This window comes from Pseudomonas pudica (genome assembly GCF_015680405.1).
Taxonomy (GTDB): domain Bacteria; phylum Pseudomonadota; class Gammaproteobacteria; order Pseudomonadales; family Pseudomonadaceae; genus Aquipseudomonas; species Aquipseudomonas pudica.
Genome location: NZ_JADLJS010000006.1, coordinates 1 through 55,550, shown reverse-complemented (window position 1 = coordinate 55,550; position 55,550 = coordinate 1). Strand labels below are relative to the sequence as shown.

54 protein-coding genes (1 of these 54 running past the window's edge) are annotated in these 55,550 nt (G+C 64.0%); 35 read left to right on the top strand and 19 right to left on the bottom strand.

Features of this window, described 5'->3' with window-relative positions:
• Positions 1 to 476 carry the beginning of a glutamate-5-semialdehyde dehydrogenase gene (locus IRZ77_RS06650; RefSeq protein ID WP_085599653.1) on the bottom strand. Its footprint begins 796 nt before the window's first position, so only the first 476 of its 1,272 coding nucleotides appear in the window; its start codon is at positions 474 to 476; its stop codon lies off the left edge, out of view.
• A 330-nt stretch (positions 477 to 806) separates the two neighbouring features.
• Between IRZ77_RS06650 and IRZ77_RS06645 the strand changes: the two genes are divergently transcribed.
• Positions 807 to 1,475 carry a DNA-3-methyladenine glycosylase gene (locus tag IRZ77_RS06645; protein ID WP_046613229.1) on the top strand — a complete coding sequence of 223 codons (669 nt, stop codon included), beginning with the start codon at positions 807 to 809 and terminating at the stop codon, positions 1,473 to 1,475.
• A gap of 3 nt (positions 1,476 to 1,478) precedes the next feature.
• Positions 1,479 to 2,795, top strand: a complete 1,317-nt coding sequence (locus IRZ77_RS06640) for a bifunctional DedA family/phosphatase PAP2 family protein (protein WP_085599657.1) — start codon at positions 1,479 to 1,481, stop codon at positions 2,793 to 2,795.
• A 111-nt stretch (positions 2,796 to 2,906) separates the two neighbouring features.
• Here the strand turns inward: IRZ77_RS06640 and IRZ77_RS06635 are convergent, their stop codons facing one another.
• Genes IRZ77_RS06635 through IRZ77_RS06625 form a run of 3 tightly spaced genes read right to left on the bottom strand, consistent with a single transcriptional unit; the run spans position 2,907 to position 4,582 of the window.
• Positions 2,907 to 3,497, bottom strand: coding sequence for an LON peptidase substrate-binding domain-containing protein (locus IRZ77_RS06635; protein ID WP_039613550.1), 591 nt, complete (start codon positions 3,495 to 3,497; stop codon positions 2,907 to 2,909).
• Positions 3,498 to 3,506: 9 nt separating this feature from the next.
• On the bottom strand, positions 3,507 to 4,223 hold the full coding sequence (locus IRZ77_RS06630; protein WP_046613231.1) for an LrgB family protein: 717 nt from the start codon (positions 4,221 to 4,223) through the stop codon (positions 3,507 to 3,509).
• Positions 4,220 to 4,582, bottom strand: coding sequence for a CidA/LrgA family protein (locus tag IRZ77_RS06625; protein ID WP_196173154.1), 363 nt, complete (start codon positions 4,580 to 4,582; stop codon positions 4,220 to 4,222). The genes IRZ77_RS06630 and IRZ77_RS06625 overlap by 4 nt, the downstream gene beginning before the upstream one ends.
• A 144-nt stretch (positions 4,583 to 4,726) precedes the next feature.
• Here IRZ77_RS06625 and IRZ77_RS06620 point away from each other — a divergent pair, with 144 nt between their 5' ends.
• The 9 genes from IRZ77_RS06620 to IRZ77_RS06580 all read left to right on the top strand — a co-directional run bounded on the left by IRZ77_RS06620 (position 4,727) and on the right by IRZ77_RS06580 (position 15,975).
• A complete protein-coding gene (locus tag IRZ77_RS06620) occupies positions 4,727 to 5,182 on the top strand; it encodes a MaoC family dehydratase (RefSeq protein ID WP_196173152.1) in 456 nt (151 codons plus the stop codon).
• 220 nt (positions 5,183 to 5,402) lie between these two features.
• Positions 5,403 to 6,281, top strand: a complete 879-nt coding sequence (gene prmA, locus IRZ77_RS06615; RefSeq protein WP_085599661.1) for a 50S ribosomal protein L11 methyltransferase — start codon at positions 5,403 to 5,405, stop codon at positions 6,279 to 6,281.
• Between the two features lie 42 nt (positions 6,282 to 6,323).
• Entirely contained in the window at positions 6,324 to 7,685 is a 1,362-nt protein-coding gene (locus tag IRZ77_RS06610; protein ID WP_196173150.1) for a DUF3426 domain-containing protein, read from the top strand.
• 253 nt (positions 7,686 to 7,938) lie between these two features.
• Positions 7,939 to 8,952, top strand: a complete 1,014-nt coding sequence (dusB, locus tag IRZ77_RS06605) for a tRNA dihydrouridine synthase DusB (RefSeq protein WP_046613238.1) — start codon at positions 7,939 to 7,941, stop codon at positions 8,950 to 8,952.
• Complete coding sequence (gene fis, locus IRZ77_RS06600) at positions 8,949 to 9,269, top strand: DNA-binding transcriptional regulator Fis (RefSeq protein WP_012274390.1); 321 nt, start codon at positions 8,949 to 8,951, stop codon at positions 9,267 to 9,269. Before dusB ends, fis begins: the two co-directional genes overlap by 4 nt.
• 81 nt (positions 9,270 to 9,350) lie before the next feature.
• Positions 9,351 to 10,958: a bifunctional phosphoribosylaminoimidazolecarboxamide formyltransferase/IMP cyclohydrolase gene (gene purH / locus IRZ77_RS06595; RefSeq protein WP_046613240.1), complete on the top strand. Its 1,608-nt coding sequence runs from the start codon at positions 9,351 to 9,353 to the stop codon at positions 10,956 to 10,958.
• Positions 10,959 to 11,093: 135 nt separating this feature from the next.
• A complete protein-coding gene (purD, locus tag IRZ77_RS06590; protein ID WP_046613241.1) occupies positions 11,094 to 12,389 on the top strand; it encodes a phosphoribosylamine--glycine ligase in 1,296 nt (431 codons plus the stop codon).
• A gap of 144 nt (positions 12,390 to 12,533) precedes the next feature.
• The gene (locus tag IRZ77_RS06585; protein WP_085599667.1) at positions 12,534 to 15,305 is read left to right on the top strand and encodes a hybrid sensor histidine kinase/response regulator; all 2,772 of its coding nucleotides are present in this window, start codon (positions 12,534 to 12,536) and stop codon (positions 15,303 to 15,305) included.
• Between the two features lie 73 nt (positions 15,306 to 15,378).
• Positions 15,379 to 15,975: a MarC family protein gene (locus IRZ77_RS06580; protein ID WP_085599669.1), complete on the top strand. Its 597-nt coding sequence runs from the start codon at positions 15,379 to 15,381 to the stop codon at positions 15,973 to 15,975.
• On the opposite strand, the gene IRZ77_RS06575 is transcribed toward IRZ77_RS06580, so the two are convergent.
• The 7 genes from IRZ77_RS06575 to cobG all read right to left on the bottom strand — a co-directional run bounded on the left by IRZ77_RS06575 (position 15,972) and on the right by cobG (position 22,471).
• A complete protein-coding gene (locus tag IRZ77_RS06575) occupies positions 15,972 to 16,595 on the bottom strand; it encodes a hypothetical protein (RefSeq protein ID WP_196173148.1) in 624 nt (207 codons plus the stop codon). The two genes, IRZ77_RS06580 and IRZ77_RS06575, sit on opposite strands and share 4 nt — an antisense overlap.
• The gene (locus tag IRZ77_RS06570) at positions 16,588 to 17,268 is read right to left on the bottom strand and encodes a hypothetical protein (protein ID WP_230385037.1); all 681 of its coding nucleotides are present in this window, start codon (positions 17,266 to 17,268) and stop codon (positions 16,588 to 16,590) included. The genes IRZ77_RS06575 and IRZ77_RS06570 overlap by 8 nt, the downstream gene beginning before the upstream one ends.
• Positions 17,269 to 17,327: 59 nt before the next feature.
• The gene (locus IRZ77_RS06565; protein WP_135002014.1) at positions 17,328 to 18,011 is read right to left on the bottom strand and encodes a hypothetical protein; all 684 of its coding nucleotides are present in this window, start codon (positions 18,009 to 18,011) and stop codon (positions 17,328 to 17,330) included.
• 93 nt (positions 18,012 to 18,104) lie between these two features.
• Positions 18,105 to 19,802, bottom strand: coding sequence for a precorrin-3B C(17)-methyltransferase (gene cobJ / locus IRZ77_RS06560; RefSeq protein ID WP_153671479.1), 1,698 nt, complete (start codon positions 19,800 to 19,802; stop codon positions 18,105 to 18,107).
• A complete protein-coding gene (locus IRZ77_RS06555; protein WP_085599677.1) occupies positions 19,790 to 20,521 on the bottom strand; it encodes a precorrin-2 C(20)-methyltransferase in 732 nt (243 codons plus the stop codon). The genes cobJ and IRZ77_RS06555 overlap by 13 nt, the downstream gene beginning before the upstream one ends.
• Complete coding sequence (locus tag IRZ77_RS06550) at positions 20,521 to 21,147, bottom strand: precorrin-8X methylmutase (protein ID WP_046613252.1); 627 nt, start codon at positions 21,145 to 21,147, stop codon at positions 20,521 to 20,523. The genes IRZ77_RS06555 and IRZ77_RS06550 overlap by 1 nt, the downstream gene beginning before the upstream one ends.
• Complete coding sequence (gene cobG / locus IRZ77_RS06545; protein WP_196173146.1) at positions 21,140 to 22,471, bottom strand: precorrin-3B synthase; 1,332 nt, start codon at positions 22,469 to 22,471, stop codon at positions 21,140 to 21,142. The genes IRZ77_RS06550 and cobG overlap by 8 nt, the downstream gene beginning before the upstream one ends.
• A 243-nt stretch (positions 22,472 to 22,714) precedes the next feature.
• Here cobG and cbiE point away from each other — a divergent pair, with 243 nt between their 5' ends.
• The 17 genes from cbiE to IRZ77_RS06460 all read left to right on the top strand — a co-directional run bounded on the left by cbiE (position 22,715) and on the right by IRZ77_RS06460 (position 40,673).
• Positions 22,715 to 23,926, top strand: coding sequence for a precorrin-6y C5,15-methyltransferase (decarboxylating) subunit CbiE (gene cbiE / locus IRZ77_RS06540; RefSeq protein ID WP_196173144.1), 1,212 nt, complete (start codon positions 22,715 to 22,717; stop codon positions 23,924 to 23,926).
• Entirely contained in the window at positions 23,919 to 25,013 is a 1,095-nt protein-coding gene (locus IRZ77_RS06535; RefSeq protein ID WP_135002752.1) for a cobalt-precorrin-5B (C(1))-methyltransferase, read from the top strand. The genes cbiE and IRZ77_RS06535 overlap by 8 nt, the downstream gene beginning before the upstream one ends.
• Positions 25,010 to 25,735 (top strand): cobalt-precorrin-6A reductase, encoded by a 726-nt coding sequence (locus IRZ77_RS06530; RefSeq protein ID WP_196173142.1) that lies wholly within the window; start codon positions 25,010 to 25,012, stop codon positions 25,733 to 25,735. Before IRZ77_RS06535 ends, IRZ77_RS06530 begins: the two co-directional genes overlap by 4 nt.
• A gap of 253 nt (positions 25,736 to 25,988) precedes the next feature.
• Positions 25,989 to 26,426, top strand: coding sequence for an NfeD family protein (locus tag IRZ77_RS06525; RefSeq protein ID WP_135002751.1), 438 nt, complete (start codon positions 25,989 to 25,991; stop codon positions 26,424 to 26,426).
• A 26-nt stretch (positions 26,427 to 26,452) separates the two neighbouring features.
• Positions 26,453 to 27,307 (top strand): SPFH domain-containing protein, encoded by an 855-nt coding sequence (locus IRZ77_RS06520; protein ID WP_013974384.1) that lies wholly within the window; start codon positions 26,453 to 26,455, stop codon positions 27,305 to 27,307.
• A gap of 213 nt (positions 27,308 to 27,520) precedes the next feature.
• Complete coding sequence (locus IRZ77_RS06515) at positions 27,521 to 27,910, top strand: DUF2946 domain-containing protein (protein ID WP_196173140.1); 390 nt, start codon at positions 27,521 to 27,523, stop codon at positions 27,908 to 27,910.
• 47 nt (positions 27,911 to 27,957) lie between these two features.
• Positions 27,958 to 28,443, top strand: a complete 486-nt coding sequence (locus tag IRZ77_RS06510) for a copper chaperone PCu(A)C (protein ID WP_196173138.1) — start codon at positions 27,958 to 27,960, stop codon at positions 28,441 to 28,443.
• A gap of 23 nt (positions 28,444 to 28,466) precedes the next feature.
• The gene (locus IRZ77_RS06505) at positions 28,467 to 28,898 is read left to right on the top strand and encodes a DUF2946 domain-containing protein (protein ID WP_108481508.1); all 432 of its coding nucleotides are present in this window, start codon (positions 28,467 to 28,469) and stop codon (positions 28,896 to 28,898) included.
• 69 nt (positions 28,899 to 28,967) lie between these two features.
• Positions 28,968 to 31,019, top strand: coding sequence for a TonB-dependent copper receptor (locus IRZ77_RS06500; protein ID WP_196173137.1), 2,052 nt, complete (start codon positions 28,968 to 28,970; stop codon positions 31,017 to 31,019).
• Positions 31,020 to 31,077: 58 nt separating this feature from the next.
• Complete coding sequence (locus IRZ77_RS06495) at positions 31,078 to 32,445, top strand: PepSY-associated TM helix domain-containing protein (protein ID WP_196173135.1); 1,368 nt, start codon at positions 31,078 to 31,080, stop codon at positions 32,443 to 32,445.
• 232 nt (positions 32,446 to 32,677) lie between these two features.
• The gene (cycA, locus tag IRZ77_RS06490) at positions 32,678 to 34,084 is read left to right on the top strand and encodes a D-serine/D-alanine/glycine transporter (protein ID WP_025340798.1); all 1,407 of its coding nucleotides are present in this window, start codon (positions 32,678 to 32,680) and stop codon (positions 34,082 to 34,084) included.
• A gap of 371 nt (positions 34,085 to 34,455) precedes the next feature.
• The gene (gene urtA, locus IRZ77_RS06485; protein ID WP_046613270.1) at positions 34,456 to 35,721 is read left to right on the top strand and encodes an urea ABC transporter substrate-binding protein; all 1,266 of its coding nucleotides are present in this window, start codon (positions 34,456 to 34,458) and stop codon (positions 35,719 to 35,721) included.
• Positions 35,722 to 35,828: 107 nt separating this feature from the next.
• The gene (gene urtB / locus IRZ77_RS06480; protein WP_408003926.1) at positions 35,829 to 37,349 is read left to right on the top strand and encodes an urea ABC transporter permease subunit UrtB; all 1,521 of its coding nucleotides are present in this window, start codon (positions 35,829 to 35,831) and stop codon (positions 37,347 to 37,349) included.
• Entirely contained in the window at positions 37,349 to 38,428 is a 1,080-nt protein-coding gene (gene urtC, locus IRZ77_RS06475) for an urea ABC transporter permease subunit UrtC (protein ID WP_196173131.1), read from the top strand. Before urtB ends, urtC begins: the two co-directional genes overlap by 1 nt.
• The gene (gene urtD, locus IRZ77_RS06470) at positions 38,425 to 39,282 is read left to right on the top strand and encodes an urea ABC transporter ATP-binding protein UrtD (RefSeq protein ID WP_196173129.1); all 858 of its coding nucleotides are present in this window, start codon (positions 38,425 to 38,427) and stop codon (positions 39,280 to 39,282) included. Before urtC ends, urtD begins: the two co-directional genes overlap by 4 nt.
• A 145-nt stretch (positions 39,283 to 39,427) precedes the next feature.
• A complete protein-coding gene (gene urtE, locus IRZ77_RS06465) occupies positions 39,428 to 40,126 on the top strand; it encodes an urea ABC transporter ATP-binding subunit UrtE (protein ID WP_013974394.1) in 699 nt (232 codons plus the stop codon).
• A 31-nt stretch (positions 40,127 to 40,157) separates the two neighbouring features.
• Positions 40,158 to 40,673 (top strand): GNAT family N-acetyltransferase, encoded by a 516-nt coding sequence (locus IRZ77_RS06460; protein ID WP_135002747.1) that lies wholly within the window; start codon positions 40,158 to 40,160, stop codon positions 40,671 to 40,673.
• A 126-nt stretch (positions 40,674 to 40,799) separates the two neighbouring features.
• Here the strand turns inward: IRZ77_RS06460 and IRZ77_RS06455 are convergent, their stop codons facing one another.
• The gene (locus tag IRZ77_RS06455) at positions 40,800 to 41,105 is read right to left on the bottom strand and encodes a chaperone modulator CbpM (protein WP_046613277.1); all 306 of its coding nucleotides are present in this window, start codon (positions 41,103 to 41,105) and stop codon (positions 40,800 to 40,802) included.
• A gap of 2 nt (positions 41,106 to 41,107) precedes the next feature.
• Positions 41,108 to 42,061 (bottom strand): curved DNA-binding protein, encoded by a 954-nt coding sequence (cbpA, locus tag IRZ77_RS06450; RefSeq protein ID WP_135002746.1) that lies wholly within the window; start codon positions 42,059 to 42,061, stop codon positions 41,108 to 41,110.
• Positions 42,062 to 42,225: 164 nt separating this feature from the next.
• Between cbpA and IRZ77_RS06445 the strand changes: the two genes are divergently transcribed.
• A complete protein-coding gene (locus tag IRZ77_RS06445; protein WP_046613279.1) occupies positions 42,226 to 43,497 on the top strand; it encodes an Hsp70 family protein in 1,272 nt (423 codons plus the stop codon).
• A gap of 134 nt (positions 43,498 to 43,631) precedes the next feature.
• On the opposite strand, the gene IRZ77_RS06440 is transcribed toward IRZ77_RS06445, so the two are convergent.
• The 3 genes from IRZ77_RS06440 to IRZ77_RS06430 form a co-directional block, all read right to left on the bottom strand.
• Positions 43,632 to 44,639, bottom strand: a complete 1,008-nt coding sequence (locus tag IRZ77_RS06440) for an AI-2E family transporter (protein ID WP_046613280.1) — start codon at positions 44,637 to 44,639, stop codon at positions 43,632 to 43,634.
• Between the two features lie 71 nt (positions 44,640 to 44,710).
• Positions 44,711 to 44,998, bottom strand: a complete 288-nt coding sequence (locus IRZ77_RS06435; RefSeq protein WP_003258250.1) for a PsiF family protein — start codon at positions 44,996 to 44,998, stop codon at positions 44,711 to 44,713.
• A gap of 63 nt (positions 44,999 to 45,061) precedes the next feature.
• Entirely contained in the window at positions 45,062 to 45,850 is a 789-nt protein-coding gene (locus IRZ77_RS06430) for an AraC family transcriptional regulator (RefSeq protein ID WP_196173127.1), read from the bottom strand.
• A 226-nt stretch (positions 45,851 to 46,076) separates the two neighbouring features.
• Between IRZ77_RS06430 and IRZ77_RS06425 the strand changes: the two genes are divergently transcribed.
• Positions 46,077 to 46,949: a DMT family transporter gene (locus tag IRZ77_RS06425; protein ID WP_046613283.1), complete on the top strand. Its 873-nt coding sequence runs from the start codon at positions 46,077 to 46,079 to the stop codon at positions 46,947 to 46,949.
• Here the strand turns inward: IRZ77_RS06425 and IRZ77_RS06420 are convergent.
• Entirely contained in the window at positions 46,946 to 47,836 is an 891-nt protein-coding gene (locus IRZ77_RS06420) for an esterase/lipase family protein (RefSeq protein ID WP_196173125.1), read from the bottom strand. The two genes, IRZ77_RS06425 and IRZ77_RS06420, sit on opposite strands and share 4 nt — an antisense overlap.
• Positions 47,837 to 47,959: 123 nt before the next feature.
• Between IRZ77_RS06420 and osmE the strand changes: the two genes are divergently transcribed.
• Positions 47,960 to 48,301 (top strand): osmotically-inducible lipoprotein OsmE, encoded by a 342-nt coding sequence (gene osmE, locus IRZ77_RS06415; protein WP_015271980.1) that lies wholly within the window; start codon positions 47,960 to 47,962, stop codon positions 48,299 to 48,301.
• Between the two features lie 48 nt (positions 48,302 to 48,349).
• Positions 48,350 to 48,880: a ferritin-like domain-containing protein gene (locus IRZ77_RS06410; protein WP_046613724.1), complete on the top strand. Its 531-nt coding sequence runs from the start codon at positions 48,350 to 48,352 to the stop codon at positions 48,878 to 48,880.
• Positions 48,881 to 49,009: 129 nt separating this feature from the next.
• Here the strand turns inward: IRZ77_RS06410 and IRZ77_RS06405 are convergent, their stop codons facing one another.
• Positions 49,010 to 51,076, bottom strand: coding sequence for an AsmA family protein (locus IRZ77_RS06405; RefSeq protein ID WP_196173123.1), 2,067 nt, complete (start codon positions 51,074 to 51,076; stop codon positions 49,010 to 49,012).
• Positions 51,077 to 51,416: 340 nt separating this feature from the next.
• On the opposite strand from IRZ77_RS06405, the gene IRZ77_RS06400 reads away from it, so the two are divergent.
• From IRZ77_RS06400 to IRZ77_RS06390, 3 genes are all read left to right on the top strand, one after another.
• The gene (locus IRZ77_RS06400; RefSeq protein WP_196173121.1) at positions 51,417 to 51,959 is read left to right on the top strand and encodes a phage infection protein; all 543 of its coding nucleotides are present in this window, start codon (positions 51,417 to 51,419) and stop codon (positions 51,957 to 51,959) included.
• 122 nt (positions 51,960 to 52,081) lie between these two features.
• Positions 52,082 to 52,714 carry an HTH-type transcriptional repressor FabR gene (fabR, locus tag IRZ77_RS06395; protein WP_046613290.1) on the top strand — a complete coding sequence of 211 codons (633 nt, stop codon included), beginning with the start codon at positions 52,082 to 52,084 and terminating at the stop codon, positions 52,712 to 52,714.
• Positions 52,715 to 52,868: 154 nt separating this feature from the next.
• Positions 52,869 to 53,966, top strand: a complete 1,098-nt coding sequence (locus IRZ77_RS06390) for an AGE family epimerase/isomerase (protein ID WP_196173119.1) — start codon at positions 52,869 to 52,871, stop codon at positions 53,964 to 53,966.
• A gap of 132 nt (positions 53,967 to 54,098) precedes the next feature.
• Here the strand turns inward: IRZ77_RS06390 and IRZ77_RS06385 are convergent, their stop codons facing one another.
• A complete protein-coding gene (locus IRZ77_RS06385) occupies positions 54,099 to 54,866 on the bottom strand; it encodes an SDR family oxidoreductase (protein ID WP_135001323.1) in 768 nt (255 codons plus the stop codon).
• Positions 54,867 to 55,550: the final 684 nt, after the last annotated feature.

Sequence of the window (55,550 nt, the reverse complement as noted above, 5' to 3'; positions counted from 1 at the left end):
TTGGAGTGGATGGCTTCGGAGCCGCCACGCAGGATGGTCGCGTTACCCGACTTCAGGCACAGGCTGGCGGCATCGATGGTCACGTTCGGGCGCGATTCGTAGATGATCCCGATCACCCCCAGCGGCGTGCGCATCTTGCCGACCTGGATACCGGATGGGCGGTAGCTCATGTCGCGGATGGCACCGACTGGGTCCGGCAGGCTGGCCACCTGGCGCAGGCCGGTGATCATGCCGTCGATACGCGCCGGGGTCAGCGCCAGACGGTCGAGCAGCGCCGGTTCCAGGCCGTTGGCGCGGCCGGCGGCCAGGTCCAGCTCGTTGGCAGCGGTCAGCTCGGCACGAGCGGCATCCAGCGCATCGGCGGCAGCTTGCAGGGCGCGATTCTTCTGCGCGGTGCTGGCACGGCCGATCACCCGTGAAGCCTCACGGGCAGCGCGACCCAGGCGGGTCATATAGTCAAGAACGGACTCAGTCATGGGTTCGGTGTCTTGGCGAAGGGGAAATCGGCTGATTATAACTGGCGCGCAGGTGTACGCCCAGCGGCGGGTGGCGGATGGTAGAAAATGGCTGGGGGCATTGTGTAGGAAAGATGTAACCGGGCTTATCGAAATTTCTATCTCCTGTTGTGGCCCTTTCGCGGACAAACCCGCTCACACAGTGATTGCACAAGGGTTGGGACCTCCGAGGTATCTGTGGAAGCGGGTTTAACCGCGAAGAGGCCGGAACTGCCAACATCCCACTCGATTCAGCCTCGATTAAGCCATTCATTGCTATCATCCCAGCCTTCTCAACCACGAACCGCCCGCATGCCAGCCTTGCCCGACAGCTTTTTCGACCGTGATGCCCAGACCCTGGCCAAGGCCTTGCTGGGCAAAGTCATCCGCCATCGCCAAGGCGACCTGTGGCTGGCCGCGCGCATCATCGAAACCGAGGCCTACTACCTCACCGACAAAGGCAGCCACGCCTCGCTCGGCTACACCGAAAAGCGCAAGGCGCTGTTCCTCGATGGCGGCCACATCTATATGTATTACGCGCGCGGTGGCGACTCGCTGAACTTCAGCGCCCATGGGCCGGGCAACGCGGTGCTGATCAAGTCGGCCTATCCTTGGCAGGACGCCCGCTCGGGCCCTAACAGCCTGGCGCAGATGCAACTGAACAACCCCGATGCCAGCGGCAACCTCCGCCCGGCCGAGCGCCTGTGCGCCGGCCAGACCTTGCTGTGCCGGGCCCTGGGCCTGAAGGTGCCGCACTGGGACGCCCAGCGTTTCGACCCCGAGCGCCTGTACGTGGAGGATTGCGGCATCACCGTGCCGCGGGTGATCCAGGCCGCCCGCCTGGGCATCCCCCATGGCCGCGACGAGCACCTGCCCTACCGCTTCGTCGATGCCGAATACGCCCGTTTCTGCACGCGGAACCCGTTACGTCGCGGCCAAGTCGAAGGCCGGGACTTCTTCATTCTCGAACAAGGAAGCTGAACCATGGGCCAATGGCTCGACAGCCTGACCGGCTGGCTCAGCGCCAACCCGCAGTGGCTTGGCCTGGCGATTTTCCTGGTGGCCTGCATCGAGTGCCTGGCCATTGCCGGCATCATCGTGCCTGGCACCGTTCTGCTGTTTGCGGTCGCGGTACTGGCTGGCAGCGGCGCCTTCAGCCTGGGCGAAACGCTGCTGCTGGGCTTTCTCGGAGGCCTGGTAGGTGATGCCTTGTCGTACACGGTGGGCAAGTACTTCCACCAGAACATTCGCCGCCTGCCCCTGCTGCGCCACCATCCGGAATGGATCGGCAGCGCCGAGGCCTACTTTCAGCGCTACGGTATCGCCAGCCTGTTGGTAGGGCGTTTCATCGGGCCGTTGCGGCCAATGCTGCCGATGGTCGCCGGCATGTTCGACATGCCACTGCCGCGCTTCATCGCCGTCAGCCTGGTGGCCGGTGCCGGCTGGTCGGTGGCCTACCTGCTGCCCGGCTGGGCTACCGGCGCTGCCATGCGCCTGCCCTTGCCGGAGGGCTTCTGGCTGGATGCAGGGATCATCGCCGGCACCCTGGCAGTCATCATCGGGCTGAGCCTGAACACCAGCATTCGCGATCAACGCCACGGCACCCGGCTGATCGCCGGCATGAGTTTCCTGGCGTTGGCCGGAGTTTTCCTCGGCTGGCCCTACCTGCACGAATTCGACCAGGGTGTGATGACGCTGGTACAGGAGCACCGCAGCCAGGCCATCGATGGCACCGTGGTGCTGGTGACCCGGCTGGGCGATTTCCGCACCCAGTTGTTCCTCGGCGGCTTGCTGACGGGCCTTCTGCTGCTAGCGCGGCAGTGGCGGCATGCCATGTTCGCTGCGGGCGCGCTGATGGGTACGGCGTTTGCCAATGGCACGCTGAAGTGGCTGTTCGCCCGGGCTCGCCCGGAAGTGCTGAGTGACCCGCTGACCAGCTACAGCATGCCCAGCGGGCACAGTTCGGCGTCATTTGCGTTCTTTCTGGTGATGGCGGTGCTGGCCGGTCGCGGTCAACCGCCGCGGATGCGCCTGACCTGGGTGATGCTGGGCTGCATTCCGGCGCTGGCGATTGCCCTGTCACGAGTGTACCTGGGGGCGCACTGGCCGACCGACATCCTCGCCGGGGCCTTGCTGGCATGCTGTGTGTGTGCGCTCAGCCTCGCACTGGCGCAGCGTCACCAGACCCTCCCGGCCTTGCCGCTGCGAGTGTGGTGGCTGGTGTTGCCGGCATGTGTCGCATTGCTGGCGTTCTTTGCCATGCATGCGCTGCCGCAGGCTTTGCTGCGGTATCAATATTGATGTCGCCTGTACCGGCCTCTTCGCAGCACAAGGCTGCTCCTACGGGGATCTCGTCAGCCTGTAGGAGCAGCCTTGTGCCGCGAAGAGGTCGGCACTGCCAACACATCACTATCAGGCAAACAATTCACCCTGAATCCGCTCCAGCAGCTTCTGGATTTCCCCCAACCGCTCCTGCGGCGAGTCGAGGGTCAGCAGATCCAGCTTGTCCTCTTCCATGAACGGCAGCAGGTACGCCAACTGGTTGGCCAACGTCTGGCGCCCGTCCACAGGCCGCGGCATGTCCAAGGCTTCGACCATCGGGTGTTCACCCAGGGCCACCAGCAACGCCAGCAGGTCTTCGTCCGCCTCTAGCAACGGGCTGTCCGCCTGCTCCGGCAGCCATTGCACCTGCCCCACCAGCAACTGGTCCTTCTGCACCTCGGTGCTTTCCAGATTGAAGCGCCGCACACCTTCGACGCGGATACCCAGCAAGCCGTTATCCTGCTGCACGAAGTCACGGATCACCGCCTCGCAGCCGATCGAGGCAACCACCGGCGGCGCCTTGCCGACCTGCTCGCCTTCGAGGATGCACACCACTCCAAAACCTTCGCCCCGCTTCATGCAGCGCCCGATCATGTCCAGGTAGCGCGCCTCGAAAATCTGCAAATCGAGGAAACAACCGGGAAACAGCACGGTATTGAGGGGAAACAGCGGTAGCGTCATCACAAGTCCTCAAGCCACCAGGCTGACCGCAAGCGGCAGGAACACCGCCGTGGCCACCCCCATCAGGCTCATCGCCAGCGCGGCAAAGGCGCCGCATTCGTCACTTTCCTGCAGGGCCACCGAAGTGCCCACCGCGTGCGCGGTCACGCCCAGAGACATGCCGCGCGCCTCGGGGCTATGCACGCCAAAACGGCTCAGCAGCGCCGGGCCGAAAATTGCCCCGATCACCCCGGTAATCAGCACGAACACCGCCGCCAGGGCCGCCACGCCGCCAATCTGCTCGGCCACCAGCATGGCGATTGGCGAGGTCACAGACTTCGGTGCCATGGTCATCAGGATCATGTGCTCGGCACCGAACCACCAGCCCAGCAACAGGCAGCACAGCGTGGCGAACAGGCCTCCGATTACCAGCGTAGTAAATGTGGGCCAGAACAGCTGCCGGATACGCCGCAGGTTGAGGTAGAGCGGCACGGCCAGGGCCACGGTGGCAGGCCCCAGCAGGATATTCATGATTTCGGTGCTCTTGCGGTACTCGCTGTAGTCGATGCCACACACTAGCAACACGCCAATCACCAGCAGCATCGACACCAGTACCGGCTGCAGGAAGATCCAGCGGGTCTTCTCGTAGGCCGCCAGTACCAACTGGTAGGCCCCAAGCGTGATGCCGATGCCGAACAAGGGATGATGAACAACCGCATCCAGTGCGCCTTGCCAGTCGAACATCATGGCTGCTCCTCGCGCCGGCCTTGGCGGTGGATGAGCTTTTGCATCAACACGCCGACAAACACCAGGGTCACCAAGCAGGAGATCAGCAAGGCACCGGCAATGGCCCAGAAGTCGGCAGCGATATCCTTGGCATACACCATGACTCCCACCGCTGGTGGCACCAGCAACAGCGGCAGGTAGCGCAGCAGGCTGCTGGCGGCGTCGTTCAGCGGCTTGCCCACCTCACCACGGACCATGAGGAAGAACAACAGCAGCAACAGGCCGATGATCGGCCCCGGCAGAAACGGCACCAACAGGTGGTTGATTGCCGTTCCCAGCAGCTGGAACAGCACCAGCCAGGTCAAACCACGCAACAGCATAAGCATCTCCCTCGGGCATGACCGCCATTATAAGCACGTGGCCGCCATATACCGATATTCGTCGAAAAGCGCGCAACTTGACTGAAACGGTTCGCCGTGCTGATCTTGCACTTTCGTACCAACTGACAACCTGGAGAGTCCGCGATGCCCCATGTACCGGTTACAGAGCTTTCGCAGTACGTTGGTAGGGAACTGGGCCGCTCGGCCTGGCTGAAGATCGATCAGCAGCGCATCAACCTGTTTGCCGAAGCCACCGGCGACTTCCAGTTCATCCATGTTGACCCGGAAAAGGCGGCGAAAACCCCGTTTGGTAGCACGATCGCCCACGGTTTCCTGACGTTGTCGCTGATTCCCAAGTTGATCGAGGACATCCTGGTCTTGCCGGAAGGGCTGAAAATGGTGGTGAACTATGGACTGGACAGCGTGCGCTTCCTCCAGCCGGTCAAGGTAGACAGTCAGGTGCGACTGAAGGTGGATTTGGCCGAGGTGACGGAGAAGAGGCCGGGGCAATGGTTGCTCAAGGCGATTGCCACGCTGGAGATCGACGGTGAGGAGAAGCCTGCTTATATAGCTGAGTCGCTTTCGCTGTGTTTCGTCTGAACCATCCATGAACGGGCTGATGGCTTAATCGCCGGCAAGCCAGGTCCCACAGGATTTGCATAGGCCTCAACAATTGCGCGAACCCTGTGGGAGCTGGCTTGCCGGCGATTGGGCTGCACAGCAGCCCCCGATTCAATCCACAAAATCCCCGCACTCGCGTAAACTGCCAGCCTTCGTGCAGCCTAGGGCTGCCCCTGTCGATTTACCAAAGGTGCCCGCCATGCCCTGGCTGCAAGTACGCCTGGCCATCAGCCCGGAACAAGCCGAAACCTACGAAGATGCCCTGCTCGAAGTGGGTGCCGTCTCGGTCACGTTCATGGACGCCGAGGATCAACCGATCTTCGAGCCAGACCTCAACACCACCCCGCTGTGGTCGCATACCCACCTGCTGGCCCTGTTCGAGGCCGATGCCGACCCTGAGCAGGTATTCGCCCACCTGCGCCTGCTGACCGGCGCCGAGCTGCCCGAGCACCAGGCCGAGGTGATCGAGGACCAGGACTGGGAACGCAGCTGGATGGACAACTTCCAGCCGATGCGCTTCGGCCGTCGCCTGTGGATCGTGCCCAGCTGGCACGAGGCCCCGGAACAGGACGCGGTGAACCTGCTGCTCGACCCGGGCCTGGCGTTCGGCACCGGCACCCACCCGACCACCGCGCTATGCCTGGAATGGCTCGACGGCCAGCAGCTCGAAGGCACCCAGGTGCTGGACTTCGGCTGCGGCTCGGGCATTCTGGCCATCGCCGCGCTGCTGCTGGGCGCCCGTGAAGCAGTCGGTACCGACATCGACGTGCAGGCCATCGAGGCTTCGCGCGACAATGCCCAGCGCAACGGCATCGCCGATGAAAAGCTGGCGCTGTACCTGCCCGAGCACATGCCGGCCATGCAGGCCGATGTGCTGGTCGCCAACATTCTCGCCGGCCCGCTGGTGTCGCTGGCACCGCAACTGTCCGGCCTGGTCCGCCCAGGTGGCCTGCTGGCGCTGTCGGGCATCCTCGCCGAGCAGGGTGACGAAGTGGCTGCGGCCTATGCCGCCGACTTCGAGCTGGACCCGATCGTCGTGCGCGACGGCTGGGTGCGCATCAGTGGCCGCCGCCGTTAAGCGGGCCTAGAATACTTTTCTGCACAGCTCCCGGATTGCCGCATGACCGACAGTTTCGTCACCCAGTGCCCGCATTGCCAGACCAGCTTTCGCGTCACCCATCACCAGTTGAGCGTGGCCCGCGGCGTAGTGCGCTGCGGCCAATGCCTGCAGGTGTTCAACGCCGCCAAACAGTTGCTGGAGCAGAACCGCGCCAGCGGAACCAGCGCACCTGCGGTGCCGGCGCCGATACCTGCGGCCCCTGCGGAGCCGCCGGTCGAACCGGAGATCGCACCCGAGTCTGTCGCCAGCGAGCCCGGCTCTACCCCGGACGAGGACTGGGCGCTCACCAACCAGGCGCTGGACGCGCTCGACCTCGACATGGAACTGGAGCGCCTGGAGCGCCGCGGCCAACCGGCCACGGCTCGCCCGGCCAGCCAGGATGGCGGCCTGCAAGCCCGACGTGACGAACTGCACCCGGACGAACATGCCAACGACCTGTTCGGTACGGCTGACGAAGAACCGTTCGAACCGCAACCGGCGATCGATACCGCGCCCGTGCTACGGGACCCGGAACCCTTGGAGCTGGACCTGGAGCCAGCGCCGGGCGAGCGTACCGAGCCGACGTTAGGCGGCAACCTGGACCTGGACGTCGACGACGAGCCACCGGTACACCGTGCCGCCGAAATCGATGACCGCACCGAATTCAACGAACCACTGCGTGCCAGCGTTGATGAAGCCCCGGTACAGGGCCTGAGCGCCCGCGACGATGAGCCCCTGGAGCTGCACCTGTCGGCGCGCGATGACGAGCCTGTAGAGCCGCTGCCCGGCGAACGCCTGGAACCAGGCCTTGCCGGCAAAGCCGAGCGCCCGGCGCGCAAGGAGCCGCTGGTCGACGTGGTCGACGACCCGCTGCAACTGGGCTGGGAAAAGCCCGCGCCCAACTGGGGCAAGCGCCTGCTGTGGGGCTTCCTGACCCTGCTGGCCGCTGGCATGCTGGCGTTCCAGTACGTGTGGTTCCACTTCGAGGAAATGGCCCGCCAGGACCAGTACCGGCCACTCTTCCAGCAAATTTGCCCGTTGGTCGGTTGCCAAGTGCCGACCCGCGTCGATATCGCCCGAATCAAGAGCAGCAACCTGGTGGTACGCAGCCACCCGGACTTCAAGGGTGCACTGATCGTCGATGCGATCATCTACAACCGCGCGCCGTTCGCCCAGCCGTTCCCGTTGCTGGAACTGCGCTTCGCCGACCTCAATGGCCAGCTGATCGCCAGCCGGCGCTTCAAGCCCAGCGAGTACCTGTCCGGCGAACTGGCCGGGCGCGGCGAAATGCCCAGCCAGACTCCGATCCACATCGCCCTGGACATCCTCGACCCGGGGCCTAAGGCCGTCAATTACAGCCTGAGCTTCCGTTCGCCGGAATAGCCACCACCCTGTGGGAGCGGGCGCGCCCGCGAACACGGGCGAAGCCCGTGCCGTCCATCGCGCCGCCTGCTTCGCGGGCACGCCCGCTCCCAAAGGGGCCGCACAAGGTTCAGGGTCCTCGCCCATACCAAAAGTCATAAGCCGACAACTGTTCAGATTTTATCCAAATCCATCTTTATCCGGTCACCGAGAGCGGGTATCATGCCAACCCTTTTTCGAACTCCAAGATTCGGCCCCACAACAGGGATCACCTATGTCGGCGGTACGCATCGGCCCATACACACTACGCAACAACCTGATCCTCGCGCCCATGGCCGGGGTCACGGACCAGCCTTTCCGTACACTTTGCCAGCGCCTGGGCGCCGGCATGGTGGTGTCGGAAATGGTCTCCAGCGACATGAGCCTGTGGAACAGCCGCAAGTCGAGCCTGCGCCGCATCCATGAAGGTGATCCCGAGCCACGCTCGGTGCAGATCGCCGGTGGTGATGCGCAGATGATGGCAGCGGCGGCAAAGGCCAACGTCGAAGCAGGCGCCCAGATCATTGATATCAACATGGGCTGCCCGGCAAAAAAAGTCTGCAACAAAGCCGCAGGCTCTGCTTTATTGAGAGATGAAGCCTTGGTCAGCGAGATACTCCACGCCGTGGTCGGCGCCGTGGACGTCCCGGTGACCCTGAAGATCCGCACCGGCTGGGACCGGGCGAACAAGAACGGCCTGAACGTGGCGAGGATCGCCGAGCAGGCCGGCATCCAGGCGCTGGCGGTGCATGGCCGCACACGCGCCGACCTGTACACCGGCGAAGCCGAATACGACACCATCGCTGCCATCAAGCAGGCGGTGTCGATCCCGGTTTTTGCCAACGGCGATATCACCTCGCCAGAAAAGGCCCGGGCGGTGCTGGACGCCACCGGGGTAGATGGCCTGTTGATCGGCCGGGCCGCCCAGGGGCGGCCATGGATCTTTCGCGAGATCGAGCATTACCTGCGCACTGGCGAACACCTGCCAGCGCCGCAGCTGGACGAAGTGGAACGCATCCTGCTGGAGCACCTGGCCGCGCTGCATGCCTTCTATGGCGATGTGATGGGCGTACGTATCGCCCGCAAGCACGTTGGCTGGTACCTGGCAACACGACCCGGCGGCAAGGAGTTTCGCTCCCGGTTCAACGCTTTGGAAGACACACAAGCGCAGTGCGCCAACGTTCGCGCGTTTTTCAGCGAACGTCGACAGAGCCTTGAGACAGAGGACGGACAAGGGGTGGCCGCATGACGATGATGACCGAGACATTTGTGAGTGGAACAACGCCCGTGAGCGACAACGCCAACCTGAAACAGCACCTCAACACGCCGAGCGAAGAGGGCCAGACCCTTCGCGACAGCGTCGAGAAGGCGCTGCACAACTACTTCGCCCACCTGGAAGGCGCGACCGTGACGGACGTGTACAACCTGGTGCTCTCCGAAGTCGAGGCGCCCCTGCTCGAAAGCGTGATGAACTACGTGAAGGGCAACCAGACCAAGGCCAGCGAGATGCTCGGGCTGAACCGAGGCACCCTGCGCAAGAAGCTCAAGCAGTACGACTTGTTGTAAGCCAGAATCCCAACCAGAAAAGGCGGCTCCCTGAACAGAGGCGCCTTTTTTGCTGACTCCACCGCGTTATTGGAACCCGAAATGACCGACCAGACTACCCGCCTGCCAGTCCGCCGCGCCCTGATCAGCGTCTCCGACAAGACCGGTATCCTCGAATTTGCCCGTGAGTTGCAGCAGCTCGGTGTCGAGATCCTGTCCACCGGCGGCACCTACAAGCTGCTCAAGGACAACGGCGTCAACGCGGTGGAAGTGGCCGACTACACCGGCTTCGCCGAAATGATGGATGGCCGGGTCAAGACCCTGCACCCGAAGATCCACGGTGGCATCCTGGGCCGTCGCGGCACCGACGACGCCATCATGAACGAGCACGGCATCAAGCCGATCGACCTGGTAGCAGTCAACCTGTACCCCTTCGAAGCCACCATTTCCAAGCCTGGCTGTGATCTGCCAACCGCCATCGAGAACATCGACATCGGCGGCCCGACCATGGTCCGTTCGGCTGCCAAGAACCACAAGGACGTGGCCATCGTGGTCAACGCCAGCGACTACGCCGGCATCGTCGAAGGCCTCAAGGCCGGTGGCCTGACCTACGCCCAGCGCTTCGACCTGATGCTCAAGGCGTTCGAACACACCGCCGCATACGACGGCATGATCGCCAACTACATGGGCACCATCGACCAGGCCAAAGAAACCCTGAGCACTGAAGACCGCAGCGAATTCCCGCGCACCTTCAACAGCCAGTTCGTCAAGGCCCAGGAAATGCGCTACGGCGAGAACCCGCACCAGAGCGCGGCGTTCTACGTGGAAGCGAAGAAAGGCGAAGCCAGCGTTTCAACTGCCATCCAGCTGCAGGGCAAGGAGCTGTCGTTCAACAACGTGGCCGACACCGACGCCGCACTGGAGTGCGTGAAGAGCTTCGTCAAGCCGGCATGCGTCATCGTCAAGCACGCCAACCCGTGCGGCGTGGCTGTGGTACCTGAAGAGGAAGGCGGCATCCGCAAGGCCTACGACCTGGCCTATGCCACCGACACCGAGTCGGCGTTCGGCGGCATCATCGCCTTCAACCGCGAGCTGGACGGCGAAACCGCCAAGGCCATCGTCGACCGCCAGTTCGTCGAAGTGATCATCGCCCCGAAAATCTCCCAGGCTGCCCGCGACGTGGTTGCCGCCAAGCAGAACGTACGTCTGCTGGAATGCGGCGAGTGGCCAGCCGAGCGCGCTGCCGGCTGGGACTTCAAGCGCGTCAACGGCGGTTTGCTGGTGCAGAGCCGCGATATCGGCATGATCACCGCCGATGACCTGAAGATCGTCACCAAGCGTGCACCGACCGAGCAAGAGATCCACGACCTGGTGTTCGCCTGGAAAGTGGCCAAGTTCGTCAAGTCCAACGCCATTGTCTACGCCAAGCAGCGCCAGACCATCGGTGTCGGCGCCGGCCAGATGAGCCGCGTCAACTCCGCCCGTATCGCCGCGATCAAGGCCGAGCATGCCGGCCTGCAAGTGCAGGGCGCGGTCATGGCGTCGGACGCGTTCTTCCCGTTCCGTGACGGCATCGACAATGCGGCTAAAGTGGGTATCAGCGCCGTGATCCAGCCAGGTGGTTCGATGCGTGATGCCGAAGTCATCGCCGCTGCCGACGAGGCAGGTATCGCGATGGTCTTTACCGGTATGCGCCACTTCCGCCACTAATCAAGATGGCCGGCCGATCCTCGGCCCCTGTGGGAGCGGGTTCACCCGCGAATGCGATGTTGGATTCACCGCCGCATTTGCGGGTGAACCCGCTCCCACAAGGTACGAGGACTGCCGCCAAACAGAGGTTTTGACATGAAAGTTTTGATCATCGGCAGCGGCGGCCGTGAGCACGCCCTGGCCTGGAAAGTCGCCCAGGACCCGCGCGTCGAGAAAGTCTTCGTTGCCCCGGGCAACGCCGGCACTGCCATTGAAGCCAAGTGCGAGAACGTCGCCATCGACGTGTGCGCCCTGGAGCAACTGGCTGATTTCGCCGAGAAGAACGTCGACATGACCATCGTCGGCCCGGAAGCACCGCTGGTCATCGGCGTGGTCGACCTGTTCCGCAGCCGCGGCCTGGACTGCTTCGGTCCGACCAAGGGCGCGGCCCAGCTGGAAGGTTCCAAGGCATTCACCAAGGACTTCCTGGCGCGTCACAAGATCCCGACCGCCGACTACCAGAACTTCACCGAAATCGAGCCGGCGCTGGCCTACCTGCAGGAAAAAGGCGCGCCGATCGTGATCAAGGCCGACGGCCTGGCCGCGGGCAAGGGCGTGATCGTCGCCATGACCCTGGAAGAAGCCGAAGCCGCCGTGCGTGACATGCTGGCCGGCAACGCCTTCGGCGATGCGGGCTCCCGCGTGGTCATCGAGGAGTTCCTCGACGGCGAGGAAGCCAGCTTCATCGTCATGGTCGACGGCCAGAACGTGCTGCCCATGGCCACCAGCCAGGACCACAAGCGCGTCGGCGACCAGGACACCGGCCCGAACACCGGCGGCATGGGTGCCTACTCCCCCGCCCCGGTGGTCACTGCCGAAGTGCACCAGCGCGTGATGGACCAGGTGATCTGGCCGACCGTGCGCGGCATGGCCGAGGAAGGCAACGTCTACACCGGTTTCCTCTACGCAGGCCTGATGATCGACAAGGCGGGCAACCCCAAGGTCATCGAATTCAACTGCCGCTTCGGCGACCCTGAAACCCAGCCAGTCATGCTGCGCCTGGAGTCGAGCCTGGTGCTGCTGGTCGAGGCCGCATTCGCCAAGGCGCTGGACAAGGTCGAAGCACAATGGGACCCACGCCCGAGCCTGGGCGTGGTACTGGCTGCCGGCGGCTACCCGGGCGACTACGCCAAGGGTGACGTGATCAACGGCCTGGACGCTGCTGCGAAGATCGAAGGCAAGGTGTTCCATGCCGGTACCGCACTGAAGGATGGCAAGGTGACCACCAACGGTGGGCGCGTACTGTGTGCAACCGCCATGGGCAGCACGGTTGCCGACGCGCAGCAGCAGGCTTACCGCCTGGCCAAGGAAGTAAGTTGGAACGGCAGCTTCTACCGCACCGACATCGGCTACCGGGCCATCGCCCGCGAGCGCGGTGAGCACCAGCAATAAGTTGTACCGGCCTGCCGCAGTGCGCCTCAGCACCTTGCGCCTGCGGCATCCGGCTCGTCGACAGGGCCCCGAGAGGCCTTGCCTTCGACTTGGCGCGCCGCGCATAGTTAATACCCGGCACCTTGGCTAAGAAGGGATTTCGTAGTGCGTCGGCTTCGGATTGCCTCAGCTCTGATCGTCAGCTTGCTGACCTTGCTCTGCATGTTCCCGGCTGCGGCCGAACATGACGGAGGCTGGGCCGTTCTGCTCGACGAACAGGCCAACCTGCAACTGAGCGACGTGCGCTCCGAGCGTTACCGCAACCAGTTCAGCCCGCTTGTCCTCGCCGACCTGGATGCCGCCCCTGCGGAACAGGCCCTCTGGCTGCACTACCGCCTGGAGCCCGGCGAGCAGGAACAACTGCTGCGGGTTTTCGCCCCAGACCTTTCGGGCCTGGACCTCTACGCCCTCGAGGGCGACCAGCTTCTGCGTCAGCTGCACCATGGGCGCCAGGCCGGCAATGCCAGCCCGACCCTGCGTGGCAGCGACCATGTACTGCCCCTGCCCAACAGCAAGCAACCCCTGGATATCTACCTGCGCCTGGTTTCCGAGCATCAGCTGCGCCCGGCCATCAGTCTGGAGCCTGCGGCCGTGGCAGCCTCCGACCAACGCCAGCCGCTGCTGTTCGGTATGCTGTTCGGCGGCCTGGTGATGCTGATCATGCACAACCTGATCCGCTTCCTCTACAGCCGCTCCAACACCACCCTGATCCTGGCGCTGTACCACGGCCTGATGCTGCTCAGCGGCCTGATCCTGCTGAACCTGAGCGGCCCGTGGTGGCACGTGTGGCACAGCGCGCAGACGCCCGCCGCATATCTGACTCTCGTCCTGGCCGGCCTGGCCGGGCTGTGCTTCACCCAGCATTTCTTTTCGCCATGCAACTCGCCACGGCTCAACCGCCTGCTGCAGGGCGAGATGCTGGTGGTCGGGTTGAGCGGGTTGGTGCTGCTGTTCGTCGACACCCTGCCCCTCAACCTGATGACCTACGCCCTGATGGCCCTGGGCACCGTGAGCATGCTGCTGGTCAGCAGCTACCACTGGTACAAGGGCTATGCACCCGCACGCCTGTTCAGCCTGGCCATGGTGGTGTTCAACCTCGGTGGCCTGGTGCTGCTGCCGGCGCTGCTGGGCCTGACCCGTACTTCTACGCCCTGGTTGCTGTGCATCCTGCTGGGGCTGACGGTGGCCAGCGGCCTGCTGCTCAACCTGGCAGTCAGCGAACGCCTGCGGCGCATGAGCGAGGAGCGCTTCAGCGCCAGCCGCGCCCTGGCAGCCAGCGATGCCGAAATCAACGCCAAGGCCGAATTCCTGGCCAAGATCAGTCACGAAATCCGCACCCCGATGAACGGTGTGCTGGGCATGACAGAACTGCTGCTGGGGACGCCGCTGTCGGTCAAGCAGCGCGACTACGTACAGACCATTCACAGCGCCGGCAACGAGCTGCTCACGCTGATCAACGAGATTCTCGACATTTCCAAGCTCGAATCCCGGCAGATCGAACTCGATGATGTGCAGTTCGACCTCAACGCTCTGATCGAGGATTGCCTGAACATTTTCCGCGCCAAGGCCGAACAGCAGAACATCGAACTGATCAGCTTCACCCAGCCGCAAGTACCTCGGGTAATCAGCGGCGACCCGACGCGCCTTCGCCAGGCCTTGTCGAGCCTGCTGGAGAATGCCCTGAAAAATACCGATCAGGGCGAAATCCTGCTGGTGGTGGCGCTGGACCAGCGCGGCGAGGTACCGCGCCTGCGCATCGCCGTGCAGGACAGCGGCGAACCGTTGCCCGCCGCTGACCGCGAAGCCTTGCTGCAGGCCGAGTTGCACAGCCACCACTTCCTCTCCAGCAACAAGCTGGGCGGCCATCTGGGGCTGGTGATCGCCAAGCAGCTGATCGGCCTGATGCAGGGAGAGTTCGGCATCAAGAGCAGCACCGGCATGGGCAACACTCTCTGGCTGACGCTGCCGCTGGACCCTTCGCGCCTCGAACAGCCACCGGCCGACCTCGAAGGCCCGCTGCGTGATGCTCGGGTACTGGTGGTGGATGACAACGACACCTGCCGCAAGGTGCTGGTACAGCAGTGCAGTGCCTGGGGCATGAACGTCAGCGCGGTCCCGTCGGGCAAGGAAGCCCTGGCCCTGCTGCGCACCAAGGCCCACCTGCGCGACTACTTCGATGCCGTACTGCTGGACCAGAACATGCCAGGCATGACCGGCATGCAGCTGGCCGCCAAGATCAAGGAAGACCCGAGCCTGAACCACGACATCCTGGTAGTGATGCTCACCGGCATCAGCAACGCGCCGAGCAAGGTCATTGCGCGCAACGCCGGGGTCAAGCGGATCCTTGCCAAGCCGGTGGCGGGCTACACGCTGAAAACCACTCTGGCCGAAGAGCTGGCCCAGCGCGGCCGCGAACAAGCCGTGCCAGCCAGTTTGCCCGGCATCCCCCAGGCACTGGACCTGCCCGGCGACTTCCGCGTGCTGGTCGCCGAGGACAACAGCATCTCGACCAAGGTAATTCGCGGCATGCTCGGCAAGCTCAACCTCGAGCCAGACACCGCCAGCAATGGCGAAGAGGCCTTGCAGGCGATGAAGGCGCAGCGCTATGACCTGGTGCTGATGGACTGCGAAATGCCGATACTGGACGGTTTCTCGGCCACCCAGCAGCTGCGCGCCTGGGAAGCCGCCAACCAGCGCCAGCGCACCCCGGTAGTGGCGCTGACCGCTCACATACTTGCCGAACACAAGGAGCGTGCACGCCTGGCGGGCATGGACGGGCACATGGCCAAACCGGTGGAATTGTCGCAGTTGCGAGAGCTGATCCAGTACTGGGCCAATCACCGGGAAGCCAAGGTGGATCCGGTGCATAGTTCCTGATCTGAGGCCGGCAAGGCTATCAACAGAATCTGCTGATAAACTCTGCCCAGCCATAACTGCCTGGACTAGCCCCATGCTCCATGAGTTGTTCAGTGTCTACCTGAAAATGCTCGTGCTCTACAGCCCGTTCTTCGTGCTGTCGTGCTTCATCAGCCTGACCCGCGGCCATTCCAGCAAAGAGCGCAAGCAGCTGGCATGGAAGGTCGCCATCGCCGCGCTCATCGCCAGTGTCCTGTTGTACCTGTTCGGGCGAGCGATCTTCGGCATTTTCGGTATCACTGCCGACGCCTTCCGCATCGGCGCCGGCAGCGTGCTGTTCATCTCGGCACTGGGCATGGCCCAAGGCAAGTCCGCGGTACAAGCCGACAACGTGCAGCAGGATGTGACCATCGTGCCGCTGACCATCCCGCTGACCGTCGGCCCGGGCACCATCGGTGCTCTATTGGTAATGGGTGTCGGCCAACCGCACTGGGACGACAAACTGCTGGCCATCATCAGCATCGCCCTGGCCAGTTTCACCGTAGGCCTGGTGCTATACCTGTCACACCGTATCGAGCGCATCCTCGGCGACCAAGGCCTGCAGATCGTCAGCCGCCTGATGGGGTTGTTCGTCTGCGCCCTGGCTGCACAGATCATCTTCACAGGCATCAAAGGCTACCTCGCGCCCTAGATGTCGAAATCCAGTATGCGCTGCAAGGAAACCTGCACGACGCGGTCCTGCACCTTGGGCAAATAACTGTGCTCGAACGCCAGGAGGTTGAAGCGTACCAACTCCGCACGCACGTTCCGGTGGCTGCGCTTGTGGCTGATAAAGCCCGCACTGTACGCCGAGCGTGTGTCCGTTTCATGGTAGAGCACCATATCCACCCGGTTGGCTCCGGCGGGCGCACAGGGCAACAACTGGAAATGCTGCCGTTCGTAGGCACGCCGCTCCAGCTCCCGCAAAGGCGTCGGGTTGGCCAACAGTTTGTGCATGGAAATACCGATTACCGAAGCAAAGTGCTCACCAGCGGTTGCGGCAATGGTTTCCAGCACCTGATCAGCTTGCCTGGCACGCTGCTCGTCTGGCCAATGCACCTGCTCGGCAGAAACGGCGTCCCAGCCCATGTACTTGAGCTGGTTGCGGTAGTAGGCAAACCAGTCCTCGATCAGCCCTTCCCTATACGCTGCCTCGGTGGAACGCTCGGCCATCGCCAGGGCCAGTTTCACCTTGTCTCTGTGCCTCGCAGAAATTCCCGGCAGGAAGGAAACGATCCCTGCGCCGATCACGGCAGATGTGGACTCATTCATGATCGGCTCCTGTTGACGGCGCGTAGGGGTCGAACCGGTATTCCCCTTGGGCATCCTTGGTTTTCATCAATGCCTGCAATTCATCCCGCTGGTGTTGGAAGCGCCCATTGTCGAGCACCAAAGAAATCCCGTTGAACTCGGCCTCGCCTTTGAGCAAGTGCTCGCCCAGCAACATCTCCTGCGAGATGCTGGCGATCGGCTTGTCGAAATGCAGGGTAATACTGCAAAGGTCCAGCGCCGGCCCCGGCTTGAGGAGGCCGAGCTCGATCACCAATTGTGCTCCCTGCGTGCTGAACTTCAGCTGGTGGCGAAAACCTTCGATCGATCGCCCCAGGCCACTCTTTACTGCCGCCAGCACAGCCTCATGGCGGATCGAGCGCATCTTCAGCCACGCTTCGAGTGGCTGGATCTGCGCGCTGCGCACGGGCTGACCCAACTGTTTCAGGTCATGCGTGCTGGCCAGCTTGATCCAGCCTAGCTGCCGGTATGCCTCGCGATAGGCGTCATACCAGGCTTCGTAGTGCTCAAAGCGTGACCCCGCATTCCTGTTGGCCACCAGCTGGGCGTAAAGGATGGAGTCGAAGGCGGCCTGAAGTTGAATCTGACCAGTGTCCACGCGATACAGTAATGCCGTTCCGCCAATCAACATCAGTTGTTCAGCTGTTCTGTCCATTGCGTTGCCTCGTCACAAAGAGTCGAACAAGGCGGCGTCGCAACAACGCCGCCCTATCGTCAGATGTCGTACTGGAGAACGTTCTCGACGCTGCGCACACCGAGCTTGTTTTCGACGGTTTCACGGACTTTGTCGTAGACGAAGTTGTTGAGCGTGAGCACTGCCGTACCTGCGTAGTAATGTGTCTTCTCCAGTTTCCACTGCATGCCCAGCGCGTCGTCGTCCAGTGTCGGGGCAGACGCCTGGATGCAGCTCACTACCATGACCACATCGTTGTTTTCGGTTTCGATGCAGGCTGCCATGCCGACCAATCCCCGGGCTTTGTTCTTGCGCTTGTGGTCGAGCACCTTGGCGCTGTCTTCGACGGTAGTCATCTTGTCGAAGGCCCTCCTCGCCACCTCACCCAGCTGCGTCCCGCCCAACATCGCATTACCGATCACACCGATCGCCCGGGTAGCGACAGCGCCTACGGTGACGGACAGCTCAGCCGAAGTTTCCAGTTCGAAACTGCGCCGTGGGACAGTGAAGCCGAGATCACGCATGACATCGACGAATTTGTCGTACCACTGCCTGCTCTGCTTTTCGGTGTCCAAGTCCTTGTCGGCCACCAGCGTGGCAAAGTGGAAGGCATTCTTCACATCGCGGCGGTTTTGCGCAGACATGCCCGCGCCGCAGGCCAGCAGGTTGCCTTCGACCAGAATGGCAGAATCGTTGATGGTGGTGCCTTGTGTTGCTTCGGACATTTGGAAACTCCTTGATGGTTGCCCCATGAGTCAGGGGCAGCCACCTTAGCCAGCACGGGCGATACGCAACGCGCTGAAGAGTTTCCGCGGCATTCAGGAAGCCGAGGGGTACCAACGCGGTGTGTAGGCCCACTCCCCACCCGAAAGGCGAGGAAACACGCAGGTTGTAGAAGAGCCAACCAACACCATGGTGCGCATGTCGACCATTTCTGGCAGCAGCTCGGCCAATGTGACGACCTTCAGCGTCTGCCCCGGCCTACCGATGTCACGGCCAAGGACTACAGGCGTGCTCCCCTTGCGGTGCCGACGCACAACCTCCAGCGCCATCCCAAGCTGGTGCGGCCTGGCCTTGGAAATCGGGTTGTAGAACGCCAGCACCAAGTCAGCCTGGGCCGCCAGGTCCAGACGCTTTTCAATGATCGACCAAGGCTTGAGGTTGTCCGACAGCGACATCACGCAGAAGTCATGCCCCAGCGGCGCGCCCGCCTGAGCGGCTGTCGCCAGCGAGGCCGACACCCCCGGCAAAATCTCGAGATCCACCCGGTGCCAGGCCGGGTCAGTGGACTCGTGCAGCGCTTCAAGTACCGCTGCCGCCATGGCGAACACACCCGGATCGCCCGACGATACCACCACCACCGAACGGCCTTGGGCCGCCAGTTCGAAGGCATGCCGGGCACGCTGCATCTCTTCACGGTTGTCGGTGCAATGCAGCACCTGATCGTCACGGAACGGGCCGGCCATGCGCACATAGGTTTCGTAACCGAGCACATCCTCGGCCCGTGCCAGTTCGGCCTTGACCGCCGGTACCATCAGCTCGGCAGCGCCCGGCCCCAGGCCGATAACCGCCAGGCGACCCCGACGACGGCCAACCTGCTTCACCTCGACCGGGGCAGGTGCCACCGCGATGACCACGTCTGCCACCTCGATCAGTTGCGCAGCGGGCAATGCTGCGGCAACCATCCCGGCCAGGTCATGCGTCCGGGCAGTAAAGCGCAGGGCAACTCCCAGGCCCTGTGCTGCCTCGTGCAGGGCGCTGTCGGCCATGGCTCGCTCGTCGGCCAGCAGGCACGCCACCGCAGGCTCGGCTATGCCGGCTTGCTGCAGTGCCGCCCGGATACTGGCCAGGCTGCCGCCGGCAACACCCACTACCACCGAGCGCGGGTGGATCAGCAGCTCATCGCGGCTGGCCGGGCGGGCCTGGTATCCCACATGGATGGTACGCCGGGCCGCCTCGCTGGCAGGCAACTGCGCCTGCTGCAGCCACGGCGCGTCACCTTCGATGCGCACCGCCTCGCCAGCCAACAGGTCGGAGACAAAGCGCTTGCCTTGCTCGATATCCGCCAATGCATAGCCTTGCGGCGGGTTCAGCAGACAGGTACCGAAACGCAGCTCGCCGCTGGTGGTGATCGCCGCAGCAACACCCAATGCTTCAGCGATTTCCCGTGCCATCACGTTCACACCGCCAAGGCCTCCGAGCAACGGCACTACGGCACTGCCGTCTTCGGCCACGGCCAGTACCGGTGGTTCGACACCTTTCTCGCTGAGCAGGCTGGCCAGGCTGCGGATGACGATACCCGCCGCGCACAGGGCGATGATCGGTGTGTTCTGCTGGTACAGCCCCCGCAGGGTATCGCCGAACGCGGTGTAGCAAAGGTCGGCACCCTCGACCCGGCCTTCCAGCCCATGGATCGATGCTTGCGGATAACACTGCTGGATACGCTGCGCCGTGGCCAGGCTGCCCTGGCCAAGAATGACGATCGCCGGTGCCTGGTGCATGTTCAGCCCTGCCATTTTTCACCCGGCACGATGATCAGCGAGAAGTACGGCGACGACTGTGGGTCGACCTGGTCCAGCGGCACGATCTTCTGGTTGGCCATGGTGGCCCGCTCCACATACAGCGCGCGCCCGTCCATGCCCAGTTCGGCCAGCACTTCGCGCACCTTGGGGAAGTTGCGGCCAAGTTTCATGATCACCGCCGCGTCGGCGTCGGCCAGGCGACGCTTGAGCTCATCGGCCGGCAACACGCCAGACAGCACCGACAGGCTCTGGTTGCGGTACACCAGCGGCGCGCCCAGTACCGAGGCGCCACCGAGCATCGAGCAGACGCCGGGGATCACTTCGGCCTCGTAGCGCTGCGCCAGGCGGTCATGCAAGTACATGTAGGAACCATAGAAGAACGGGTCGCCCTCACAGATCACCGCCACGTCGCGGCCGGCATCCAGGTGCTCGGCTACCTGCACGCTGGCCTCGTCGTAGAAGTCGCTGATCACCTGTTCATAGGACAACGGCGCTGGCAGCGCTTCAGTGGTTACCGGGTAGACCAGCGGCAGCAAGGTCTGCTCCGGCTGCAGGTGCGCCTCGATGATGCCGAAGGCATTGCCGCGCTTGCCCTTGGCCACGAAGTAGCCGACCACGGGCGCTTCACGCAGCAGGCGCAGGGCCTTGAGGGTAATCAGTTCAGGGTCGCCAGGGCCTACGCCCAGGCCCAGCAGACGTCCACGTGGCACCATCACTCCACCTCCGTGGCCAGGGCATTGACCGCCGCGGCGGCCATCGCACTGCCGCCCAGGCGGCCCTGCATGATCACGAACGGCACGCCACGGCTGTCGGCGGCGAGCATCGCCTTGGACTCGGCAGCACCGACGAAGCCGACCGGGAAGCCGAGGATCAGTGCCGGTTTCGGGGCACCGGCGTCGAGCATTTCCAGCAGGTAGAACAGTGCGGTAGGCGCGTTGCCAATTACCACCACACTGCCTTCCAGGTGCGGTCGCCACAGCTCCAGGGCCACGGCGGAACGGGTGTTGCCGGCGTCTTTCGCCATGCCCGGTACGCTCGGGTCGCGCAGGGTGCAGATGACCTTGTTGTCGGCGGGCAGACGGGCGCGGGTAATGCCCTCGGCGACCATGTGCGCATCGCAGAGGATCGGCGCGCCGTTCAGCAACGCCTCGCGCCCGGCCCGGCCGGCACCTTCGGAGAACTGCAGGCCATCGATGGCATCGACCATGCCACAGGCGTGGATCACGCGCACGGCGAGCTTCTCGAGGTCTGCGGGGATCCGCTCGAGTCGGGCTTCCTCGCGGATGATCCGGAAGGAGTTGCGATAGATCTCCTGACCATCGCGGATGTAGTCAATCATCAAGGTGCTCCGTCGGCAGGTCGAGCATGGCGCCTGCTTCATTCAAGGTAAGGTTGGTGGCGCGCAGGGCGCCGAAGCCCGGCAGGCGCGCATCACGCAGGTACAGGTCGTAACGGCCCGGCGCGCGGGCCAGCAGGGTGGCCGGGGCAACATGGGCCACGGCGCAGGATCGGGGGCAACCGGACAAGTGCACGCTGCCGGGCACGCCAGGGCCGAGCAGTGCCGCCAGGGTGACGGCGTCGGCCTTGGTCTCGGCCAGGGCCTTGGCACAGCCACTGGCGCCGGTGCAGGCGCTTATACGGGCCAGTGGCTCATGGTCATGGCATAGCAGGCCCAGGGCGGACAGCCTGGCCTGGGCGTAGTCGATGTGTTGCGCTTGCAGGCTGGTCAGCACCAGGCTTTGCCAGGGGCTCAGGCGCAGGCTGCCATCGCCATGCTCACGGGCCATGCGCGCTGCGCCACGCAGCATGGACGGGGTCAGGCGCCCCTGCGGCGGGGCAACGCCCAAGGCGACGCCCTGCGCCTGGGGCAGAACGCCCAGCCACGAGACACTGCGCGGTTCACGCCGCCATGCCAGCACGGCGGCATCGCGGCGGATGGCCAGGCCGAGTCCGTCGATGAAATCGGTTGTCGAAAACGTCTCGAGCAACTGGCGCATACGCGACTGTGCCGGGGTGGCCAGGTCGAGGAAGCGCTCCAGCACCGCACGCACCAGTGCCTGGCCTTGTTCCGCCGGCACCGCGCCGAGCACCTGGCCATCTGCCGGGCAACCCGCCAGGCCAAACGCCAACCAGGTCTGCTGCTCCAGGCGCAGGGCCGACAGCCACAAGTCATGGGGGTGTTCGAGCATGGCCAGGTTTTCGCCGGCATCGAGCTGCACGGCGAACTTGGCCGATAACTGATGAAAACGCGGGGTGCCTTCCAGCAGGTCGAGGATCTGCCCGGCCAACGGCCGAGCATCCAGCAGCATCGCCGGGTCATGCCCGGCCAGCGGGCTGAGCATCAGGTTGCGCACATCGTCACCGGCGGCATCACGTGGGCCCAGGCCGGCAGCAAGCAGTGTCTCGACCAGGCCGCGATGCTCGCTGCCGATGCCACGAATCTGCAGGTTGCCGCGGTTGGTGGCCTCGATCACGCCACCGGCGAAACGCTCGGCAGCCGCCGCCACTGCGTCGGCCTGGTCGGCCAGCAGCAGGCCGCCTGGCAGCTTGATGCGGCAGATGCCGCCATCACGGGCACTGACGATACGCCACAACCCCGGGCAGGCCGAGGGACGGGGCGATACATGGGAGGCATGGGCCTGGGTCAAAGGGGCATCCGGCAATCTGTGAAAATGCGCTTGAGTGTAGAAGGCGCGGTATTATGCCTGCTTTGTCCGGCGGCATGAAAAGCCGGTGGTCGAGCATCATCGACGATCGAGTAGAAATTACGGACCGCGTCGCCTTCTTCGCGGGCATGCCCGCTCCCACAGAATCACCGCTGCCAGCAACGGCTGCGCTGTACCTGTAGGAGCGGGCGAGCCCGCGAAGGGGCGCGCAGCGGCCCCAAAAATGGCGGAATGAAATACATGGCACCCTGGCTGACAGTTGTAGGTATCGGCGAAGACGGCTTCAGCGGCCTGGGCAAGCAGGCCCGGCGCGCGCTGCTGGGCGCTGCGCGGATCTTCGGCAGCCCGCGCCAGCTGGCCTTGCTGCCACGCTGCGTGGCCGGCGAGCGGCTGGGCTGGCCAAGCCCGTTCTCGCTGGCCCCAGTTCTGGCCCTGCGCGGCGAGCCGGTGTGCGTGCTGGCCAGCGGCGACCCGATGTTCTACGGCGTCGGCGCCAGCCTGGCGCGCCAACTGCCCGCCGCTGAAATGCGCGTGCTGTCGATGCCCTCCTCCTGCGCCCTGGCCGCCGCCCGCCTGGGCTGGCCACTGCAGGACGTACAGGTGGTATCGCTGGTTGCTCGGCCCCTGGCAGCGCTCAATGCCCACCTGCACAGCGGCGTGCGCCTGCTGGTGCTGAGCAACGACGGCGACAGCCCGGCCGTAATTGCCACGCAGTTGCGCGAGCGGGGCTTCGGGCCAAGCCGCCTGCGAGTCTTCGAACACTTGGGTGGCGTGGACGAACGGGAGTTGGCCGGCACTGCCCAGGACTGGCCGCACAGCGACGTCGCCGCGCTCAACCTGGTAGCCATCGAGTGCCTGGCATCGCCCGAGGCGCCGCGCCTGCACCGGCTGGCCGGGCTGCCGGACAGCGCCTTCCGGCATGACGGCCAACTGACCAAGCGCGATGTCCGCGCCATCACCCTCGCCCGCCTGGCACCACAGCCCGGCGAGCTGCTGTGGGACGTGGGCGCCGGCTGCGGTTCGATCGGCATCGAATGGATGCGCGCCCACCCGGCCTGCCGCGCCCTGGCCATCGAGGCCGACGCAGGCCGCCAGGGCTTCATCGAATACAACCGCGATGCGCTGGGTGTACCCGGCCTGCAATTGGTCTGCGGCCAGGCACCGGCGGCGCTGGAGGGCCTGGAGCGGCCGGATGCTGTCTTCATCGGCGGCGGCGTCACCCGCGAAGGTGTCCTCGACCTGTGCTGGGCAACCCTGCGCCCCGGTGGCCGTCTGGTAGCCAATGCGGTGACCCTGCAAAGCGAACTGGCCCTGGCGCATTTCCGAGAACGCCATGGCGGCGAGCTGACCCGCATCCATGTCGCCCATGCCCAGCCATTGGGCGCGTTCGATACTTGGCGCCAGGCGCTGCCGATCACATTGCTGGACGTGGTGAAACCCGCCGATGCGTGAAGAGACCCGCGAACAGCCCGCTCCCCTGCGCAGCGGCCTGACCACCGGTAGCTGCGCCACTGCCACCAGCCTGGCGGCAGCACGCTTGCTGCTGGGCGGCGAGAGCAGCGACGCAGTCAGCATTACCCTGCCCAAGGGCAAGGTGGTGCAGATGCGCCTGGAGTTCTGCCGCCTCACCAGCCAAGGTGCCGAAGCGGGCACACTCAAGGACGCCGGCGACGACCCGGACGTGACCCATGGCGCACTGCTCTATAGCCAGGTGCGCCTGCTGGCCGAACCGGGTATCCGTTTTGTCGCCGGCACCGGCGTCGGCACCGTGACCCGCCCGGGGCTGGTGCTGGCGGTGGGTGAGCCGGCCATCAACCCGGTGCCACGGCGCATGATCAGTGAACACCTGCAACGCCTGGCGGACGAATGCAGCTACGCCGGCGGCTTCGAGGTCACGGTCAATGTGCAGGGCGGCGAGCAACTGGCCCTGAAAACCATGAACCCGCGTCTGGGCATCCTCGGAGGGTTGTCGATCCTCGGCACCAGCGGCATCGTGCGGCCGTTTTCCTGCGCGGCCTACATCGCCTCGATCCACCAGGGCATCGACGTCGCCCATACCAACGGCTACACGCATATCGCCGCATGCACCGGCAACGCCAGCGAAGACACCATGCGCCGCGTCTATGGCCTGCCGGAAATAGCCCTGATCGAAATGGGCGACTTCGTCGGTGCCGTGCTCAAGCACCTGCGCAAGGTGCCAGTACCACGCCTGACCCTGTGCGGCGGTTTCGGCAAGATCAGCAAATTGGCTGCCGGGCACATGGACCTGCACAGCCGCCACTCCAGCATCGACCTGCCGCAACTGGCCGGCTGGGCAGCGGACATCGGCGCCGACGAGGCGCTGCAGGCATCGATCATTACTGCCAACACCAGCCAGCAGGCCCTGGCACTGGCCCATGCAGCCGGCATCCCCTTGGGTGACGCGGTGTGCGGCCACGCCCTGGCGTTTGCCCGCAGCGTGGTGCCGGCGCAGGTGCAGGTGGAGGTGTTCGCCATCGATCGCCAGGGTGGCATCGTCGGCCGGGCAGGCGTGCAATGAACGCGCGCATCCTGCTGCTGGGCGGTGTCACTGAAGCCCTGGCCATAGCTCGCCGCCTGGGCCCACAGCACGTCTACAGCCTGGCGGGCATTGGCCGGGTGCCGCAGGACCTGCAATGCCAGGTTCGGGTCGGCGGATTTGGCGGTGCCGAAGGGTTGGCCAACTACCTGCACGAGGCAGGCATCACGTTGCTGATCGATGCCACCCATCCCTACGCCGCGCAGATCAGCCGCAATGCCGCCAACGCCTCACGCCTGGCCGGTATCCCGTGCTGGGCCTTGCGCCGCCCGGCCTGGCAATCACAAGCCGGGGACGACTGGCGCGAGGTCGAGGACTGGGCAGGGTTGATCGAGGCACTCAAGCCGTTTCGCAGGCCATTGTTCACGCTGGGGCGTGAGCCGCTGCAACATCTGGGCGAGATACCGTCGGAGCAGTTCTGGACCTTGCGTGCGCTGGAGGCATGCCCTGGCAATGATCGCTGCGAAGTGATTGGCGCGCGCGGGCCGTTCCATATCGAGGATGAGCGGGCGTTGTTCCAGCGCCGCAAGATCGATGTGCTGATCAGCAAGAACAGCGGCAGCGTGGCGACCGAACCGAAGCTGGAAGTGGCGCGGGAGCTGGGGATACCCGTGCTGATCCTGAAGCGACCGGCGTTGCCGGATGTGGACCGGGCATTCGACTCGCCAGCCGACCTGACTGCGGCACTCGACCTGCGCGGATAACAGATTCCGTAAACGCACCGCAGATCCCTGTGGGAGCGGGTTTACCCGCGAAGAAATCATCGCGGTGCATGGCACCGGCTTCGCCGGTGTTCGCGGGTGAACCCGCTCCTACAGGGGTCGCGGCAACTTTCATGTATTTGCACAAGGCAGTTACTCCTACAGCTATTTCGGACTTTTCCTTCAAACCATGAAGTGGCCTTGTGCCGCACTGCTGCCGTAAACTCGGCACTCTCCCCCGGAAGGCACTACCCATATGGAAATGCAATGGTGGATCTGGCTGGTCTTCGGCATCGCGCTGATCCTGCTCGAACTGGTCCTGCCGACGTTCTTCATCCTCTGGTTCGGCATCGGCGCCGTGCTGGTGTCGCTCATTTCACTGGCCGCCCCCAGCCTGCAACTGGACATGCAGGTGCTGCTGTGGGTGCTGATGTCGTCAGTCACCACGGCACTGTGGTTCAAGCTGTTCCGGCGCAAGCAACCAGACGTACGCTGGACCGCCGAAAGCGTGATCGGTGAAGTAGGGCTGCTGACTGCTGGCGTGTCGGAGTTCCAGAAAGGCCGTGTGCGCTTCCAGAAGCCCATCCTCGGCAACGAGGAGTGGACCTGCGTCGCCAACAGCGAGATCGCGGCCGGCGAGCGGGTACGCCTGACCGCCATCGAAGGCAACACCGCCCGGGTCACCCGAGCCTGAATCCGCACTAAAAGGAATTTCGCATCATGACCAGCCTCATCGTCGTCGTCGCCATCGCCCTGTTCGTCCTGATAACCGTGTTCAAGGGGGTGCGCATCGTGCCCCAGGGCGAGGAATGGGTCGTCGAGCGCCTGGGCCGCTACCAAAGCACGCTCAAGCCCGGCCTGAACATCGTCATCCCGTACATGGACGTGGTCGCGTACCGCCTGCCGACCAAGGACATCATCCTCGATGTGCAGCAGCAGGAAATCATCACCCGGGATAACGCGGTGATCGTCGCCAACGCCCTGTGCTTTGCCAAGGTGGTCGACCCGCAGAAGGCCTCCTATGGCGTGCAGGACTTCTCGTTCGCCGTCACCAGCCTGACCATGACCTCGCTGCGCGCCATCGTCGGCGCCATGGACCTGGACGAAGCGCTGTCCAGCCGCGAGCAGATCAAGGCGCGTCTGCGCGAGGCGATGTCCGAGCAGACCGAAGACTGGGGCGTGACCGTACGCTCGGTGGAAATCCAGGACATCAAGCCCTCGGAGAACATGCAATTGGCCATGGAGCGCCAGGCGGCAGCAGAGCGTGAGCGCAAGGCCGACGTGACCCGTGCCGAAGGGGCCAAGCAGGCTGCGATCCTGGAAGCAGAAGCACGCTTGCAGGCAGCCAGGCTGGATGCCGAAGCGCAGATCAGCCTGGCCGAGGCCTCGGCGCGGGCGATTTCGCTGGTCAAGGACGCGGTCGGCAACGAGACCGTACCGGCGATGTACCTGCTGGGCGAGCGCTATGTGGGGGCGATGGAAAACCTGGCGGGCAGCAGCAATGCCAAGGTGGTGGTGCTGCCGGCGGACCTGCAGGAGACCGTGCGTGGGCTGATGGGCCGCAACAAGGCTTGAGGGTACCTTTGCCTTCAGCGCCGACAAGCCAGCCCCCACAGGTTTACCACAGGCTTTGAAATCTGTGCGTTCCCTGTGGGAGCTGGCTTGCCGGCGATTGGGCTGCAGAGCAGCCCCTCGAAGGGCCCGGCCTGCGTCACTTCACCGCACCCCGCCATTTTTACCTATACTCCGCCTTACAATACCCACCACGATTCCTGACCGGATCTCTCCATGCCCCCACGTCGGCACATCGCCTGGATAGCCTGCCTTGCAGTGCTGTTCAACCTGCTGGCCATGCCGCTGTCTTCCGCCGCGCCCAAGGGCCCGGCCGAGCAGCTGCTGTGGGGGGCCTTCTGTTCCAGCATGGCCAACAAGGCCAAGGTCGACGTCCAGGCCCTGGCCGAGATCGACCTCGGCTCGCAAAGCGACGAAAGCGCCAGCATGATGAATTGCTGGTGCTGCTTCGGTGCGGCGCCACTGCTGGCCCTGCCCGGCTATCCGCCGCAGCTGCACAACCCGCCGACACTGCTGGCCGGGCCGCTGCCGCCACCTGCCGACTACCACGCCACGCCGCGCCAACTCTGGCCGGCGCTCAACCCCCGTGCCTCTCCGCTGGCCTGAGTTCATCACGCTGTCTGCCTGAACCTGAACAGAAACGGAGATTCACCATGCTCAAGCACGCCCTCGTCATGGCCGCCCTGCTGCTGCCCGGCGCCGTTGCCAATGCCCACGAATACAGCGTGGGTGACCTGCACATCGCCCACCCCTGGTCACTGCAGTTGCCCCCCAACGCCCCCAACGTCGCGGCGTATTTCGTGGTGCACAACAACGGCCAGGCCGACGACCGCCTGCTCGGTGTCGACAGCCCCATCAGCGATGACGCACAACTGCACGAGCATGCCATGAGCGCCAGCGGTGCCATGAAGATGCAGCAGGTGCCCAGCGTATTGGTGCCCGCAGGCAAGGACCTGACCTTCGCCCCCAGCGCCTACCATGTGATGCTGATGCAGCCCAAGGACCGCAGCCTGCTCAGCGACGGCAAGCGCTTCCCGTTGACCCTGCACTTCGAAAAGGCCGGCGATATCACCGTCGATGTGGCCGTGCAGAAGCAGGCGCCGACGGACCAGCCGCAAGCCCACGAACACACGCACTGATCATCCACTGAAAGGCACTCGTCATGAGCCTGCCGCGCGACAGCATCAGCCGTACCACCCGCCCTGACCGCAGGCGCGCCGGTGGCGGATGGCTGAGCCTGTTCGCCATGTGGATGATCTTCATCGGCCCGCTGATTTCCCAGTCGATGCCGATGGACCACCACGCCGGCATGAGCATGCCGATGGACATGCCGATGGCCACCGCCCATCAGCATGGCGGCGACACCCATCACGGCCAGGCTGGCGATGGCCAGCTGCATGTGATGTGGGAGAAGTGCGGTTATTGCAGCCTGTTGTTCAACTGCCCGGCCCTGCCCCAGGCCCTCAGCCCGCTCAGTGCCGGCAGCGTCGTACCCACCACTCACCTGTTCGCCCCCACGCGCCAGGGCCATGCCCGGCAGGCTGTATTCCCCGGCGCGCGCAGCCGCGCCCCACCTTCCTCGATCAACGTCTGAACCCACATTTTTTTGCGCACGGAGCCAGGAGGCTTCGCGCTGACTCATGACTGATCGACTGGAATCATTATGTCCGGCTGCACCCCTGTTTTTGCCTTGTCCCTGCGTGGGACCATCGCCGCCGTGTGCGGCTCACTGCTCGCGCCCGTGGCCCTGGCCGCCGACCCAGGCCATGAAGGCCATGCACACGACGCCTCCGAGCTGAGCCCGACGGTGATCACCGCCGTGGCCCCGAGCTCGCCGCTGACCGTGGTCACCAACCCGAAAGACCCGCGCCAGCCGGTGCCGGCCAGCGATGGCGCCGACTACCTGAAGACCATCCCCGGTTTCTCGGCCATCCGCGCCGGCGGCACCAACGGCGACCCGGTACTGCGCGGCATGTTCGGCTCGCGCCTGAACATCCTCACCAATGGCGGCCTGATGCTGGGCGCCTGCCCCAACCGCATGGACGCCCCCACGTCGTACATTTCGCCGGAAACCTACGACCGCCTGACCGTGATCAAAGGCCCGCAAAGCGTGATCTGGGGCCCGGGCGGCTCGGCAGGTACCATCCTGTTCGAGCGTGAGCCCGAGAAATTCGGCACACTCGGCAGCCGGGTCAATGCCAGCCTGCTGGCCGGCTCCAACGGCCGCTTCGACAAGGTGCTGGACACTGCCGCCGGCAATGACCAGGCCTACGCCCGCTTCGTCGGCAACAAGTCGCGCTCGGACGACTACCATGATGGCGATGACAACACCGTGCCGTCACGCTGGGACAAGTGGAACGGCGATGTCGCCCTCGGCTGGACTCCCGACCAGGACACCTTGCTGGAACTCACCGCCGGCAAGGGCGACGGTGAGGCTCGCTATGCCGGGCGTGGCATGGACGGCTCGCAGTTCAAGCGCGAAAGCCTGGGTCTGCGTTTCGAAAAATCCAACCTCGGCGAGGTGCTCGACAAGGTCGAGGCGCAGGTCTACTACAACTACGCCGACCACGTGATGGACAACTACAGCCTGCGCACGCCTTCGGGCAGCGGCATGATGGGCATGCCGATGGTCAGCAACGTCGACCGCCGCACCATGGGCGCACGCATCAAGGCCACCTGGCGCTGGGCCGATGTGCAACTGATCGGCGGCATCGACGCGCAGACCAACGAACATCGCAAGCGCGGCGGCATGGGTGTGGACGCGCACAAGGGCCAGGCCTGGACCAAGGACGCCGACTTCCACAACTACGGTGCCTTCGGCGAGCTGACCTGGTACGTCAGTGGTGAGGACCGCATGATTACCGGTGCCCGCCTGGACCGCGCCTCGGCCCGCGACTTCCGTGCGACCAGCGCCACCAACGGCGACACCCGCGCCGACACCCTGCCCAGCGGCTTCGTCCGCTACGAGCACGACCTGGCAGCCATCCCGGCCACCATGTACATCGGCCTTGGTCATGCCCAGCGTTTCCCCGACTACTGGGAGCTGTTCTCGCCCAAGCTGGCCCCACCCGGTGCGGCCAATGCTTTCGACGGTATCAAGCCAGAGAAGACCACCCAGCTCGACTTCGGTATCCAGTACCGCGACGAGCGCATTGAAGCGTGGGTGTCTGGCTACATCGGGCAGATCCGCGACTACATCCTGTTCGACTACCAGGGGATGAGCTCCCAGGCTCGCAACATCGACGCCCGCATCATGGGCGGCGAACTGGGCGCGGCCTACCAGCTGACGGAAAACTGGAAGGCCGACGCAACGCTGGCCTACGCCTGGGGCAAGAACAGCAGTGACGGCACAGCACTACCGCAAATGCCGCCTCTGGAAAGCCGCCTGGGCCTGACTTACAGCCGCGATGCATGGAGCGTCGGTGCACTGTGGCGGTTGGTGGCGGCGCAGAACCGCATAGCCGAGAACCAGGGCAACGTGGTCGGCAAGGACTACGACAACAGCGCCGGCTTCGGCGTGTTCTCGCTCAATGGCGCCTACAAGGTAAGCAACCACCTCAAGCTCAGCGCAGGGGTCGACAACCTGTTCGACAAGACCTACGCCGAGCACTTGAACCTGGCCGGGAACGCCGGGTTCGGCTACCCGGCTACCGATCCACAGCCGGTCAACGAGCCAGGCAGGACCTTCTGGACCAAGGTCGACTTCAGCTTCTGACAACAACAACGGGCGCGGCGCAGGTCGCGCCCCTCTGCTGGTCAAACAGGAGGTTCCCATGAGAGGAACACGCATCAATTTCTACAACCTGGCCTGGCGTTGGCACTTCTATGCGGGGCTGTTCGTGGCCCCGTTCATGATTCTGCTGGCAATCACCGGGATCATCTACCTGTTCAAGCCGCAGCTCGACCCGCTGCTGTATCGCGAGCTGATGGTGGTCGAAGCCGGCCACCACCGACAGGGCGCGGACACGATGCTGACCGAGGTGCGCAAGGCCTACCCCCAGGGCCACGTCAGCCAGTACCTGCCGCCGCTGGACTCCGAACGCAGCGCGCAATTCGTGGTGCATGATGCCGGGCGCGAACTGAACGTATTCGTCGACCCCTACAGCGGCAAAGTCCTCGGCGAACAGGATGGCAAGCAGAACCTCCAGGCCATCGCCCGCGCTCTGCATGGCGAACTGATGGTCGGCACGGTTGGTGACCGCCTGGTGGAGCTGGCCGCGGGCTGGGGCATCGTGCTGGTGGTATCGGGCCTGTACTTGTGGTGGCCACGCGGGCGCAATGGCGCTGGCGTGCTGTGGCCACGGCTATCGGCACGCGGCCGACTGTTCTGGCGCGACCTGCATGCGGTGACCGGTTTCTGGGGCTCGGCCTTGTTGCTGCTGATGCTGGTCAGCGGCATGACCTGGACCGGCCTGTGGGGCAAGCAGTACGCCGACTTGTGGAACCGCTTTCCGGCGGCCATGTGGAACGACGTGCCCAAGTCGGACCAGCAGGCGGGTGAACTCAACAGCGCACACCGCCAGACCGTGCCCTGGGCGATGGAAAACACGCCGATGCCGCAGTCTGGTGCACACGCCGAACATGCGGGGCATCACATGATGTCAAGCGCGCCGGCAGCGCCACAGATAAGCCTGCAGCAGGTCGAAGACATCGCTACCGCGCGCCAGGTCGAACCGGGTTACAGCATTACCGCGCCGACCACGGCCGATGGCGTGTTCACCATCGCCGTATTCGCCGACGACCCGCGCAACGACGCCACCCTGCATGTCGACCAGTACACCGGCAAGGTGTTGGCCGATGTGCGCTGGCACGACTACAGCCCGGTCGCCCGTGCCACCGAGCTGGGTGTGATGCTGCATGAAGGCAAGATGTTCGGCGCGCTCAACCAGATCATCATCCTGCTGGTGTGTCTGATGATCTTGCTGGGTTCGGTGAGCGGGCTGGTGATGTGGTGGAAGCGCAGGCCGGCCGGCGGGCTGGGTGTGCCGCCGCTGCGCCATGACCTGCCGCGCTGGAAGGTAGCGGTGGGGGTGATGCTGGTGTTGGGGTTGATGTTCCCGCTGGTGGGGGTGTCGATGGTGGTGATGTGGCTGGTGGATAGCCTGGTGGTCAGGCGCGGCCGGGTGCTGGCCAGCGCTTGAGTCTTAGCCTGTACCGGCCTCTTCGCGGGCTTGCCCGCTCCCACAGGGTCACCACAGATTTCGAGGCCTGTGGTGTACCTGTGGGAGCGGGCAAGCCCGCGAAGAGGCCGGCACAGGCACAACACTGCTACCCAAAAGTCGAGTCGATCTGTCGCGCCCCGAACTGGAACGCGCGTGTTAGCCTAACCGGCTACCTCTGACAAGACGACCGACCGTCCAAGGGAATGAGCCTATGACGCAAACCTCACCCACAGCGCCAGATGAACAGCATCTGCAGCGCAACCTGACCAACCGCCACATCCAGCTGATCGCCATCGGCGGCGCGATCGGTACCGGCCTGTTCATGGGCTCGGGCAAGACCATCAGCCTGGCCGGGCCGTCGATCATCTTCGTCTACATGATCATCGGCTTCATGCTGTTCTTCGTCATGCGCGCCATGGGCGAACTGCTGCTGTCGAACCTCAACTACAAGTCGTTCATCGATTTCTCCGCCGACCTGCTCGGCCCCTGGGCAGGCTACTTCACCGGCTGGACCTACTGGTTCTGCTGGGTAGTCACTGGTATCGCCGACGTGGTCGCGATCGCGGCCTATACGCAGTTCTGGTTCCCTGAACTGCCGCAGTGGATACCGGCGCTGACCTGCGTAGGGCTGCTGCTGTCGCTGAACCTGGTGACGGTGAAGATGTTCGGTGAAATGGAGTTCTGGTTTGCCCTGATCAAGATCGTCGCCATCATCGGCCTGGTCGTCACCGGTCTGTACATGGTCATCACCGGCTTCACATCGCCCAGCGGGCGCACCGCGCAACTGGCCAACCTGTGGAATGACGGCGGCATGTTCCCCAATGGCCTGATGGGCTTCTTCGCCGGTTTCCAGATCGCCGTGTTCGCCTTCGTCGGCATCGAGCTGGTGGGCACAACCGCCGCCGAAGCGAAGAACCCGGAGCGCACCCTGCCACGGGCGATCAACTCGATCCCGGTACGGATCATCGTGTTCTACGTGCTGGCGCTGATCGCGATCATGGCCGTGACGCCATGGCGCGACGTGGTGCCAGGCAAGAGCCCGTTCGTGGAACTGTTCGTGCTGGCCGGCCTGCCGGCAGCGGCGAGCATCATCAACTTCGTGGTGCTGACTTCGGCGGCTTCGTCGGCCAACAGCGGCGTGTTCTCCACCAGCCGCATGCTCTACGGCCTGAGCCAGGAGGGTGACGCACCCAAGGCCTTCGAGAAACTGTCGAGCCGCTCGGTACCAGCCAACGGCCTGTACTTCTCCTGCACCTGCCTGCTGCTGGGCGCAGTGCTGATCTACCTGGTGCCGAACGTGGTCGAGGCATTCACTCTGGTAACCACCGTTTCGGCGGTGCTGTTCATGTTCGTCTGGACGCTGATCCTGCTGTCGTACCTGAAGTACCGCAAGCACCGCGCGGCACTGCATCAGGCCTCGAAGTACAAGATGCCGGGCGGGCGCTTCATGTGCTACGTGTGCCTGGTGTTCTTTGCCTTCATTCTGGTTTTGCTGAGCCTGGAGGACGATACCCGTGCGGCATTGCTGGTGACGCCGATCTGGTTCGTGCTGCTGGCGGTGACCTATCAGGGGGTGCGCAGCAAGCGCCATCCACGCACGGCAGTGCGTAACGGCTGATGACCCTGCGGGCTGCTCTGCAGCCCTTTCGCCGGCAAGCCAGGCTCCCACCTCGACCGCATCGACTTCAAGTCATGCGCTATCAACTGTCTTGTGTTGCCTGTACTGGCCTCATCGCCGGCAGGGCAGCTCCCACAGGGACAGCGCATGGCTCGAGGCCGATGCGCTCGGTGTGGGAGCTGGCTTGCCGGCGATGGGCCGCACAGCGGCACCAATCCTGTGCACACAAATCCATCAGGCACCAACCTGGATCCAACCAACGCCCCAACACCTCGCACAACCCCTCTATTGCGCACCTTCCGCCGTTAGGCACACCCCTTGCAACCCCCTCCCCGCTTGCCCAACACATAAAAACTCAGCGGAGAGAGCACATGAAGCGACGCAGTCTGATCAAGGCCTTCACCCTTAGCGCATCGATTGCCGCAATGGGCCTGAGCTGGAGCATCCAGGCCGCCGAAACCATCAAGGTCGGCATCCTGCATTCGCTGTCGGGGACCATGGCCATTTCCGAGACTTCGCTCAAGGACATGGCGCTGATGACCATCGAGCAGATCAACGCCAAGGGCGGCGTGAACGGCAAGCTGCTCGAGCCGGTGGTGGTCGACCCGGCCTCCAACTGGCCGCTGTTCGCAGAAAAGAGTCGCCAGTTGCTGACCCAGGACAAGGTGGCAGTGGTGTTCGGTTGCTGGACCTCGGTATCGCGCAAGTCGGTACTGCCGGTGTTCGAGGAACTGAACGGCCTTCTGTTCTACCCGGTGCAGTACGAGGGTGAAGAGATGTCGCCGAACGTGTTCTACACCGGCGCCGCGCCCAACCAGCAAGCCATCCCGGCCGTGGAGTACCTGATGAGCGAGGACGGCGGCAGCGCCAAGCGCTTCTTCCTGCTGGGCACCGACTACGTCTACCCGCGCACCACCAACAAGATCCTGCGTGCCTTCCTGCACAGCAAGGGCGTGGCCGACAAGGACATCGAAGAGGTGTACACGCCGTTCGGCCACAGCGATTACCAGACCATCGTCGCCAACATCAAGAAGTTCTCCGCCGGTGGCAAGACCGCGGTCATCTCCACGGTCAACGGCGACTCCAACGTGCCGTTCTACAAGGAGCTGGCCAACCAGGGCCTGAAGGCCACCGACGTGCCGGTGGTGGCGTTCTCGGTGGGCGAAGAAGAACTGCGCGGCATCGACACCAAGCCGCTGGTGGGCCATCTGGCGGCGTGGAACTACTTCGAGTCGGTGGATAACCCGGTCAACCAGAAATTCGTCGCCGACTGGAAGGCCTACGCCAAGGCCAAGGGCCTGCCAGGCGCCGACAAGGCGGTGACCAACGACCCGATGGAGGCGACCTATGTGGGCATACACATGTGGGCGCAGGCAGTGGAGAAAGCCAAGTCCACCGATGTCGACAAGGTGCGCGAAGCACTGGCCGGGCAAAGCTTCAAGGCGCCATCCGGCTTCACCCTGACCATGGACAAGACCAACCACCACCTGCACAAGCCGGTGATGATCGGCGAGATCCAGGATGACGGGCAGTTCAGTGTGGTGTGGGAAACCGAGCAACCGCTGCGGGCGCAGCCATGGAGCCCGTTCATTCCCGGCAACGACAAGCGCCCTGATTACGCCGTGAAAGGTAACTGAGTGCACTGGGGCTGCTTTGCAGCCCAATCGCCGGCAAGCCAGCTCCCACAAGAAAAAGCACCCTCCTCAAGGCCTGTGGATGACCTGCGGGAGCTGGCTTGCCGGCGATGAATCCAACGCCGATTTCCAGGATTACCCGCATGCTCAGACTGCTGCTCACCCTGCTCCTGCTGATGCCCTTGGCAACCCAGGCCAGCGAGGGCGAATTCTTCCTCACCGCCAAGCCCGCCGAGCAGGCCCAACTGCTCGAAAGCTGGGCGGCGCAACCCGATTCCGCACGCCTGCCGCTGCTGGAGAACCTGCGCCAAGGCCGCATCGCCGCTGAAGACACGCGCAAGGTGCGCCTGAACAACCGCCTGCGCGGCCTGATCGACAATGCCCTGGCCAGCCACCAGTTGCTCAGCCACAACAGCGCCATCCGCCTGGCCGCCGCCCAGCAACTGCAAAAGAGCGCGCAACCTGCGCAAATGGCCTTCCTCGACCGGCGCTTTGCCCTCGAAGTGGACCCCGCCGTGCACGCCGCCCTCGGCCTGGCCCTGGCCAACCTGCAACTGGGCGCCAGCGAACCGGCAGTACGCCTGGCCGCCGTTCGCCTGCTCGGCGAAACCGGTGACCCGCTGGCCCGCACCCGCCTCGAAGCCTTGCTGCAACCCAACGCGGAAACCGACCCGGGCGTGCGCACCGCCGCCGAAACCAGCCTGGCCCAGGTGCAGCGCAAGCTGCTGGCGGGCGAACTGCTCGGCCAGGCATTCAGCGGCCTGTCGCTGGGCTCGATCCTGCTGCTGGCAGCACTTGGCCTGGCCATCACCTTCGGCCTGCTCGGGGTGATCAACATGGCCCACGGCGAAATGCTGATGCTCGGCGCCTACAGCACCTACATGGTTCAGGTACTGCTGCAGCGCTACGCCCCCGGCGCCATCGAGTTCTACCCGCTGATCGCCCTGCCAGTGGCGTTCGCCATCAGTGCCGGGGTCGGCATGGCATTGGAGCGCACGGTAATCCGCCACCTGTACGGTCGCCCACTGGAAACCCTGCTGGCGACCTGGGGCATCAGCCTGATCCTGATCCAGGCCATCCGCCTGCTGTTCGGCGCGCAGAACGTCGAAGTCAGCAACCCGGCCTGGCTGTCGGGGGGCATCCAGTTGCTGCCCAACCTGGTGCTGCCATACAACCGCCTGGTGATCATCGGCTTCGCCCTGGCCGTGGTACTGCTCACCTGGCTGCTGCTCAACCGCACACGGCTGGGCCTGAACGTGCGTGCGGTCACCCAGAACCGCAACATGGCCGCCTGCTGCGGCGTGTCCACCGGGCGCGTCGACATGCTCGCCTTCGGCCTCGGCTCGGGCATCGCCGGGCTTGGTGGCGTGGCCCTGAGCCAGGTCGGCAACGTCGGCCCGGACCTGGGCCAGAGCTACATCATCGACTCGTTCCTGGTGGTGGTGCTCGGCGGCGTCGGCCAGTTGGCCGGCAGCCTGTGGGCAGCCTTCGGCCTTGGCATCGCCAACAAGCTGCTGGAGCCGCAGATCGGCGCCGTGCTCGGCAAGATCCTCATCCTTGCGTTGATCATTCTGTTCATCCAGAAGCGCCCGCAAGGCCTGTTCGCCCTCAAGGGACGGGTAATCGACTGATGAACCAGCCACTGCTTGTCACCGCTACGCAAAAGGCCGGGCCACGCCTGACCCTGGCCATCGGCGCCGTCGTCGTCCTGCTGCTGGTGGCCCTGCCACTGCTGTCGCTGCTGCCGGCGGACCATGCCCTGCAAGTGTCGGCCTACACCCTGACCCTGATCGGCAAGATCCTCTGCTACGCCATCGTCGCCCTGGCCCTGGACCTGGTCTGGGGCTACGCCGGGCTGCTGTCGCTGGGCCACGGGCTGTTCTTCGCCCTTGGTGGCTACGCCATGGGCATGTACCTGATGCGCCAGGCCGCCGGTGACGGCCTGCCAGGGTTCATGACCTTTCTGTCGTGGAGCGAGCTGCCGTGGTACTGGGCTGGCACCCAGCATTTTGCCTGGGCCCTGTGCCTGGTGGTGCTGGCGCCCGGGCTGCTGGCGCTGGTGTTCGGCTGGTTCGCCTTCCGCTCGCGGATCAAGGGCGTGTACTTCTCGATCATGACCCAGGCGCTGACCTTCGCCGGCATGTTGCTGTTCTTCCGCAACGAAACCGGCTTTGGCGGCAACAACGGCTTTACCAGCTTCCGCACCATCCTTGGCTTCGACATTGCTGCCCAAGGCACCCGCGCGGTGCTGTTCCTGCTCACCGTCGGCCTGCTGCTGGCCAGCCTGTACCTGTGCAGGTGCCTGACCCGCAGCAAGTTCGGCCGCCTGCTCACCGCCGTGCGCGACGCCGAGAACCGCCTGATGTTCTGTGGGTATGACCCACGCGGTTTCAAGCTGCTGGTGTGGGTGCTGAGCGCCGTACTGTGCGGCCTGGCCGGTGCGCTGTACGTACCGCAGGTGGGCATCATCAACCCCAGCGAGATGTCGCCGACCAACTCCATCGAAGCCGCCGTGTGGGTGGCCCTGGGCGGGCGCGGCACCTTGATCGGCCCGCTGCTCGGCGCCGGCCTGGTGAATGGCATGAAAAGCTGGTTCACCGTGGCCTTCCCGGAGTTCTGGCTGTTCTTCCTCGGCGCGTTGTTCATCCTCGTCACCCTGTACCTGCCCAAGGGCGTGGTCGGCCTGTTGAAGAAAAGGAGCCAGCCATGAGAGTCGTGCCCCCGGTCCACCCGGAATTCATGCTCGAACCGGTGTTCGACAACCTCGGCGCCGGCCGCGACGCCATCGGCCTGGGCCACAGCCGCAAGGCCGGCCTGGACACCCGCCATGGCACAGTGCTGAGCCTGGAAGACATCAGCGTCAGCTTCGATGGCTTCAAGGCGCTGAACGCGCTGAACCTGTACATCGGCGTGGGCGAGCTGCGTTGCATCATCGGCCCCAACGGGGCCGGCAAGACCACGATGATGGATGTGATCACCGGCAAGACCCGGCCTGACAGCGGTACGGCCTATTTCGGTGACACCCTCGACCTGACCCGCATGAGCGAATACCGGATCGCCCAGGCCGGCATAGGCCGCAAGTTCCAGAAGCCCACGGTGTTCGAGGCGCTTACGGTGTTCGAAAACCTGGAACTGGCGCTGAAGGCCGACAAGTCGGTATGGGCCAGCCTGGCAGCGCGCTTGGGCGGTGAGCAGCGCCAGCGCATCGAGGAAGTGCTGGGCATTTTGCGCCTGCTGCCACTGGCCCAGCGCCAGGCAGGGTTGCTGTCGCATGGGCAGAAGCAGTTCCTGGAGATCGGCATGCTGCTGGTGCAGGAGCCGCAACTGCTGTTGCTGGACGAGCCGGTCGCGGGCATGACCGATGCCGAGACCGAGTTTACGGCCGAACTGTTCAAGGGGCTGGCTGGCAAGCATTCGCTGATGGTGGTGGAGCATGACATGGGGTTCGTTGGCAGCATTGCCGACCATGTGACCGTGCTGCACCAGGGCAGCGTGCTGGCGGAAGGGTCGCTGGAGCAGGTGCAGGCGGATGAGCGGGTGGTCGAGGTGTATCTGGGCCGCTAGACATGGATACCTGTGCCGGCCTCTTCGCGGGTAAACCCGCTCCCACAGGTACGGCACAGGCCTGAAGAGCTGCGCGGTCCTTGTGGGAGCGGGTTTACCCGCGAAAGGGCCGGCACAGGCAAAGCAGATTTCCCAGGAACCACACATGCTGAAAATCGACACCCTGCACCAGTACTACGGCGGCAGCCACATCCTCCGGGGCCTGTCCTTCGAAGCCAAGGTCGGCGAAGTCACCTGCCTGCTGGGCCGCAACGGCGTGGGCAAGACCACCCTGCTGCGCTGCCTGATGGGCCTGGTCCCGGCCCGCGACGGCAGCATCGAATGGGAAGGCAAGCCGATCACCAGCCTCAAACCCCAGCAACGGGTCCACGCCGGCATCGCCTACGTGCCCCAAGGCCGCGAGATCTTCCCGCGCCTCACCGTCGAGGAAAACCTGCTGATGGGCCTTTCGCGCTTCCCCGCCCGTGAAGCTCGCGAGGTACCGCCCTTCATCTACGAACTGTTCCCGGTGCTGGAGCAGATGAAACAACGCCGAGGCGGTGACCTGTCCGGCGGCCAGCAGCAACAGCTGGCCATCGGCCGCGCACTGGCCAGCCGCCCGCGCCTGCTGATCCTCGATGAGCCCACCGAGGGTATCCAGCCTTCGGTGATCAAGGAGATTGGCGCAGTCATCCGCCGCCTGGCCGAGCGCGGCGACATGGCCATCCTGCTGGTGGAACAGTTCTACGACTTCGCCGAGGAACTGGCCGACCAGTACCTGGTGATGGCGCGTGGCGAGATCATCCAGCGGGGTCGCGGCGAAAACATGCAGGCCGAAGGTGTGCGCGGGCTGGTAACCATTTAATCTGCAAGCAACTACCCTGCGAGACGCTGTCATGAGTCATGAAATCCGCGACGCCCTGCCTTCCGACGTGCCGGGCATCCTCGACATCTACAACGACGCGGTGCGCAACACCACGGCGATCTGGAATGAAACCCCGGTGGACCTGGCCAACCGCCAGGCCTGGTTCGATGCACGGGCGCAGCAGGGCTACCCGATCCTGGTAGCGGTGGATGAGAGCGGGGTGCTGGGCTATGCGTCGTTTGGCGACTGGCGGCCATTCGAGGGCTTTCGCAACACCGTGGAACATTCGGTTTATGTCCGTGGCGATCAGCGTGGCAAGGGGCTGGGGCCGGTGCTGATGGCGGCGCTGGTCGAGCGTGCACGGGCGTGTGGCAAGCATGTGATGGTGGCGGCTATCGAGAGCGGCAATGCAGCGTCGGTGCGCCTGCACGAGCGCCTGGGCTTCGTGGTGACCGGGCAGATGCCGCAGGTGGGGGTGAAGTTTGGCCGGTGGCTGGATTTGACCTTCATGCAGCTGGTGCTGAACCCCGGGGCAGAACCGGCTTGAAACTGATGTTGCCTGTACTGGCCTTATCGCCGGCAAGCCAGCTCCCACAGAAACCCCACAGGCCTTGAGACCTGCGCCGTACCTGTGGGAGCGGGTTCACCCGCGAAGAGGCCGGGCCTGCAAACCTCAAATCTGGGTAAACCTGCCCAACCGCTGCCTCAGCATGTTGTTCTCGCTGCGCAACTGCTGCACTTCCTGCAGCAGCTCCAGCGCCAGCGCCACCCCTTCCCACTCCAGTTCCAGCTCCTGATGCAGCTTCGCCGCACGTTTGGCCAACAACGGCGCCTGATCGTCGAACAACCAGTCCTCCGGCGTTCGGCCGGAAGGTTCGACAATGCCGTGCTCGACGATTTCGATCACGCAGTCAGCCGTGATATCGGCCTCCTGACACAAGGTACGCATGTCCAGTTGAACGATCAGGGTGCTGCTCATGATCACTTACTCCATTGTGTCCTCGGGTTGAACGCAGCCTTCTCGGAAAGCTTGGCCCACAATTCGCGGGCAGCCTCATCGGATGCTGGCGGCATGACCACCTTCAGTTGCGCGTAAAGGTTGCCGCGCTCGCCACTCTTGTTGGCCAGGCCCTTGCCCGGTACGCGCAGGCGCTGGCCGCTCTGGCTGTCGGGGCGGATGGTGAGGTTGATCTTGCCGTCCAGGGTCGGCACGGCCACCTTGGTGCCCAGTGCTGCCTCCCACGGTGCCAGCGGCACAGTGATGATCAGGTCATGACCTTCGACATCGAACAGCGGGTGCGGTGCCATGCGAATGGTCAGGAACAGGTCGCCATTGGCCCCGCCACCACTGCCCGGCGCGCCCTGGCCCTTGAGGCGGATGCGCTCGCCATCGGTCACCCCGGCCGGGATCTTCACGTTCAGGGTTTTGGTAGTGAAGCCGGTGCGCTGGCCCATGGCGTTGGTCTGCGGCACCTGGAAGCTGATCTGCTTGGACTCCTTGCTCAGGGTCTCTTCAAGGAATACCGCCAGTTCTAGCTCCACGTCCTGCCCCCGCCTACCGGCGCTGCGTTGCTGCTGCCGGGCACCACCGAACGGGTTGCCACCTCGGCCACCAAAGATCGAGCTGAAAAAGTCGGAAAAATCACCGCCTTCGAAACCACCGCCACCACCGCGGCTTTCCCAGCCCGGTGGTGCCTGGAACGGTCGGCCATGCTGGCCGCCGTACTTGCGGATTTCGTCGAATTCGGCACGTTTCTGCGCGTCGCCCAGCACTTCGTAGGCCTCGTTGGCCTCCTTGAATTTTTCCTCGGCGTCGCGCTCCTTGCTGACATCGGGGTGATACTTGCGCGCCAGCTTGCGGTACGCGGCCTTGATCGCCTTGTCGTCCGCCGTGGGCTCTACGCCGAGTATCTTGTAATAGTCTTTGAAGTCCATCTATGGATCACCAATGTGAATGTGCGTGTTGCAAAAGAAGATAGGGGTCAAGCATAGCCTTTCAAGACCGCCTTGGGTTTGCTCCATGGCAGACGACCGGTCTTGATTCTGTAGCCAACTGGCATACACTGCGCGGCCGTTTTGCCTCCGGAAGCTCATTTCCCATGTCTGACGTATCCCCGGCCCGCGCCCTGGGCATCGACTTTGGCACCTCCAACTCCACGGTCGGCTGGCACCGCCCCGGCGCCGAGTCGCTGATTGCCCTGGAAGACGGCAAGATCACCTTGCCCTCGGTGGTGTTCTTCAACATCGAGGAGCGTCGCCCGGTATATGGTCGCCTGGCATTGCAGGAGTACCTGGAAGGCTACGAAGGCCGCCTGATGCGTTCGCTGAAAAGCCTGCTGGGCTCCAAGCTGATCAAGCATGACACCAGCGTGCTGGGCAGCGCCCTGCCGTTCAAGGACCTGCTGGGCATGTTCATCGGCGAGCTTAAAAAACGCGCCGAGGCCGCTGCCGGGCGTGAGTTCGAGCAGGTGGTGCTGGGCCGCCCGGTGTTCTTCGTCGACGAAGACCCGGCCGCCGACCAGGAGGCCGAGGACACTCTGGCCGAAGTGGCGCGCAAGATCGGCTTCAAGGATGTGTCGTTCCAGTACGAGCCGATTGCCGCGGCCTTCGACTACGAGTCGAGCATCAGCCGCGAAGAGCTGGTGCTGATCGTCGACATTGGCGGTGGTACCTCGGACTTCACCCTGATCCGCCTGTCCCCCGAGCGCCACTTGGTCGCCGAGCGCCAGAGCGACATCCTCGCCACCGGCGGTGTGCACATTGGCGGTACCGACTTCGACAAGCAGCTGAGCCTGCAGGGCGTGATGCCGTTGTTCGGCTATGGCAGCCGCATGAAGAGCGGTGCGCTGATGCCGACCAGCTATCACCTCAACCTCGCCACCTGGCACACCATCAACGCCCTGTACTCGCAGAAGTCGCAGCTGGCGCTGGGCAGCATGCGCTATGACATCGAGGACACGCTGGGCATCGACCGCCTGTTCAAGCTGATCGAAGAGCGTGCCGGGCACTGGTTGGCGATGGAAGTTGAGGCCAGCAAGATAGAGCTGACCGAGCAGCAGAGCCGCCACGTCGACCTCGGCCGCATCGAGCGCGAGCTGGGCGTGGACCTGTCACGGGCGCTGTTCGAAGGGGCTATCGAAGGGTTGCTGGAGCGAGTGCGTGGTAGCGTCAGCGAACTGCTGGCCAAGGCTGGCGTCAGCCAGACCCAGGTCGATACGGTGTTCTTCACCGGTGGTTCCAGCGGGATTCCGGCGCTGCGCAACAGCGTGTCGGCGATGCTGCCGAATGCGCGGCATGTGGAAGGCAACATCTTTGGCAGCATTGGTAGCGGGCTGGCCATCGAGGCGCGCAAGCGCTACGGCGTAGCCTGAGCCATCCCTTTCACCTGTGCCGGCCTCTTCGCGGGTAAACCCGCTCCCACAGGGTCCCCGCAAGCCTTGAGAGAAGTGGCGTACCTGTGAGAGCGGGTTTACCCGCGAAGAGGCCGGTACTGGTCAATAAAGAATCAGACCAGTTCGGCCCGCTTCAGCTCACTCTTCAGGTAGGCATAGTAGATCGGCCCCGCCACCACTCCCGGCAGCCCGAACGCCGCTTCGAACACCAGCATCGCCAGCAGCAGTTCCCACGACTTGGCACTGATCTGCCCGCCCACGATCCGCGCGTTGAGGAAGTATTCGACCTTGTGGATGACGATCAGGTAACCCAGCGCCGCCGCCGCCACCCAGACCGACAGCGACAGGCCGACGATGGTGATCAGGGTGTTCGACATCAGGTTGCCGATCACCGGCAGCAGGCCCAGCAGGAAGGTCAGCACGATCAGCGTCTTGGTCAGTGGCAAGTGCACGTCGAACATCGGCAGTACCACGGCCAGGAAGATGCCGGTGAAGGTGGTGTTGAGCAGCGAAATCTTGATCTGCGCGAAGACGATGTTGCGAAACGCCTGCACCAGCAGGCTCAGGCGCTCGAACAGCGCCGCCGCCAGCGGCTTGCGCCGGGAGATGTCGGGGATGCGCTGCAAGGCGACGATGGCGCCGAGGATCATGCCGATCAACAGGGTGACGAACATGTGCGCCATGCCCTTGCCCACCAGCTGCAGGTCGCTCAAGTGGCTCTTGATCCAGTCACCGATGGCCACCTTGAACTCCGCCGCACTGGCCGGCAGGTAGCCTTCGATGAACGGCGGCAGCTGGCTACGGGCGCGCTCCACAAGGGCCATGAACTTGTCCAGCGAGGCCCCGGGGTTTTCCGCCTCGTGCAACAAAAAGCTGAAAGCACCGGCAAACAGCAGGGTCAGGGTGCTGACCACCAGCGTGCCGAGCAGCGCTACAGCCAGCCAACGGGCGCGCTGCCCGGCAATCAATGGCTGCAGCCGCGGCGTGAGCATGTTGACCAGCTCGAACACCAGCAGGCCGGCCAGCAGGCTCGGCAGCAATTTCAGGGGCAACGCCAGCAACAGGCCGGCAAACACGATGATCCAGCTGGCCAGGGTGACCTGGCGGGGGGTGAAGGTCATACAGCCTCAACGGCAGACAACGGGAAAGACCCGCAGTCTGCCAGCCTTACGTCTGCAGGCATAGGCGCAGGTCATTTCTTCTTCAGGCAGTCGCTCATGAACGCTTTGCGCTCGTCACCCTTCAGGGCCTTGGTGGTGGCGTCGGCGTTGCAGGTTTTCATCTTCTCTTGCTGGGTTTGCGGCACATCCTTCTTCAGGCAGGTGCTCATGAAAGCTTTGCGCTCATCGCCCTTGAGGGCCTTGGCGGTGGCGTCGGCGTTGCAGGTTTTCATCTTTTCCTGCTGCGCGGTATTGGCAGCGAAGCCTTGGGCGCTGAACAACACCGCCAATACCAGTAAGGGGATTTGCAGCACTTTCATGGAGTAGTCTCCTTGGCTCCGTGCCCGATGCACGGGGGTCGAGCTGAGTGTAGCCAAGAATTCTCAACGCCCTGCCCGTGCCTGGCGGCGGTATTGCTCGGGCGTGCACCGGGCCTGGCGCTGGAACATGGCGATAAACGCCGAGGCGCTGCTGTAACCCAGGTCGAAGGCGATGGCCTGGATCGGCTGGCCGGCCTCCAGCGCTTCGATGGCGCGCAGAAAGCGCAGGCGCAGGCGCCATTCGCCAAAACTGATGCCCAGTTCACGCAGGAACTGGCGGGCCAGGGTACGTTCGCTTACATGCACACGGGCGGCCCAGTCGGCCAGCGGACGGTTGTCGCCTGGCTGGGCACCAAGGCCATCGAGCACCTGTCGCAAGCCTTCGCTGTGGGCAAACGGCAGGTAGCAGGCCTGGGTGGGAGCCAGCAGCAACTGGTCGAGCAGCACTTGCACCAGGCGCTGGTCGCGCTCGCCCTCGGCCACCCGCAGGTCGCGCCGGGCAAAGTCGGCGAGGATGGCCTTGAGGATGTCGCTGATCATCAGGCTGCACGGTTGCTTCGGCAGTGCGGCGCACAGGCTGCGGTCCAGGTAGACCGAACGGTAGACGATGGCCTGCGGGTTGTAGCAGCCATGCTCGGTGTCGGGTGGCACCCACACGGCGTATTGCGGTGGGGACAGGAAGTGCTGGCCGGCGACCTCCAGGTGCATCACGCCGTGGGCGGTGTAATTGAGCTGGCCCCAGGCGTGGCGATGCAAGGCGCTATGGGTGTCGGCACCGAACTCGTCGTGGCGGAAGTACACCGGGGCCGGGAGCCGGGTGAACTGAGGAATGTCGAGGTATTTGCGCGGCATGCTGTCTGCTTTGCGGGGTGGGTTGTCTGGATAGGAGTATAGGCTTGTTGACAGACAGTTGATAATGGCTGCCATCGGGGCCTGCTGCGCAGGCCATCGCGACACAAGGCCGCTCCTACAGGAACCCGCGTTGCCTTCCGGGCCTGTGCGATACCTGTAGGAGCGGCCTTGTGTCGCGATGGGCTGCAAAGCAGCCCCAATCAGTCCAAAACGAGTAAGCCGCTACATGAACTACCTGTTCCCCCTGACCGCCATCCTGATATGGGCCGGCAACACCGTGGTCACCAAGATGTCCGCTGGGGCCATTCACCCCGCCGAGATCGGCTTCTACCGCTGGCTGCTGGCCGCGCTGTTGTTCACGCCGTTCCTGCTGCCCACCGTGTGGCGCAATCGCGCGGCCATTCGCCCGCACCTGGGCAAGGTTTTCGTGCTGGGCGTGCTGGGCATGGCGATGTACCAGAGCCTGGCCTACTTCGCTGCCGGCATCACCAGCGCCACCAACATGGGCATCATTCTTTCGCTGATGCCACTGATGTCACTGGCACTGTCCATCGCCTGGCTGGGCCAGCGCCTGAGCTACGGCGCCTTGCTGGGCGCGCTGGTGTCATTTTTCGGCGTGCTTGAAGTGGTCAGTGCCGGCCACCCCGCCAACCTTCTGCAACAAGGCCTGAACAGCGGCGACTTGCTGATGCTGGTGGCCACGCTGGCCTACGCGCTGTACAGCTTCCTGCTGAAGAAATGGCAGCTGCGCCTGCCGCCGATGCAGCTGCTGTACCTGCAGGTGCTGGTAGCCATCGTCGTGCTGTTGCCGCTGTTCCTGCTGTCGGACAAGACTGGCCTGAACAGCCGCAACATTGGCCTGGTGCTGTACGCCTGTGTACTGGCCTCGATGATCGCGCCCCTGGTGTGGATGCAAGCTGTCCACCGCCTGGGGCCCAGCCGCACCACGCTGTTCTTCAACCTGCTGCCGCTGGTCACGGCACTGATCGCCGCCGTGGTGCTCGACGAGCAGCTGGCCCGCTATCACCTGGTCGGCGGCCTGCTGACCCTGGCGGGCGTGGTGCTGGCCGAGCGCTGGACCACACCGATTCGTCGCTAGAGCCCTGCCGCCTTGAGCCGGGCGGCATGTTCGGTGAACAGCCGCACCGGTTCGGCACCCTCGCCCACCGCACCAAGCGACTGATTGACGATATCCAGGTGGTCGAGCGGGTAATCGTCGCCAATCACCTGCCCCAGGTGCGAACTGAAGCGCCCGACCATGCCGTCGCAATGGCCCTTTTCCTTGACGAAGCTGCGCGCGAACAGGCGGCAGAAGTGGCTACTGCCGTCGAAACGGTTGCGCCGCTGGTCGGTCAGGCCGGGCTGCAAGGTGCCGGACCAGGAGTAATAGCGCACGCCATCGACCTCATAGGCCCCTTCCCCGCCCCAGGAATCTGGCAACCCCTGTGGATAAGCCTGGTTGAACAGTGCCACCCCGGCGCTGGTCAACGATTGGTGCGAGGCGTGTACATCCACCGGCAGCGGGTCGCGGCGCCAGCCGGTTTCCAGCCACACCAGCAGCACGGCCAAGCCATGCAGCACAGCCTTCAGGATGCGCCCCTGTGGGGAATCGCCCGGTGCCGTACGCTCCAGGTAGTCGGCCAGCTCCGAGCCATGGTTGGGCCCCGCCACCGAAGTGACCGAAGCCACCCGCCCGGGCCGCCTGGCAGCCGCATAGCGCGCGCTCAGGGCGCCCTGGCTGTGGCCGATGAGGTTGACCTTTTCCGCTCCGGTACGCAGGCAGATGTCTTCGATGATCGCCAGCAACTGCTCGCCGCGCACCTCGCTGGAATGCAGCGGCGAAACCTGCACCGGGAACACCTGCGCCCCGCCCTTGCGCAGGGCCGGCACGATGCCGAACCAGTAGGGGTAGAGCACTACCCGGACAAAACCGAGCATGCCCGGCACCAGCACCAACGGGTATCGCGTGGCCAATTCCTGCTGCATTGCCCCAGCCCCTTTCCGTGGACGACCGGCCAACACTACAGCGGCATTGATGACCATCGCAATCGAACTCCCGGCGCGCGCTGCGGTTCCAAACCACACAGACCCTTTGCAAGGAGCGGGACCATGTACAAGCAGACCCTGGCAATCCTTCTGGCAAGCGCCACCCTCGCCGCCTGCGGCAGCCGCCCGGAAAACCCGGTGGACTACGTCACCTACCGCGACGAGCCGCTGGTCAAGCAGGTGGAAAAAGGCATGACCATGCAGAAAGTCATCGCCATCGGCGGCAGCCCGTCCAACGTGATCGACCTTCCCCATGGCGGCACCTGCAACGACTACATCCTCAACCACGATGGCCACCAGCAGCCCTACTACGTGCGTTTCGATGCCACCGGCCATGTCGACGCCAAGGGCTTCAAGACTTGCAAACAACGCGAAGAAGACAGCGACGCCGTCCACGGCGCCTAAGCCTTCCAGGCCATACCCATGACCACCCTGATGTTCCAGGAGATGAACATGAATGCGACTGAATTGACCGATGTGCAAACCCTGCGCGAACGTGCCCGCCAGCATGTCGAGCAAGGTGCGGTGACCGAGGGCTACGATGCTGATCGCCAACAGATCCTGCGCCTGCTCAATGATTCACTGGCCACCGAGCTGGTCTGCGTGCTGCGCTACAAGCGTCATTACTTCATGGCCAGCGGCATCAAGGCCAGCGTGGCTGCCGACGAATTCCTCGAGCATGCCAACCAGGAAGCCGAGCACGCCGACAAGCTTGCCGAACGGATCGTGCAGTTAGGTGGAGAGCCGGATTTCAACCCGGACAACCTGAGCCAGCGGTCTCATGCCCAATATGTGGCGGGCACTTCATTGAAGGAGATGGTGCTGGAAGACCTGGTGGCGGAGCGGATCGCCATCGATAGCTATCGCGAGATCATTCAGTACATTGGAGATAAAGATCCGACTACGCGGCGGATTTTTGAAGACATCCTCGCGCAGGAAGAAGAGCACGCGGACGATATGTCCGACCTGTTGCAAGGCTTGTAATTACTGGGAGCGCTTTGCGCCCCATTCGCCGGCAAGCCGGCTCCCACAGGTATTGCACGAGCCTTTGAGGTCTGTGGAGTCCCTGTGGGAGCTGGCTTGCCGGCGATTGGGCTGCGAAGCGGCCCCCTGCTACTTCCGCTCTTTCACCACCGCCGGCGCCTTGCCCGCCTTCATCTGCTGCAGCAGCGGCGTGCACTGGTTGGGATCATCCCCACTGCTAGGCGCAATCAGCGCCAGCAACCCCGCCGCCGGCCCGGCCACCACGCCCAACGCCACCATCCCCGCCCCGCGCAACGCCAGCGGCACCGCCTGCACCCCGGCACTGGGCTTGGCGAACGCCCCGCGGACATACAGCGGCGAGCGCAGCGAGAACAGCCGCAACCCTTTCGATTCAGGGGTAATTTTAAGGTCCAGCTGCTCCGTGGCGAAATTGGCCGTGCCGTTGATGTAGATGATCGCGTTCTCGGTATCGAAAATGAACAGGCGCGTGGTCGCCAGGCCATCCTTGATACCCACGTCAGCCGCTGCACAGTTGATCTTCACATCCTCATCGCCAAACAGCTTGCCGACCACATAGTTGCCCACGTTCAACCCGGCAATCTCCATCAGGCTGCGGCTGATGGCACCATCGTTGATCAGCATGCGCAGGTCGCCATTGGCCGTGCCCAGCAAGGCGGCCACCGAGTTACCCCGGCCGGTGATATCGGCATCACCGTTCAACTCACCGAAGCTTGTCTGCATCGGCGCGAAGGAGGGGAACAACTGCTTGAGCTTGAAGCCCCGCGCCGTCAGCCGGGCACGCCCCTGCAACGGAACATTGCGGCCATCCAGACGGATCCTGGAAGCCAGGTTGCCACCAGCCACGCCAAAACGCAGAGGCTCCAGGCGCAGCAGGCCGTCTTCCAGGATCACATGGGCCGACAGGTCGTTGAACGGAAGTTGCGCGCTGTGCACGATGCGCTTGCCAGCGAAGGTGACGTCGGCGTCCATCGCGCGCCAGCGCTCGGTGCGGAACTCTTCCACCGGCAGCACCTTGCCCGCCGGCTGCTTGCTGGCACCCCCGCGGGCCTTCTGCTCGGCATTGGAGTCGGCGCCGATCAGCGGCGCCAGGTCCTTGAACAGCAACTGGTTGGACACCAGGTTGCCGGACAGCTTGGGGCGTGGCTGGCTGGCAACGAAGGCCAGGTCGCCATGGATATCGCTGTCACCGATCGTGCCGTTGAAGCCCTGGTAGTTGAAAGTCGCCCCTTGCGCCGCGTGCAGGTTGGCGCTGAGGTGGCCGTCGGTGGAATAGGCCGGGGTGTCGGGCAAGGTCACGCCGGTCAACGGGTAGAGGTTGCCCAGGCTGGCCCCGGACAGGCGCAGGCGCAGGTCGAGGGCGCCGAGGTTGCGCGGGTCGGTCAGGGTACCGGCGAGCACCACGTGGGTGTCTGCGATACGCACGTCAGCCTGCAGCGGGAACGGCTGGCTGGCGTCCTGCAGGGCCAGCAGGCCACCGATCTTGCCGGTACCGGACACCGGCTGGCCTTTGTAGCGGCCCTGGGCCTTGAGCCCGAAGGCGTAGTCCTGCGCGGCACCGGCCTTCTCGGCGCTGGCCTTGCCGACGATATCGCTGAACGGGACAGGCTTGCCCAGCGGGTCGATCTGCACCTTCATGCTGGTTTTCAGGGTTTGGTCATCGAAGCTGACATTGCCCTGGTCGAAGCCGATGGCGCCAATGTCCAGCTGCCATTTGGAAGGTTCTGCGTTTTCATCCTTGGGGCCGAAGTCGAAGACCCAGTTGGCGCGGCCATCGGCCAGGCGGGTAAGGCTGGCGGTAGGCTTGGTCAGGTCGATGCGCGGGATGCTGATCTGCTGGAACAGCAGCGGCAGCGGCGCCAGGCGGAACGCCACGCGCTCCAGGCCGACCATCTTCGGTTCCTTGAGCCACTCGGGGTTGCCCAGAGTCAGGTCTTCGGCGATGAAGTGCGGCCAGGGCACCCAGGCACGCCAGCCCCCCTCCTCTGGTTCGGTGCGCCAGTCCACGGCAAGGTTGCCATTGATCGCGAAAGGCCGCTGCAGGGCCTCGGATACTTTCTCGTTGAGCAGGGGCTTGACGCGGTTCCAGTCGAAGGTAGCGATCACCACCACCAGAATCGCCAGCAGGGTCAGCAGGCTGGTGAAGGTCCAGACGAGGATTCTGGCGGGACGCGTCATTGCGTGATTCTCCTTGCGGTATGGCACGGAACAGGTGCAACGGTGGCACTCAATATCTCGGACTGATGAAAACCCGTGGGGTTTTATCGATGGCGCCATGATAGCGAGTTTTTCCTGATCTTTTGCTCAGCAATTCGTTGCGCCAGGACATACGTGTTACCCGCAAGTATCGCTATCAAATTGCCACTTTACGACCTGAAAGGTGCTTTCTAGAGCAGCTTGCCGCCTCTATCAATACGGTCGATTGTTACCATTACCCGTATGAACTTCTCTCTGGCGTTACCCGGCGTAGCATTGGCTCCGTACCCACTTTCCAGCCCCCGAGAGGAGCACCGAAATCATGAAACGCCATCTGCTGACCCTGACCCTGTCCATCCTGGCCGCCAACGCTTTTGCCCTGCCAGCCGACGAGCAACACCTGACCGCCGAATCGCGCTCCAGCGCTGCCGAAATCGCCCAGCCGCTGAAAACCGTTGCCGAAGGTGGTGCTGATCGCCTGATCGAACGCAGTGGCCGTGTTGCCGAAGGTGGCTCTGACCGCCTGATCGAACGTAGTGGCCGTGTTGCCGAAGGTGGCTCCGACCGCCTGATCGAACGTAGTGGCCGTGTCGCCGAAGGTGGCTCCGACCGCCTGATCGAACGTAGTGGCCGTGTCGCCGAAGGTGGCTCCGACCGCCTGATCGAACGCAGTGGCCGCGTTGCCGAAGGTGGCTCCGACCGCCTGATCGAACGCAGTGGCCGTGTTGCCGAAGGTGGCTCCGACCGCCTGATCGAACGCAGTGGCCGTGTTGCCGAAGGTGGCTCCGACCGCCTGATCGAACGCAGTGGCCGCATTGCCGAAGGTGGTTCTGATCGCTTGGTTGAACTCAGCCGTGTGAGCTGATCACCATGGCCGAAAAGAACAACCTCTGTCACAACGCCTACTCCCCTCCATGCCCGGTCCATTGACCGGGCTTTGTTTTTTTAACTAGAGTGCCCAGCCTTACCGCCACAGAAGCCCGCACCATGCTGCCGCGCGCCGAACAGAAGCAACAGACCCGCCAGGCCCTGCTCGATGCCGCCTGCCAGCTCATGGAGAGTGGCCGTGGTTTCGGCAGTATCAGCCTGCGCGAAGTGGCGAAGACGGCCGGCATCGTACCCACCGGCTTCTACCGGCATTTTTCCGACATGGACGCCTTGGGCCTGGCCCTGGTTGCCGAGGTCGACACTACCTTCCGCCAGACCATCCGCCTGGTGCGCCAGAATGAATTCGAACTGGGCGGCATCACCGACGCCTCGGTGCGCATCTTCCTCGACGTGGTCGCCGCCCACCGCGCACAGTTCCTGTTCCTCGCCCGTGAGCAGTACGGCGGTTCGCAGGCCGTACGCCAGGCCATTGCCCGCCTGCGCCAGGACATCAGCGACGACCTGGCCACCGACCTGGCGCGGATGAAGCGCTGGCAGCATCTGGACAGCGCCGCGCTGGCGGTGATGGCCGACCTGGTAGTAAAGACCGTGTTCGCCACCCTGCCAGAGCTTATCGACAGCCCCGAAGCGGGTTATCCACAGGCGTTGACGCCGCAGGAAAAGATCACCCAGCAGTTGCGCTTCATCTTCGTGGGGGCGCGACATTGGCAGGGGCTCGGCAACCCGAGCTGATTGATAGCCTGTACTGGCCTCTTCGCGGCGGTTCGACGCATCGATGAACCCGCTCCCACAGGTACGGCACCGAACCTGAGGGCAGGCCGGCACAGGCTACCCACAACCCAGTTCTGCTACCATGGCGCCCTGCCCGACAGCGACGAGCGCCGAAATGTCCGACCCCCGCCCCACCCTGCCCGAACTGGCCCGCTTCAATCAGCACTTCGCCGAACGCATAGTGCCATTGTGGCAAGGCCCGGGCTGGAACGCCGACATGGCCCTGCCCTACGAGGCCCTGGACGCCCAGCACCAACCATTGCCGGTGCAACGCTACCGGGCCATGGCCTGCGCACGTCAGCTGTACCTGTTCAGCAGCCGCATCGGGCAACCGGGTGCAGCCGAGCGAGCGGCCGCCTTGTTCCGCTCGCTGCAGAAGCACTTCCACGACGCCGAACACGGCGGCTGGTTCTACAGCATCGACGCCCAGGGCAAACCGCTGGACCGGCGAAAGGATCTCTACACTCACGCCTTCATCGTGTTTGCCTGTGCGCATTACTGGGGCAAGGTGCGTGAAAACCTGGTGGAGTCGACGCTGAACGCCGCGCTGGACATCATCGACCAGCAGTTCGCCCGCGACGATGGCCTGTACGAAGCCAGCCTCGCTGAAGACTGGGCAGACCTTGCCAGCGGCCCGCTGCAAAACCCGCAGATGCACCTGGCCGAAGCCTTCCTGCAGGTGCTGGCGGTGCGTGACGACGAGCATACCCGGCAGTCGCTGCTACAACTGTGCGAGGCGCTGCAGGCACATTTCATCGAACCGGCCCACGGCCTGATGCTGGAAAAGCCACTCGGTATTGTGGATAACTGGTTCGAGCCGGGGCACCAGTTCGAGTGGTTCTACCTGCTGCATACCTCTCCGCTGCTGCGTGATACGCCGCTGCATGCGTCCATCGACCGGGCCTTCGGCTACGCCGAGCAGCATGGTGTGAAGGATGCCGCTGTGCTGGCGATGCTGGATGTGAATGGTCAGGTACTCGACGCCACCCAGCGGATCTGGGCGCAGGCGGAATACCTGCGGGCGCTGGTGTTGCGGACTGGGGGCGAAGCGAAGCTGGCCGGGCAGTTGCAGGCGCTGGAAGCGCAGTTCCTGCGTGAGGCGGGCTGGTATGAGTGCCGGGATGGCGAGGGGGCGGTTAGTCGGCATGATATGCCTTCTACTACGCCCTATCATTTGGCGACTTGCCTGGAAGGATTGCAGCGCCTGGGCTGACGTATTCGCGGGCACGCCCGCTCCCACAGGTACTGCACACCACTTGAGATGTGCACTTATCCTGTAGGAGCGGCCTTGTGTCGCGAAAGGGCTGCAAAGCAGCCCCGGCAATTTGTTTATCTGCCCTGAAACCTAGCCCTTGGTGGAGCGGTCGATCGAGAACCCTGCCCAGTCCTGGCTCACCGGCATCAGCTCGAGGCTGTTGATGTTGATATGCGCCGGCTGGTTGAGGATCCAGAAGATGGTCTCGGCAATGTCCTGCGGCTGGATCGGCTCGGCACCAGCGTAGGTCGCGTCGTATTTGGCCTGGTCACCGCCGAAACGCACCAGCGAAAACTCGCTCTCGCAAAGGCCCGGCTCGATGTTGCTCACCCGCACCCCCGTACCCCGCAGGTCGCAGCGCAGGCTCAACGAGAACTGGCCGACGAAGGCCTTGGTGCCGCCGTACACGTTGCTGCCCGGGTACGGGTAGTTGCCCGCCACCGAACCTACGTTGAGGATCGACGCCCCACGGCCATGGGCGATAAGCCGTGGCAGCAGCAGGCGGGTGGTGTACATCAGGCCCTTGATGTTGGTGTCGACCATGGTTTCCCAGTCGTCCAGGCTGCAGTTCTGTGCCGCGTCCACACCCAGCGCCAGGCCTGCGTTGTTGACCAGGCCGCGCAGCTTGTCGAAGCCGGCCGGCAGGTTGGCGATGGCGTGCTCCATGGCCTTGCGGTCACGTACATCGAGCACCAGACCATGTACTTCGGTCTTGGCCGATAGTTCGGCGCACAGGGCATCCAGGCGCTCCTTGCGGCGGCCAGTGAGCACCAGCTTCCAGCCGGCTTCGGCGAAGCGGCGGGCTGTGGCCTCGCCGAAGCCGGAAGTCGCGCCAGTGATGAATACGGTGGACGTCATGCTCTGTTCCTCACGGTAGGTTGTCATCGGCAGGCTTGCAGCATGCCCGCGCCGGGCGCTTGCAGCAACCCGCCTACAGCACTGTTCATTTTTTGATCATATTCGCCAAAGCCCCGCAGCAGAGGGCTCGGCAGCAGCTATGCGCATGTTATCCACAAGACTTTCCCCACGGATTGGGGGCAACTTGTCGACGGTGCGGAACCCTTTCAGCGACTCATGGTCGGTGGATATCTTTTCGATGCTGGCGCAAGGCTTCCAAGCATGCAGCCTGCAGCGGTCTGTCCAAGGTTTCTTCACAGGTTTATCCACAGGCTTTGCACGGGCCTTGGAATGAATGCAGGGCTTTGAAAAACCTGGAAAAACAATCCACAAGGCGCCTGTGATCAAAAAATGATCATGAAGCTGCAGGGCTTGGCATCAAAGGGCTTGAGCGAGATGCCACCATGTTTTCCACAGGCGGTTCCACATTATCCGTGGAAAAGATCGGGCCTGTGGAAACAAGGGCTTGAGATGGGGTGGTGATGCGTGAACGGAGAGGCATGTAGAAGTTGTCCACATCGAGAATGGGGCTGCTTTGCAGCCCATCGCCGGCAAGCCAGCTTGTGTCTTGAGAGGGGATTAGAATCTGAAGTGAGAGCGGTGAATGGCAAGCTGAATGCCAGAGGTGCCTTGAGCACGTGTGGG

What these genes read in the sequence shown, in the direction of transcription:
- IRZ77_RS06645 (WP_046613229.1), top strand. Translation starts at nt 807, where the DNA reads ATGCCAGCCTTGCCCGACAGCTTTTTCGACCGTGATGCCCAGACCCTG.
- IRZ77_RS06640 (WP_085599657.1), top strand. Translation starts at nt 1,479, where the DNA reads ATGGGCCAATGGCTCGACAGCCTGACCGGCTGGCTCAGCGCCAACCCG.
- IRZ77_RS06635 (WP_039613550.1), bottom strand. Translation starts at nt 3,497, where the DNA reads ATGACGCTACCGCTGTTTCCCCTCAATACCGTGCTGTTTCCCGGTTGT.
- IRZ77_RS06630 (WP_046613231.1), bottom strand. Translation starts at nt 4,223, where the DNA reads ATGATGTTCGACTGGCAAGGCGCACTGGATGCGGTTGTTCATCATCCC.
- IRZ77_RS06625 (WP_196173154.1), bottom strand. Translation starts at nt 4,582, where the DNA reads ATGCTGTTGCGTGGTTTGACCTGGCTGGTGCTGTTCCAGCTGCTGGGA.
- IRZ77_RS06620 (WP_196173152.1), top strand. Translation starts at nt 4,727, where the DNA reads ATGCCCCATGTACCGGTTACAGAGCTTTCGCAGTACGTTGGTAGGGAA.
- prmA (WP_085599661.1), top strand. Translation starts at nt 5,403, where the DNA reads ATGCCCTGGCTGCAAGTACGCCTGGCCATCAGCCCGGAACAAGCCGAA.
- IRZ77_RS06610 (WP_196173150.1), top strand. Translation starts at nt 6,324, where the DNA reads ATGACCGACAGTTTCGTCACCCAGTGCCCGCATTGCCAGACCAGCTTT.
- dusB (WP_046613238.1), top strand. Translation starts at nt 7,939, where the DNA reads ATGTCGGCGGTACGCATCGGCCCATACACACTACGCAACAACCTGATC.
- fis (WP_012274390.1), top strand. Translation starts at nt 8,949, where the DNA reads ATGACGATGATGACCGAGACATTTGTGAGTGGAACAACGCCCGTGAGC.
- purH (WP_046613240.1), top strand. Translation starts at nt 9,351, where the DNA reads ATGACCGACCAGACTACCCGCCTGCCAGTCCGCCGCGCCCTGATCAGC.
- purD (WP_046613241.1), top strand. Translation starts at nt 11,094, where the DNA reads ATGAAAGTTTTGATCATCGGCAGCGGCGGCCGTGAGCACGCCCTGGCC.
- IRZ77_RS06580 (WP_085599669.1), top strand. Translation starts at nt 15,379, where the DNA reads ATGCTCCATGAGTTGTTCAGTGTCTACCTGAAAATGCTCGTGCTCTAC.
- IRZ77_RS06575 (WP_196173148.1), bottom strand. Translation starts at nt 16,595, where the DNA reads ATGAATGAGTCCACATCTGCCGTGATCGGCGCAGGGATCGTTTCCTTC.
- IRZ77_RS06570 (WP_230385037.1), bottom strand. Translation starts at nt 17,268, where the DNA reads ATGGACAGAACAGCTGAACAACTGATGTTGATTGGCGGAACGGCATTA.
- IRZ77_RS06565 (WP_135002014.1), bottom strand. Translation starts at nt 18,011, where the DNA reads ATGTCCGAAGCAACACAAGGCACCACCATCAACGATTCTGCCATTCTG.
- cobJ (WP_153671479.1), bottom strand. Translation starts at nt 19,802, where the DNA reads ATGGCAGGGCTGAACATGCACCAGGCACCGGCGATCGTCATTCTTGGC.
- IRZ77_RS06555 (WP_085599677.1), bottom strand. Translation starts at nt 20,521, where the DNA reads ATGGTGCCACGTGGACGTCTGCTGGGCCTGGGCGTAGGCCCTGGCGAC.
- IRZ77_RS06550 (WP_046613252.1), bottom strand. Translation starts at nt 21,147, where the DNA reads ATGATTGACTACATCCGCGATGGTCAGGAGATCTATCGCAACTCCTTC.
- cbiE (WP_196173144.1), top strand. Translation starts at nt 22,715, where the DNA reads ATGGCACCCTGGCTGACAGTTGTAGGTATCGGCGAAGACGGCTTCAGC.
- IRZ77_RS06535 (WP_135002752.1), top strand. Translation starts at nt 23,919, where the DNA reads ATGCGTGAAGAGACCCGCGAACAGCCCGCTCCCCTGCGCAGCGGCCTG.
- IRZ77_RS06530 (WP_196173142.1), top strand. Translation starts at nt 25,010, where the DNA reads ATGAACGCGCGCATCCTGCTGCTGGGCGGTGTCACTGAAGCCCTGGCC.
- IRZ77_RS06525 (WP_135002751.1), top strand. Translation starts at nt 25,989, where the DNA reads ATGGAAATGCAATGGTGGATCTGGCTGGTCTTCGGCATCGCGCTGATC.
- IRZ77_RS06520 (WP_013974384.1), top strand. Translation starts at nt 26,453, where the DNA reads ATGACCAGCCTCATCGTCGTCGTCGCCATCGCCCTGTTCGTCCTGATA.
- IRZ77_RS06515 (WP_196173140.1), top strand. Translation starts at nt 27,521, where the DNA reads ATGCCCCCACGTCGGCACATCGCCTGGATAGCCTGCCTTGCAGTGCTG.
- IRZ77_RS06510 (WP_196173138.1), top strand. Translation starts at nt 27,958, where the DNA reads ATGCTCAAGCACGCCCTCGTCATGGCCGCCCTGCTGCTGCCCGGCGCC.
- IRZ77_RS06505 (WP_108481508.1), top strand. Translation starts at nt 28,467, where the DNA reads ATGAGCCTGCCGCGCGACAGCATCAGCCGTACCACCCGCCCTGACCGC.
- IRZ77_RS06500 (WP_196173137.1), top strand. Translation starts at nt 28,968, where the DNA reads ATGTCCGGCTGCACCCCTGTTTTTGCCTTGTCCCTGCGTGGGACCATC.
- IRZ77_RS06495 (WP_196173135.1), top strand. Translation starts at nt 31,078, where the DNA reads ATGAGAGGAACACGCATCAATTTCTACAACCTGGCCTGGCGTTGGCAC.
- cycA (WP_025340798.1), top strand. Translation starts at nt 32,678, where the DNA reads ATGACGCAAACCTCACCCACAGCGCCAGATGAACAGCATCTGCAGCGC.
- urtA (WP_046613270.1), top strand. Translation starts at nt 34,456, where the DNA reads ATGAAGCGACGCAGTCTGATCAAGGCCTTCACCCTTAGCGCATCGATT.
- urtB (WP_408003926.1), top strand. Translation starts at nt 35,829, where the DNA reads ATGAATCCAACGCCGATTTCCAGGATTACCCGCATGCTCAGACTGCTG.
- urtC (WP_196173131.1), top strand. Translation starts at nt 37,349, where the DNA reads ATGAACCAGCCACTGCTTGTCACCGCTACGCAAAAGGCCGGGCCACGC.
- urtD (WP_196173129.1), top strand. Translation starts at nt 38,425, where the DNA reads ATGAGAGTCGTGCCCCCGGTCCACCCGGAATTCATGCTCGAACCGGTG.
- urtE (WP_013974394.1), top strand. Translation starts at nt 39,428, where the DNA reads ATGCTGAAAATCGACACCCTGCACCAGTACTACGGCGGCAGCCACATC.
- IRZ77_RS06460 (WP_135002747.1), top strand. Translation starts at nt 40,158, where the DNA reads ATGAGTCATGAAATCCGCGACGCCCTGCCTTCCGACGTGCCGGGCATC.
- IRZ77_RS06455 (WP_046613277.1), bottom strand. Translation starts at nt 41,105, where the DNA reads ATGAGCAGCACCCTGATCGTTCAACTGGACATGCGTACCTTGTGTCAG.
- cbpA (WP_135002746.1), bottom strand. Translation starts at nt 42,061, where the DNA reads ATGGACTTCAAAGACTATTACAAGATACTCGGCGTAGAGCCCACGGCG.
- IRZ77_RS06445 (WP_046613279.1), top strand. Translation starts at nt 42,226, where the DNA reads ATGTCTGACGTATCCCCGGCCCGCGCCCTGGGCATCGACTTTGGCACC.
- IRZ77_RS06440 (WP_046613280.1), bottom strand. Translation starts at nt 44,639, where the DNA reads ATGACCTTCACCCCCCGCCAGGTCACCCTGGCCAGCTGGATCATCGTG.
- IRZ77_RS06435 (WP_003258250.1), bottom strand. Translation starts at nt 44,998, where the DNA reads ATGAAAGTGCTGCAAATCCCCTTACTGGTATTGGCGGTGTTGTTCAGC.
- IRZ77_RS06430 (WP_196173127.1), bottom strand. Translation starts at nt 45,850, where the DNA reads ATGCCGCGCAAATACCTCGACATTCCTCAGTTCACCCGGCTCCCGGCC.
- IRZ77_RS06425 (WP_046613283.1), top strand. Translation starts at nt 46,077, where the DNA reads ATGAACTACCTGTTCCCCCTGACCGCCATCCTGATATGGGCCGGCAAC.
- IRZ77_RS06420 (WP_196173125.1), bottom strand. Translation starts at nt 47,836, where the DNA reads ATGCAGCAGGAATTGGCCACGCGATACCCGTTGGTGCTGGTGCCGGGC.
- osmE (WP_015271980.1), top strand. Translation starts at nt 47,960, where the DNA reads ATGTACAAGCAGACCCTGGCAATCCTTCTGGCAAGCGCCACCCTCGCC.
- IRZ77_RS06410 (WP_046613724.1), top strand. Translation starts at nt 48,350, where the DNA reads ATGAATGCGACTGAATTGACCGATGTGCAAACCCTGCGCGAACGTGCC.
- IRZ77_RS06405 (WP_196173123.1), bottom strand. Translation starts at nt 51,076, where the DNA reads ATGACGCGTCCCGCCAGAATCCTCGTCTGGACCTTCACCAGCCTGCTG.
- IRZ77_RS06400 (WP_196173121.1), top strand. Translation starts at nt 51,417, where the DNA reads ATGAAACGCCATCTGCTGACCCTGACCCTGTCCATCCTGGCCGCCAAC.
- fabR (WP_046613290.1), top strand. Translation starts at nt 52,082, where the DNA reads ATGCTGCCGCGCGCCGAACAGAAGCAACAGACCCGCCAGGCCCTGCTC.
- IRZ77_RS06390 (WP_196173119.1), top strand. Translation starts at nt 52,869, where the DNA reads ATGTCCGACCCCCGCCCCACCCTGCCCGAACTGGCCCGCTTCAATCAG.
- IRZ77_RS06385 (WP_135001323.1), bottom strand. Translation starts at nt 54,866, where the DNA reads ATGACGTCCACCGTATTCATCACTGGCGCGACTTCCGGCTTCGGCGAG.